At 46.7% G+C, this 55,765-nt stretch carries 64 protein-coding genes, 1 tRNA gene and 1 pseudogene (1 of these 66 only partly in view); 46 read left to right on the plus strand and 20 right to left on the minus strand.

Annotated elements, in window-relative coordinates; translation table 11 throughout:
• Positions 1–181 precede the first annotated feature (181 nt).
• The 4 genes from NDK19_RS05215 to hemC form a co-directional block, all read right to left on the minus strand.
• Positions 182–748, minus strand: coding sequence for a 50S ribosomal protein L25/general stress protein Ctc (locus NDK19_RS05215; RefSeq protein ID WP_250630795.1), 567 nt, complete (start codon positions 746–748; stop codon positions 182–184).
• Between the two features lie 30 nt (positions 749–778).
• Complete coding sequence (locus NDK19_RS05220) at positions 779–1,714, minus strand: ribose-phosphate pyrophosphokinase (protein WP_250630796.1); 936 nt, start codon at positions 1,712–1,714, stop codon at positions 779–781.
• Positions 1,715–1,783: 69 nt separating this feature from the next.
• A tRNA-Gln gene (locus NDK19_RS05225) sits at positions 1,784–1,855 on the minus strand.
• A gap of 65 nt (positions 1,856–1,920) precedes the next feature.
• Entirely contained in the window at positions 1,921–2,856 is a 936-nt protein-coding gene (gene hemC, locus NDK19_RS05230) for a hydroxymethylbilane synthase (RefSeq protein WP_250630797.1), read from the minus strand.
• 86 nt (positions 2,857–2,942) lie between these two features.
• On the opposite strand from hemC, the gene NDK19_RS05235 reads away from it, so the two are divergent.
• From NDK19_RS05235 to NDK19_RS05245, 3 genes are all read left to right on the plus strand, one after another.
• Complete coding sequence (locus NDK19_RS05235) at positions 2,943–4,451, plus strand: MBOAT family O-acyltransferase (protein ID WP_250630798.1); 1,509 nt, start codon at positions 2,943–2,945, stop codon at positions 4,449–4,451.
• Between the two features lie 87 nt (positions 4,452–4,538).
• Positions 4,539–5,198: a lipoprotein signal peptidase gene (locus NDK19_RS05240; RefSeq protein WP_250630799.1), complete on the plus strand. Its 660-nt coding sequence runs from the start codon at positions 4,539–4,541 to the stop codon at positions 5,196–5,198.
• A 58-nt stretch (positions 5,199–5,256) separates the two neighbouring features.
• Positions 5,257–6,465 (plus strand): pyridoxal phosphate-dependent aminotransferase, encoded by a 1,209-nt coding sequence (locus NDK19_RS05245; RefSeq protein WP_250630800.1) that lies wholly within the window; start codon positions 5,257–5,259, stop codon positions 6,463–6,465.
• Here the strand turns inward: NDK19_RS05245 and NDK19_RS05250 are convergent.
• The 4 genes from NDK19_RS05250 to porX all read right to left on the minus strand — a co-directional run bounded on the left by NDK19_RS05250 (position 6,462) and on the right by porX (position 10,288).
• Positions 6,462–6,929: a MarR family winged helix-turn-helix transcriptional regulator gene (locus NDK19_RS05250; protein ID WP_250630801.1), complete on the minus strand. Its 468-nt coding sequence runs from the start codon at positions 6,927–6,929 to the stop codon at positions 6,462–6,464. The genes NDK19_RS05245 and NDK19_RS05250 overlap by 4 nt on opposite strands.
• Before the next feature lie 79 nt (positions 6,930–7,008).
• Positions 7,009–8,001 carry a formylglycine-generating enzyme family protein gene (locus tag NDK19_RS05255; RefSeq protein WP_317207158.1) on the minus strand — a complete coding sequence of 331 codons (993 nt, stop codon included), beginning with the start codon at positions 7,999–8,001 and terminating at the stop codon, positions 7,009–7,011.
• 32 nt (positions 8,002–8,033) lie between these two features.
• Positions 8,034–8,648, minus strand: a complete 615-nt coding sequence (locus NDK19_RS05260; protein WP_250630802.1) for a DUF6935 domain-containing protein — start codon at positions 8,646–8,648, stop codon at positions 8,034–8,036.
• Between the two features lie 86 nt (positions 8,649–8,734).
• The gene (gene porX / locus NDK19_RS05265; protein ID WP_250630803.1) at positions 8,735–10,288 is read right to left on the minus strand and encodes a T9SS response regulator signal transducer PorX; all 1,554 of its coding nucleotides are present in this window, start codon (positions 10,286–10,288) and stop codon (positions 8,735–8,737) included.
• Positions 10,289–10,759: 471 nt separating this feature from the next.
• On the opposite strand from porX, the gene rplP reads away from it, so the two are divergent.
• The 27 genes from rplP to gldD all read left to right on the plus strand — a co-directional run bounded on the left by rplP (position 10,760) and on the right by gldD (position 25,532).
• Positions 10,760–11,185 carry a 50S ribosomal protein L16 gene (gene rplP / locus NDK19_RS05270; RefSeq protein WP_250630804.1) on the plus strand — a complete coding sequence of 142 codons (426 nt, stop codon included), beginning with the start codon at positions 10,760–10,762 and terminating at the stop codon, positions 11,183–11,185.
• Between the two features lie 14 nt (positions 11,186–11,199).
• On the plus strand, positions 11,200–11,394 hold the full coding sequence (rpmC, locus tag NDK19_RS05275) for a 50S ribosomal protein L29 (protein WP_250630805.1): 195 nt from the start codon (positions 11,200–11,202) through the stop codon (positions 11,392–11,394).
• 14 nt (positions 11,395–11,408) lie between these two features.
• Entirely contained in the window at positions 11,409–11,666 is a 258-nt protein-coding gene (gene rpsQ / locus NDK19_RS05280; RefSeq protein ID WP_250630806.1) for a 30S ribosomal protein S17, read from the plus strand.
• Between the two features lie 18 nt (positions 11,667–11,684).
• Complete coding sequence (rplN, locus tag NDK19_RS05285; RefSeq protein ID WP_250630807.1) at positions 11,685–12,053, plus strand: 50S ribosomal protein L14; 369 nt, start codon at positions 11,685–11,687, stop codon at positions 12,051–12,053.
• A gap of 22 nt (positions 12,054–12,075) precedes the next feature.
• Positions 12,076–12,426, plus strand: a complete 351-nt coding sequence (rplX, locus tag NDK19_RS05290; protein WP_250630808.1) for a 50S ribosomal protein L24 — start codon at positions 12,076–12,078, stop codon at positions 12,424–12,426.
• Entirely contained in the window at positions 12,419–12,970 is a 552-nt protein-coding gene (rplE, locus tag NDK19_RS05295; RefSeq protein ID WP_250630809.1) for a 50S ribosomal protein L5, read from the plus strand. Before rplX ends, rplE begins: the two co-directional genes overlap by 8 nt.
• Positions 12,971–12,979: 9 nt before the next feature.
• A complete protein-coding gene (gene rpsN / locus NDK19_RS05300) occupies positions 12,980–13,249 on the plus strand; it encodes a 30S ribosomal protein S14 (RefSeq protein WP_250630810.1) in 270 nt (89 codons plus the stop codon).
• 94 nt (positions 13,250–13,343) lie between these two features.
• Positions 13,344–13,739, plus strand: coding sequence for a 30S ribosomal protein S8 (gene rpsH / locus NDK19_RS05305; RefSeq protein ID WP_250630811.1), 396 nt, complete (start codon positions 13,344–13,346; stop codon positions 13,737–13,739).
• Between the two features lie 13 nt (positions 13,740–13,752).
• Positions 13,753–14,310 carry a 50S ribosomal protein L6 gene (gene rplF / locus NDK19_RS05310; RefSeq protein WP_250630812.1) on the plus strand — a complete coding sequence of 186 codons (558 nt, stop codon included), beginning with the start codon at positions 13,753–13,755 and terminating at the stop codon, positions 14,308–14,310.
• Between the two features lie 21 nt (positions 14,311–14,331).
• Positions 14,332–14,682, plus strand: coding sequence for a 50S ribosomal protein L18 (rplR, locus tag NDK19_RS05315; RefSeq protein WP_250630813.1), 351 nt, complete (start codon positions 14,332–14,334; stop codon positions 14,680–14,682).
• An 11-nt stretch (positions 14,683–14,693) separates the two neighbouring features.
• Positions 14,694–15,212: a 30S ribosomal protein S5 gene (rpsE, locus tag NDK19_RS05320; RefSeq protein WP_250630814.1), complete on the plus strand. Its 519-nt coding sequence runs from the start codon at positions 14,694–14,696 to the stop codon at positions 15,210–15,212.
• A gap of 4 nt (positions 15,213–15,216) precedes the next feature.
• Positions 15,217–15,399, plus strand: coding sequence for a 50S ribosomal protein L30 (gene rpmD, locus NDK19_RS05325; RefSeq protein WP_250630815.1), 183 nt, complete (start codon positions 15,217–15,219; stop codon positions 15,397–15,399).
• Positions 15,400–15,431: 32 nt separating this feature from the next.
• On the plus strand, positions 15,432–15,878 hold the full coding sequence (rplO, locus tag NDK19_RS05330; RefSeq protein ID WP_250630816.1) for a 50S ribosomal protein L15: 447 nt from the start codon (positions 15,432–15,434) through the stop codon (positions 15,876–15,878).
• A 15-nt stretch (positions 15,879–15,893) separates the two neighbouring features.
• The gene (gene secY / locus NDK19_RS05335; RefSeq protein ID WP_250630817.1) at positions 15,894–17,246 is read left to right on the plus strand and encodes a preprotein translocase subunit SecY; all 1,353 of its coding nucleotides are present in this window, start codon (positions 15,894–15,896) and stop codon (positions 17,244–17,246) included.
• A 9-nt stretch (positions 17,247–17,255) separates the two neighbouring features.
• Entirely contained in the window at positions 17,256–18,029 is a 774-nt protein-coding gene (map, locus tag NDK19_RS05340; protein ID WP_250630818.1) for a type I methionyl aminopeptidase, read from the plus strand.
• A gap of 8 nt (positions 18,030–18,037) precedes the next feature.
• On the plus strand, positions 18,038–18,256 hold the full coding sequence (infA, locus tag NDK19_RS05345) for a translation initiation factor IF-1 (RefSeq protein ID WP_250630819.1): 219 nt from the start codon (positions 18,038–18,040) through the stop codon (positions 18,254–18,256).
• 24 nt (positions 18,257–18,280) lie between these two features.
• A complete protein-coding gene (gene rpmJ / locus NDK19_RS05350; RefSeq protein WP_189586007.1) occupies positions 18,281–18,397 on the plus strand; it encodes a 50S ribosomal protein L36 in 117 nt (38 codons plus the stop codon).
• A gap of 27 nt (positions 18,398–18,424) precedes the next feature.
• Positions 18,425–18,805 carry a 30S ribosomal protein S13 gene (gene rpsM / locus NDK19_RS05355; RefSeq protein WP_250630820.1) on the plus strand — a complete coding sequence of 127 codons (381 nt, stop codon included), beginning with the start codon at positions 18,425–18,427 and terminating at the stop codon, positions 18,803–18,805.
• A gap of 16 nt (positions 18,806–18,821) precedes the next feature.
• On the plus strand, positions 18,822–19,220 hold the full coding sequence (gene rpsK, locus NDK19_RS05360; RefSeq protein ID WP_250630821.1) for a 30S ribosomal protein S11: 399 nt from the start codon (positions 18,822–18,824) through the stop codon (positions 19,218–19,220).
• Between the two features lie 84 nt (positions 19,221–19,304).
• Positions 19,305–19,907, plus strand: a complete 603-nt coding sequence (gene rpsD, locus NDK19_RS05365; RefSeq protein WP_250630822.1) for a 30S ribosomal protein S4 — start codon at positions 19,305–19,307, stop codon at positions 19,905–19,907.
• Positions 19,908–19,962: 55 nt separating this feature from the next.
• A complete protein-coding gene (locus NDK19_RS05370; RefSeq protein ID WP_250630823.1) occupies positions 19,963–20,952 on the plus strand; it encodes a DNA-directed RNA polymerase subunit alpha in 990 nt (329 codons plus the stop codon).
• Positions 20,953–20,960: 8 nt separating this feature from the next.
• Positions 20,961–21,446 carry a 50S ribosomal protein L17 gene (rplQ, locus tag NDK19_RS05375; RefSeq protein ID WP_250630824.1) on the plus strand — a complete coding sequence of 162 codons (486 nt, stop codon included), beginning with the start codon at positions 20,961–20,963 and terminating at the stop codon, positions 21,444–21,446.
• Between the two features lie 90 nt (positions 21,447–21,536).
• On the plus strand, positions 21,537–21,950 hold the full coding sequence (locus tag NDK19_RS05380) for a hypothetical protein (protein WP_250630825.1): 414 nt from the start codon (positions 21,537–21,539) through the stop codon (positions 21,948–21,950).
• A 7-nt stretch (positions 21,951–21,957) separates the two neighbouring features.
• Complete coding sequence (mutY, locus tag NDK19_RS05385; protein ID WP_250630826.1) at positions 21,958–23,091, plus strand: A/G-specific adenine glycosylase; 1,134 nt, start codon at positions 21,958–21,960, stop codon at positions 23,089–23,091.
• 22 nt (positions 23,092–23,113) lie between these two features.
• Positions 23,114–23,584: a single-stranded DNA-binding protein gene (locus NDK19_RS05390; RefSeq protein ID WP_250630827.1), complete on the plus strand. Its 471-nt coding sequence runs from the start codon at positions 23,114–23,116 to the stop codon at positions 23,582–23,584.
• Between the two features lie 24 nt (positions 23,585–23,608).
• On the plus strand, positions 23,609–24,958 hold the full coding sequence (gldE, locus tag NDK19_RS05395) for a gliding motility-associated protein GldE (protein ID WP_250630828.1): 1,350 nt from the start codon (positions 23,609–23,611) through the stop codon (positions 24,956–24,958).
• Positions 24,912–25,532, plus strand: a complete 621-nt coding sequence (gene gldD, locus NDK19_RS05400; protein WP_250630829.1) for a gliding motility lipoprotein GldD — start codon at positions 24,912–24,914, stop codon at positions 25,530–25,532. Before gldE ends, gldD begins: the two co-directional genes overlap by 47 nt.
• A 165-nt stretch (positions 25,533–25,697) precedes the next feature.
• On the opposite strand, the gene NDK19_RS05405 is transcribed toward gldD, so the two are convergent.
• Together NDK19_RS05405 and NDK19_RS05410 are read right to left on the minus strand one after the other, a co-directional pair.
• A complete protein-coding gene (locus tag NDK19_RS05405; RefSeq protein WP_250630830.1) occupies positions 25,698–26,873 on the minus strand; it encodes an acetyl-CoA C-acyltransferase in 1,176 nt (391 codons plus the stop codon).
• 106 nt (positions 26,874–26,979) lie between these two features.
• Positions 26,980–28,314, minus strand: a complete 1,335-nt coding sequence (locus NDK19_RS05410) for a glycoside hydrolase (protein ID WP_250630831.1) — start codon at positions 28,312–28,314, stop codon at positions 26,980–26,982.
• A 162-nt stretch (positions 28,315–28,476) separates the two neighbouring features.
• Between NDK19_RS05410 and murA the strand changes: the two genes are divergently transcribed.
• Both murA and NDK19_RS05420 read left to right on the plus strand, forming a co-directional pair.
• Positions 28,477–29,796: a UDP-N-acetylglucosamine 1-carboxyvinyltransferase gene (murA, locus tag NDK19_RS05415; protein WP_250630832.1), complete on the plus strand. Its 1,320-nt coding sequence runs from the start codon at positions 28,477–28,479 to the stop codon at positions 29,794–29,796.
• A 51-nt stretch (positions 29,797–29,847) separates the two neighbouring features.
• On the plus strand, positions 29,848–30,630 hold the full coding sequence (locus NDK19_RS05420; RefSeq protein ID WP_250630833.1) for an isochorismatase family protein: 783 nt from the start codon (positions 29,848–29,850) through the stop codon (positions 30,628–30,630).
• Here the strand turns inward: NDK19_RS05420 and NDK19_RS05425 are convergent.
• Positions 30,619–31,068 carry a hypothetical protein gene (locus NDK19_RS05425; protein ID WP_250630834.1) on the minus strand — a complete coding sequence of 150 codons (450 nt, stop codon included), beginning with the start codon at positions 31,066–31,068 and terminating at the stop codon, positions 30,619–30,621. The two genes, NDK19_RS05420 and NDK19_RS05425, sit on opposite strands and share 12 nt — an antisense overlap.
• 64 nt (positions 31,069–31,132) lie before the next feature.
• Here NDK19_RS05425 and NDK19_RS05430 point away from each other — a divergent pair, with 64 nt between their 5' ends.
• Entirely contained in the window at positions 31,133–31,540 is a 408-nt protein-coding gene (locus NDK19_RS05430; protein WP_250630835.1) for a DUF1573 domain-containing protein, read from the plus strand.
• Positions 31,541–31,560: 20 nt separating this feature from the next.
• The gene (locus tag NDK19_RS05435) at positions 31,561–32,478 is read left to right on the plus strand and encodes a M23 family metallopeptidase (protein ID WP_250630836.1); all 918 of its coding nucleotides are present in this window, start codon (positions 31,561–31,563) and stop codon (positions 32,476–32,478) included.
• A gap of 9 nt (positions 32,479–32,487) precedes the next feature.
• Here the strand turns inward: NDK19_RS05435 and NDK19_RS05440 are convergent, their stop codons facing one another.
• Positions 32,488–34,026: an AAA family ATPase gene (locus tag NDK19_RS05440; RefSeq protein ID WP_250630837.1), complete on the minus strand. Its 1,539-nt coding sequence runs from the start codon at positions 34,024–34,026 to the stop codon at positions 32,488–32,490.
• Positions 34,027–34,195: 169 nt separating this feature from the next.
• Positions 34,196–34,810: a sterol desaturase family protein gene (locus NDK19_RS05445; RefSeq protein WP_250630838.1), complete on the minus strand. Its 615-nt coding sequence runs from the start codon at positions 34,808–34,810 to the stop codon at positions 34,196–34,198.
• Between the two features lie 184 nt (positions 34,811–34,994).
• On the opposite strand from NDK19_RS05445, the gene NDK19_RS05450 reads away from it, so the two are divergent.
• The 4 genes and pseudogenes from NDK19_RS05450 to rfbA all read left to right on the plus strand — a co-directional run bounded on the left by NDK19_RS05450 (position 34,995) and on the right by rfbA (position 42,485).
• The gene (locus NDK19_RS05450) at positions 34,995–36,212 is read left to right on the plus strand and encodes an ATP-grasp domain-containing protein (RefSeq protein WP_250630839.1); all 1,218 of its coding nucleotides are present in this window, start codon (positions 34,995–34,997) and stop codon (positions 36,210–36,212) included.
• A gap of 166 nt (positions 36,213–36,378) precedes the next feature.
• The gene (locus NDK19_RS05455) at positions 36,379–36,915 is read left to right on the plus strand and encodes a GPI anchored serine-threonine rich family protein (protein ID WP_250630840.1); all 537 of its coding nucleotides are present in this window, start codon (positions 36,379–36,381) and stop codon (positions 36,913–36,915) included.
• 106 nt (positions 36,916–37,021) lie between these two features.
• Positions 37,022–39,544, plus strand: a pseudogene (locus NDK19_RS16995) (Ser-Thr-rich GPI-anchored membrane family protein); the annotation flags it as partial.
• A 2,077-nt stretch (positions 39,545–41,621) separates the two neighbouring features.
• Complete coding sequence (gene rfbA, locus NDK19_RS05465; protein WP_250630842.1) at positions 41,622–42,485, plus strand: glucose-1-phosphate thymidylyltransferase RfbA; 864 nt, start codon at positions 41,622–41,624, stop codon at positions 42,483–42,485.
• 35 nt (positions 42,486–42,520) lie between these two features.
• Here the strand turns inward: rfbA and NDK19_RS05470 are convergent, their stop codons facing one another.
• Positions 42,521–43,303, minus strand: coding sequence for a sulfite exporter TauE/SafE family protein (locus tag NDK19_RS05470; protein WP_250630843.1), 783 nt, complete (start codon positions 43,301–43,303; stop codon positions 42,521–42,523).
• A gap of 5 nt (positions 43,304–43,308) precedes the next feature.
• Positions 43,309–44,556: a hypothetical protein gene (locus tag NDK19_RS05475; protein WP_250630844.1), complete on the minus strand. Its 1,248-nt coding sequence runs from the start codon at positions 44,554–44,556 to the stop codon at positions 43,309–43,311.
• 93 nt (positions 44,557–44,649) lie between these two features.
• Here NDK19_RS05475 and rfbB point away from each other — a divergent pair, with 93 nt between their 5' ends.
• From rfbB to NDK19_RS05495, 4 genes are all read left to right on the plus strand, one after another.
• Positions 44,650–45,666, plus strand: a complete 1,017-nt coding sequence (gene rfbB, locus NDK19_RS05480; protein WP_250630845.1) for a dTDP-glucose 4,6-dehydratase — start codon at positions 44,650–44,652, stop codon at positions 45,664–45,666.
• Positions 45,666–45,860, plus strand: a complete 195-nt coding sequence (locus tag NDK19_RS05485) for a hypothetical protein (protein ID WP_250630846.1) — start codon at positions 45,666–45,668, stop codon at positions 45,858–45,860. Before rfbB ends, NDK19_RS05485 begins: the two co-directional genes overlap by 1 nt.
• A gap of 28 nt (positions 45,861–45,888) precedes the next feature.
• Positions 45,889–46,641: a hypothetical protein gene (locus NDK19_RS05490; protein ID WP_250630847.1), complete on the plus strand. Its 753-nt coding sequence runs from the start codon at positions 45,889–45,891 to the stop codon at positions 46,639–46,641.
• A 120-nt stretch (positions 46,642–46,761) separates the two neighbouring features.
• A complete protein-coding gene (locus tag NDK19_RS05495; protein ID WP_250630848.1) occupies positions 46,762–47,775 on the plus strand; it encodes a transaldolase family protein in 1,014 nt (337 codons plus the stop codon).
• Between the two features lie 81 nt (positions 47,776–47,856).
• On the opposite strand, the gene NDK19_RS05500 is transcribed toward NDK19_RS05495, so the two are convergent.
• On the minus strand, positions 47,857–48,732 hold the full coding sequence (locus NDK19_RS05500; protein WP_250630849.1) for a patatin-like phospholipase family protein: 876 nt from the start codon (positions 48,730–48,732) through the stop codon (positions 47,857–47,859).
• Positions 48,733–48,805: 73 nt separating this feature from the next.
• A complete protein-coding gene (locus NDK19_RS05505; RefSeq protein ID WP_250630850.1) occupies positions 48,806–49,579 on the minus strand; it encodes a biotin--[acetyl-CoA-carboxylase] ligase in 774 nt (257 codons plus the stop codon).
• 71 nt (positions 49,580–49,650) lie between these two features.
• Between NDK19_RS05505 and rsfS the strand changes: the two genes are divergently transcribed.
• The 3 genes from rsfS (at position 49,651) to NDK19_RS05520 (ending at position 52,897) form a co-directional block, all read left to right on the plus strand.
• Positions 49,651–50,058 (plus strand): ribosome silencing factor, encoded by a 408-nt coding sequence (gene rsfS, locus NDK19_RS05510; protein WP_250630851.1) that lies wholly within the window; start codon positions 49,651–49,653, stop codon positions 50,056–50,058.
• 69 nt (positions 50,059–50,127) lie between these two features.
• A complete protein-coding gene (ftsH, locus tag NDK19_RS05515; RefSeq protein ID WP_250630852.1) occupies positions 50,128–52,146 on the plus strand; it encodes an ATP-dependent zinc metalloprotease FtsH in 2,019 nt (672 codons plus the stop codon).
• A 127-nt stretch (positions 52,147–52,273) separates the two neighbouring features.
• Positions 52,274–52,897, plus strand: a complete 624-nt coding sequence (locus NDK19_RS05520; protein ID WP_250630853.1) for an OmpH family outer membrane protein — start codon at positions 52,274–52,276, stop codon at positions 52,895–52,897.
• Between the two features lie 93 nt (positions 52,898–52,990).
• On the opposite strand, the gene rnc is transcribed toward NDK19_RS05520, so the two are convergent.
• From rnc to NDK19_RS05535, 3 genes are all read right to left on the minus strand, one after another.
• Entirely contained in the window at positions 52,991–53,737 is a 747-nt protein-coding gene (rnc, locus tag NDK19_RS05525) for a ribonuclease III (protein WP_250630854.1), read from the minus strand.
• A gap of 12 nt (positions 53,738–53,749) precedes the next feature.
• Positions 53,750–55,006 (minus strand): beta-ketoacyl-ACP synthase II, encoded by a 1,257-nt coding sequence (gene fabF / locus NDK19_RS05530; RefSeq protein ID WP_250630855.1) that lies wholly within the window; start codon positions 55,004–55,006, stop codon positions 53,750–53,752.
• 130 nt (positions 55,007–55,136) lie between these two features.
• Entirely contained in the window at positions 55,137–55,376 is a 240-nt protein-coding gene (locus NDK19_RS05535; protein WP_250630856.1) for an acyl carrier protein, read from the minus strand.
• 174 nt (positions 55,377–55,550) lie between these two features.
• Here NDK19_RS05535 and NDK19_RS05540 point away from each other — a divergent pair, with 174 nt between their 5' ends.
• Positions 55,551–55,765, plus strand: partial view of a hypothetical protein gene (locus NDK19_RS05540; RefSeq protein WP_250630857.1) — the 5' portion only. 52 nt of this gene lie beyond the right edge of the window; 215 of the gene's 267 nt are visible here — the first part of the coding sequence; it begins with the start codon at positions 55,551–55,553; the stop codon falls past the right edge of the window.

The raw sequence follows: 55,765 nt of genomic DNA on the forward strand, positions 1-55,765 counted from the left end.
AAGCGATTTTTTTTAACGGATTTTTATGCAAACACTTGTTGCTGCCTGTAAAGTTTACGCATAGTTACGTATTTTATTGTATCTTACCAATAATAAACAGGATAATAACAAGGTGTTATCATAAAAAAACTGCCAAATCGGTTGGGATTTGGCAGTTGATGAGGAGAGTTTTGCAGAAGTGCTATTCCTGAGTTTTTCCGCGCAGCGCACGTGGAATGGCAATGCTTGCAACAGTTACCTGTCCGTTGGTCAGAATTTCAAAATTGTTGGTTACAATATCGCGCACACGAACCGACTTGCCCAAATCCATATTGGTAATGTCTAACTCTACAAAGTCAGGCATATGAGCAGGCAAAGCTTTGATGCGTACTTTTGATTGTTTTACCACCAATTTACCACCTTTTTGTACACCAATGGCAGTGCCTTTCAGGTGTACGGGGATGTTCATCTTCACGGGCTTATCATCCTGCAACTCGAGGAAGTCAGCGTGCATAATCATCTCGTTTACAGGATGGAACTGGATGTCTTGCAGGATAGCTTTATAGATATCACCTTCAATGTTGAGTTCAACCATGTGAACTTCCGGTGTATAAATCAGCCCGCGGAACAAAATCATAGGTACGGCAAAATGTACCTGATGGCCTGCGCCATACAACACGCAAGGAACAAGCGCTTCGTTGCGAAGGTCTTTAGCGTTCCTTTTTCCGAGATTTGCTCTTTTAAACCCTATAATCTCAAGCGTTTTCATAAATAGATGTTGATAAAATGGAAAATATGATTAAATAAACAAGGTGCTGATAGACTCTTGGTCGTGGATTTTGCGAATGGCTTTGGCAAATAAATCCGCTACCGAGAGATACGTGATTTTAGGATGGTTCTCAACACGCGGAGGGAGTGTATCGGTAACAACTAATTCCTCCAACTGCGAATTTTCTATGTTGCTAATGGCCTTTCCGGAAAGGATGGCATGTGAGCAAATGGCACGAACCGACTTTGCGCCTTTTTCTTTCAGCACTTCTGCCGCTTTGCAAAGCGTGCCGGCTGTATCTACCATGTCATCAATCAGGAAAATATCCATTCCTTCCGGTTCGCCGATTACCTGCATGGCTGCTACTTCGTTGGCGCGTTTGCGTTGCTTGTCGCAAATGACCATATCGGCATTGAAATAGCTGGCAAATGCGCGCGCACGGGCTACTCCTCCCATATCAGGCGATGCAAATATGACATTCAACTGGTGTGTTTTAACCAAGTTGCGGATATACGGAACAAAAATGGAGATGGCGCTCAGGTGGTCTAACGGAATATCAAAGAAGCCCTGAATTTGTCCGGCGTGCAGGTCGCAGGTGATGATGCGGTTGGCACCTGCCGCAGATAACAAGTTGGCAACCAATTTGGCAGCGATGCTGACGCGGGGGCGGTCTTTGCGGTCTTGTCGTGCATAACCGAAATATGGAATTACTACGGTTACATATTTGGCCGATGCTCTGCGTGCCGCATCAATCATAAGCAGCAGTTCCATCAAGTTTTCGGCAGGCGGCATGGTGGACTGAATCAAAAATACATGCTCGCCGCGGATAGACTCCTCAAAGGCTACCGAAAGCTCGCCATCGCTAAAACGCTTGCGCTCTAATGCGCCAAGAGGCGTACCGTAAGAGTGGGCTATTTTAACAGCAAGTTCCAAGGAGCCGCTGCCTGAGAAAATCTTAACGGGCATAACCGCTTATAACTAATGTTCCTTACTAAAACAAAATAATCCCGATGTGCATCGGGATTATTTTGTTTGTTGACCGACCTGGACTCGAACCAGGAATAACAGAACCAAAATCTGCTGTGTTGCCAATTACACCATCAGTCAATCCTTAATTGTGCCACAAATTTATAGCATCGGAATAAAATTGCAAGCGCTCACAAAAAATTTTTTTATGCGTGTTGCTTTTTAATATCGTGCAGAATCTTTTCGCCGCCTTGTTCGAGTACTTTGTAGGCCAAGGCATACCCGATAGCTTCGGGGTCATCTGTGCTTCCGGTCTGCTCTGCACGCACAATTTCACGACCGTTCAGGCTGATAATGCCCCCTTTGATGGTCAGCTCGTTGTTTGATGTGAACTCTGCCAATGCAAAAGTCGGGATGCTGCACCCTCCTTGCAGCGTGCGCAGAAAAGCTCGCTCGGCACGCAGACGCAATTCGGTCGGCTCATGATTAACCGCATTTCTGATTTTGTGAAGCAGGTCTTCATTCATTCGCATGGAAGCCTCAACAGCAATGCTGCCTTGACCAACGGCGGGAGTAAACGTATCGGTTGGCAGGTGCATGACAATAAATTCCTCGTACTCCATGCGATTAACGCCCGCATAGGCAAGCACCAACGCATCGCAAAGCCCTTCTTCCATTTTGCGCATACGGGTTTGCAGGTTGCCGCGCACATCTACGGTCTTCATTTTGGGCATGTAATGCTTAATCATGGCGATGCGGCGGGTGGAAGATGTACCTAATACGATTTTTTGGCTTTCGTCCAGTGTGAAATACTTATTGTAGCTTACCAGTACGTCGTGTACTTTCTCTCGCTCGGTGTAGGCAATGATTTCCAACTCATTGGGTAATGATGACGGCAAATCTTTTGCACTGTGTACGGCAATATCTATTCCGCCGCTGTGCAGTTGCTGCTCTAACTCTTCCGTGAAAATGCCCTTACCGCCAATTTTGGAAATGGTTTTGTGCAATATTTTATCGCCGGCGGTTTCTATCGGAACAATCTCTACTCCGAATCCTTCATTTTGCAGGCGTTGGGCAACATATTCGGCCTGCCATAGGGCTAATCGGCTGGCGCGCGTACCGATGCGAATTACTTGTTCCACAGTATTTTGTTTGGTATTTAGGCTTGCGTGCACAAATAAAATAAAAAAAGCGATACGAAAAATGCAAAAAGCCTAATTTTGGCGCTATGTGGCAGTGGTTTGTCTATAAAGAAAATGAGCCGCTGATTTTCAGCGCAGCTATCTTTTGGGTCTTTTTTGGCGTAGTATTATTAGGGTATCAGTTTATTTACCAAAACAACCGCGCCCGCAGCCTGTACCTGATGGCAGTAAGCATGTATTTCTACTACCTCTCGGGAGGCTATTTTTTTACTTTGCTGATACTTTCCACTATCATAGACTACCACATCGGCAAGAAAATTTATGAGTCGGATAACCCTGTGCTTCGGAAACGGCTCGTAACGGCAAGCGTGGTGATTAACCTTGCCATTTTGGGCTATTTTAAGTACACCTACTTCCTGACCGACATTATCAACCAACTGGCAGGGACGGATTTTCAGGCTACTAATCTGTTGGCAGTTATTACGAATCAGTTGGCGGGTACTTCTTTTGATATTGACAATATTATTTTGCCCGTCGGGATTTCGTTTTATACGTTCCAAACTATCAGCTACTCCATAGACATTTACAGGGGCAACCTCAAACCCGTGAACGACATTTGGGATTTTGCCTTTTTCGTGAGTTTTTTCCCGCAGTTGGTCGCAGGCCCCATTGTGCGGGCTTCGGATTTTGTGCCGCAAATCTATAAGCCCTACAACTTGAACCAAGAGGAGTTCGGGCACGCCGTTTTCCTGATTATCAACGGCTTAATTAAAAAGATTTTCATTTCGGACTATATCTCCATCAACTTTGTGGACAGGGTTTTTGAAAGCCCGCTGACTTATAGCGGATTTGAAAACCTGATGGCTGTTTACGGTTATTCTATCCAGATTTACTGCGATTTTTCGGGCTACAGCGACGTGGCTATCGGACTTGCGCTGCTGTTGGGCTACCGCCTGCCGCTAAACTTCAACTCGCCCTACAAGGCACAAAACATCACCGATTTTTGGCGACGCTGGCATATTTCGCTCTCCTCTTGGCTGCGCGATTACCTCTATATTTCGCTGGGCGGCAACCGCAAGGGCAAGGTACGCACCTACATCAATTTGCTGCTGACCATGTTGCTTGGCGGTTTGTGGCACGGCGCACACGTGCGATTCATCATTTGGGGCGCATTGCACGGCATTGCTCTGGCGGTTCATAAGATGTGGATGGAGGCGTTCCCTGCCAAAAAAACAGAAGGCGAAACAGGTGCTGCCCTTTGGAGCAGCCTGCTCACCTTCCATTTTGTAGCTTTCTGCTGGATATTTTTCCGCGCTGCCGATATGCAAGCCGTCGGCGATATGCTCTCGCAAATTGCGTTCAACTTTCAGCCTGAAATCATTGCGGCGGCACTTGGGGCGTACTACAAGCCCTTCCTGCTGATTGCTTTCGGATTTGCGGCGCACCTGTTGCCGCGTTCGTTCAAAACTTCGCTTTCGGTGCGGTTTACCGCCCTGCCCGACCTGACCAAAGCGATCATTATTGCATTTGTAGCGCTGCTGCTGTTTCAGATGAAAACCGCGGCGGTACAGCCGTTTATTTATTTTCAGTTTTAATCATGCTCGTCCGCACAGTTAAGCAATGCAAAATCCGTTGCAAATCGGCATAAACTTGGCTTACTTTGTAGATACAAATTGCTAACAATGAAATATTTAAAATATTATTTGCTCGCTTTGGCGGTCATTCTTGTTGACCAAGCCGTGAAGTTGGCTGTTCATGAGTACATGCAGATGGGGCCGCTGGGTGAAATCAAAATCTTTGGAGATTGGTTCAAACTGCACTATACACTCAACCCCGGTATGGCATTCGGGCTGGAATTTGGCTCGGAATACGGCAAAATCGGGCTGACGCTGTTCCGTATTGTAGCTGTGGCAATTATTGCGGTTTACATTGCTTATATGGCGCGCCGAGGTGCTCACAGCGGGTTTATTTGGTGCATGGCCTTGGTGCTGGGTGGCGCTTTGGGCAATGTGATAGACAGTACGTTCTATGGCGTATTGCTGGACAATGCTTTGTTTGTCCTCAATCCTCCGCCTTTGTATCCTTGGTTTCACGGGCAGGTAATAGATATGTTCTACTTAGACATCTGGGAAGGCGCCTTACCTGACTATATACCGCTGATTGGCGGCAACTATTACTCGCTCTGGCCTATATTCAACGTTGCCGATGCTTCTATTTTTATAGGTGTAATGTTGATTCTGATTTTTCAGGGGAAATTTTTTGACCGCTCCGTGCCTGAATCCGACAAACAGGTTGAGCCGGAAATTATGCCGGATGCGGAAACGACCAAAACTATCAATTAAGCGGTTTGCATCGGCTGCTGTTGCCTGACTGCCGCTATGCTACCTCAATTGTCGGAACATGTTTGAAAAAAGTCATAAGTTAGACAGGGTTTTCTACGAAATCCGCGGGCCTGTATATGAACAGGCAGCCGAGTTGGAAATGCAAGGCTATAAAATCACCCGACTCAATATCGGGAATCCTGCGCCGTTTGGATTTGATGCGCCCGATGAAATTATACACGATATCATCATGAACTTGCGCAATGCGCAGGGCTACGTGGATTCTAAAGGTCTTTTTGCCGCCCGCAAGGCAGTGATGCACTATTCGCAACTTAAAGCCATTAAGGATGTTACCATTGATGATATCTTTATCGGCAACGGTGTGAGCGAACTCATTCTGCTTTCCATGCAGGCGCTGCTCAACGACGGCGACGAAATTCTTGTGCCCGCTCCCGATTATCCGCTGTGGACTTCGGCTGTCAATCTTTCGGGAGGCACTCCCGTACATTACATGTGTGACGAACAGGCCGACTGGATGCCCGACTTGGCAGATATTGAGCGAAAAATCACTCCCAAAACCAAGGGCATTGTCATTATTAACCCCAACAACCCAACCGGTGCGGTGTACTCTTCGGATATGTTGCAGCAGTTGGTGGAAATAGCCGTTAGGCACAAACTCATCGTCTTTTCCGATGAGATTTATGATAAAATTCTCTATGATGACACTGCTCATTTCTCTACCGCTGCATTTTCCGGCGAAACGCTTTTTGTAACCTACGGAGGGCTTTCCAAAGCATACAGGGCTTGCGGCTTTCGCGGGGGCTGGATGATTTTGAGCGGGGATAAAAAGCACGCACAGTCGTACATTAACGGGCTGAACACGTTGGCAAGTATGCGACTTTGCAGCAATGTTCCCGCACAATTTGCCATTCAAACAGCGCTTGGGGGCTACCAAAGCATCAATGAGTTGGTAATGCCCAGCGGCAGGCTTCGCAAGCAGCGCGATTATTGCTGGCAAAGGCTCAACCAGATGCCGGGTATCAGTTGTGTAAAACCCAAAGGGGCTTTTTACATGTTCCCTAAGATTGACACCCAAATGTATCGGGTGGACAACGACCAGCAGTTTGTGCTTGACCTGTTGCGACAACAGCATTTGCTGATTGTACAGGGTTCGGGTTTTAATTGGCCGCACCCCGACCATTTTCGCATCGTATTTTTGCCTACGGTAGACGAACTTGCCGTTGCCTTAGATAAATTGGAGAAGTTTTTGGAAAGCTACCGACGTTAGTCAAATTTTTTGCTTTCCGTGCGTAGTTTGTCCAACAGGGTATTAAACAGCACCAATTCTTCGGGGGTGAGTGCGCCAAAGCGAGCTTCCATGCGCTTTACGTCGTGGTCGGCGGCTTTGAGCAATGCCAGCCCTTGCTCGTTGATTAAAATATTAACAATTCGTCGGTCATCATCGGAACGCCAACGGTCAATATAGCCTCTGGTGGCCAGTTTTTCTACCATGCGGGAAACATCCGACATTTTATCAAGCATACGCACCCGAATGTATTTCAGCGATACAGGCTCGGGGTATGCGCCCCGTAAAATGCGCAGCATGTTGTACTGTTGTGAAGTCAGGGCATGTTTTTTCAGAAAACTGTCCAATTCGGAAGTAGCCCAATTGGCTGTATAAATAAGATTAACCGATGCCTTGTGCCGGTCGTTCTGGAATCGGCTTTGTATTTCTTCTTCAATACTTGCCATCGTGGTTGTATATGTTTTGGTCAAAGGTAGTAACAACGCGTTAAGAAATAATATTTCGGGAACAATGTTGCTTGTTCTGTTATAAGTCGGCAGGCGGAGTTTTGAAATATTGCTGTATTTGTTCTTTGGAGGGCTGGTTGAGCGGCCGTACTACCCGAAAACCAACGAAAGAGGCATCGGTAAACCACCATTTGCTTTTGGGAATCTGCGGGTCGCGCTGTTTCCACTCGGGGGCAGAGCCTCGGCGGGCAGCACTGCGCAAGCGGTCGGGGTCATCGTCCCATGAGCCGCCACGCACAACGATAGGATAGAGTGATTCTACGGGCAGGTAGGGTTTACTGTTCTTTTGTGCATAAGCATCGGCTGCATATTGGTCTAATACCCATTCGGCAACGTTACCGTGCATATCGTATAAGCCCCATGCGTTGGGTTTCTTTTGCCCTACGGGATGATAAGCGCCGTTGCTGTTGTCGTAAAACCATGCATAGTCGCCCAATTGCGAAGCATCATCACCGAAACAATAAGCCGTTTTGCTTCCTGCACGGCAGGCATACTCCCACTCTGCTTCGGTCGGTAGCCGATAGAAATGTCCTGTTTGGGCGGTTAGCCATTGGCAAAAGGCAAGTGCTGCGTACTGTGTCATATTAATGGCAGGGAAACCGCGCTTTCCCATGCCAAAGCTCATATCCACATAGGGCTGGCTGGGCAGCGCAACGGCATCTATCATTTGTTTGCCTGCGTATTCGCCTTTGATGAAATCGGGATTCATGCTGCCGTTGGTTTCCTTGTTGACAAAGGCATCGTACAAGTCCCATGTAATTTCAAACTCTGCCATCCAGAAAGGTTCAATGCTGACTTCGTGCTGAGGCCCTTCGTCGTCTTTGCGGCCTACTTCCGAAGACGGACTGCCCATCGTAAACTTGCCGCCGGGGATAGGCAGCATTCGGAAAGAAAGGTCTGTTCCGGGGATTTTTTCCGTGTATGCTTCAATTTTTGCCTGTTTGGACGCATTTTTTTGTGCCCATGCTGCCGTTGCAAACAACATGAGCACTATCAGAAAACCGTTTTTCATGGATTGTTTAAAAAAACGAAGATAAGCAATTGCTAAAAATCACCATTGGCAGCACCTGCGCTTTTCTGTTGCGGAGGACGCACGCCTACCATCAATGAGCTAAATTCTTTGGCTTTCCATATGCCCCTGTCATTCCTGACCAAAGTAAGCGGTCGGTCTGAATCGGCACCTGAGCAGCGCACAAAAACTTTCAGTTGCCCGTCGGACTCTTTGCCGCTGTATGGATTGGTAGAACAGGCTACCCGATGCGGCGGATTGCCAAGCGCATAGCTTGTTGCGGGTTTGGTGCCCAGAATGTAGCTGTAAGGTACGTATTTCTTGCTGTCTAACTGTTTCACCAAATAAGCCGATGAACTTCCAAAGTCAAAACCTTGATAACCGCCCTTGTCGGAAGGCGACAGCAGCGATTTGTCGGATGCGATAATCAGGCAAGGGTAGCCCGTTTCAGGGTTGCGCACATACATGATTGACGCAATCACAAAAACGGCAGCGCCCCCCTGAGGCGTGGTAGCCAGTCGGTCGCGCAGGCTGATAAATTCTTCCACGCTTTCAGGAATTTTCTCAAAGCTGACGGCAGGCAACTCTTGTTTTTGGGCAAATGCCGCACCGCCAATCAAAAGCAGGCACAGCGCAAGTATATTTTTCATGTGGCAGGTAGTTTTAGTATGCCTCAATTTAGAAAAAATATACAAAAACCGACGGATAATGGTCGTGCGCGGCCTGTATTGCCTTGTTATTTCGGAATCAACTCCACATAAGGAATGATAATTTCTTCCAACGAAATGCCCCCGTGCTGAAACGTATCCTTATAGTATTTCACGTAGTGGTTGTAGTTGTTCGGATAGGCAAAAAAGTAATCCTCCGTCGTGAATACATACGAAGTAGATACATTATACTTAGGCAAGTGCAGCGCTTCGGGTTTGCGGCATACGAATACATTTTTTTTGTCGTAATCCAGATTCTTACCCTGTTTGTAGCGCAGGTTCGTGTTGGTGTTTTTGTCGCCGATGATTTTGTAAGGCTTTGTGGTGCGAATAGTGCCGTGGTCGGTGGTGATAATCAACCGGCATTTTTTCTCGGCAATTTTGCGCACCATATCTACCAGCGGCGAATGTAAAAACCACGACTTGGTAATAGAGCGATAGGCAGCTTCATCGGGCGCAAGCTCGCGAATCATTTCCGTGTCGGTACGCGCATGAGAGAGCATATCCACAAAGTTGTAAACCACCACATTAAGCTGGTTGTGCAGCAAATTACTGAAATTTTCTACCAGCGTCTTGCTTTGGTTTTGGTGGATGATTTTGTGATAGCTGAACTTGATGTGTTCCAGTCGGTTGCGTTTGAGTTGGTATTGCAGGAAATCTTTTTCGTTATTGTTTTTTGCGCCTTCGTCCTCGTCGTCCTGCCAAAAATTAGGGATGATTTTTTCCAGTTCGGCGGGCAATACACCCGCAAAAATAGAATTGCGGGCAAAAGCGGTTGTCGTGGGCAAGATGGAGTAATAGGTGCTTTCCTGCTCCAAATTAAAGTACTCGGCCAGTAGTGGCTCCAATACTTTCCACTGGTCGTAGCGCAGGTTGTCTATCAGGAAAAAGAACGTAGGTTCGTTGGTCAGTTTTGGAAACAGCTTTTTGCGCAGCAACTGATGCGACATCAGCGGCTTTTCAATATCGGGATTGTTGAGCCATTCCTCATAGTTGCGCATAATGAACTTAGCAAAATTTACGTTGGCTTCGTCTTTTTGCATTTTGAGCACGTCTGCCATGCTTTGGTTGCCCGTGCTTTCCATTTCCAACTCCCAATACACCAATTTTTTATAGACTTCTGCCCATTCGTCGTGGTTCATTTCTTCGCTGAACGCCATCATAATGTTGCGGAAGTCCTGCTGATAACTTTGCGTGGTTTTTTCGCTGATGATGCGCTTTTGTTCCAACAGTTTTTTGATAGAAAGCACAATTTGGCTCGGATTAACGGGCTTGATGAGGTAATCGTCAATCTTAGCGCCGATAGCCTCTTCCATAATGCTTTCTTCCTCGCTTTTGGTAATCATCACCACCGGTACGTGCGGGCGCATGGTTTTGATTTGTGAAAGCACTTCCAGCCCGCTCATGCCGGGCATATTTTCATCCAGAAAAATAACGTCGTAGGATTGTTCGCCGAACTTTTCCAGAGCATCCGCGCCGCTGTTCACGGGCGTGATGTCATAGCCTTTTTTAGAAAGAAACAGAATGTGCGGTTTGAGCAAATCAATTTCGTCGTCAGCCCATAAAATATTGTATCGCTGCATGTAAATTATTGGTTTTTGAGTGATTCGAGTGATGTTAAAACAGCGTAAAAATGTATTTCATGCAGTTGGGTTAAATAATCCTTTACATATACGCAAACTTGCTGCCCACAGCCGCATTTTTAGTTAAATTAACATTTATCGGTAATAAAAACAACCGGTAAGGCGGCAACTTGTGAGAAGTTGAGAGAGAGTCCGGCAAGCTATCTGCCTCATTTTCTTGAAAATATTTGCGGCAAAGTTTGGATACTATAAATAGTGTGCTAACTTTGCAGTCCCAAATCGTAAGCGATAGGAAACTCTGCTTGTAAGCGACACGAGCAAAAGTCCTGTCGGACATCAAGTTTTAGTTTTTAGACTTATCGCTCACATTTTGTAAGGCCTTGTAAAAAAAGGTGCAAGGTTCTTATGGGCTTAAATTTCATCAAACGGCGGTTGCCGCTTTGAGGTAACAGATAAATAACGTTTGTAGCCATGTTACAACCGAAAAGGACAAGATTCAGAAAGCAGCAAAAAGGGCGCGTGAAAGGCATCGCACAACGCGGGCACACCTTAGCTTTTGGCGAATTTGGCATTAAAGCCTTAGAGCCGGGATGGATTACAGCGCGCCAAATCGAGGCAGCCCGTATTGCCATGACCAGAGCCATGAAACGCGAAGGCCAAGTATGGATTCGCATTTTCCCTGACAAGCCCGTTACGAAGAAGCCTGCCGAGGTGCGTATGGGTAAAGGTAAAGGTGCGCCTGAGTACTGGGTAGCTCCGGTAAAACCCGGAACAATTCTGTTTGAAGCAGGTGGTATCGACATTGCGCTTGCTCAGGAAGCACTGCGTTTGGCGGCACAAAAACTGCCCATTACCACCAAGTTTGTGGTTGCAAACGAATTGAAAGGTAACTTATAATCTGCGCAACAACTATGAAAAAGTACGCTCAATTACATGAACTTTCTGTTCAAGAATTAGAAAACAGAATTCAGGAAGCCACTGCAACTTTGCGCAGGTTGCGTTTTTCACACGCGGTATCTCAGTTGGAAAATCCGATGCAACTGCGCAACATCAAACGTGAAATCGCAAGACTGAACACCATTTTATCTGCTAAACAAGGTAAATAAATCGGAGCAATACAATGGAAGAAAGAAATCTGAGAAAAACCCGCGTGGGGGTCGTAGTAAGCAATAAAATGGACAAATCCATTGTCGTTTCGGTAGAACGCAAAGTAAAGCACCCTGCCTACGGCAAGTTCATGAAGAAAACGACCAAATTCGTTGCTCACGATGAGCGCAACGAGTGTTTAGAAGGGGATACCGTAAAAATTATGGAAACCCGCCCGCTCAGCAAATTGAAACGCTGGCGTTTAGTTGAAATTATTGAAAGAGCGAAGTAATCTCAAAAGAGAAGAGCAATGATACAACAAGAGTCAAGGCTCAATGTAGCTGATAATAGCGGTGCTAAAGAAGTTTTGGTAATCCGAGTTTTGGGCGGCACCCGCAAACGTTACGCGAGCGTAGGAGACAAGGTCGTTGTTACTGTTAAGTCTGCCCTCTCTTCAAGCAACATGAAGAAAGGCACAGTAGCCAAAGCAGTAATTGTACGCACCAAAAAAGAAATCCGCCGCAAAGACGGTTCATATATCCGTTTTGATGACAACGCGGTTGTTTTGTTGAATAACCAAGACGAACCCCGCGGAACCCGTATTTTCGGGCCTGTTGCACGTGAACTGCGCGAGAAACAATTTATGAAAATCGTTTCATTAGCGCCTGAAGTACTCTAATCAGCATAAGGAGGACAAGACAATGAAGAAGACTGCCCCAAAACCTCAAAAATTCCACGTGCGTCGTGGAGATCAGGTAATGGTAATTGCCGGCGACGACAAAGGCAAAACCGGTATCATTACTAAAATGCTGGTAGAAAAACAGCGTGCGATTGTAGAAGGCTTGAACGTGGTAAAACGCGCAGTAAAACCTTCTAACGAAAATCCCGAAGGTGGATTTATAGAAAAAGAGGCCAGCATTCACATCAGCAACCTGATGCTTGTAGACCCTAAAACAGGCAAACCTACACGTATCGGCCGCCGCAAGAATGCAGCCGGCAAATTGGAAAGATATTCAAAAAAATCAGGCGAAACCATCAAGAACAATGGCTAAACCGAGATTAAAAGAGAAATACCTCAAAGAGGTAGCTCCTGCCCTGAAAGAAAAATTTGCATACAAGTCAGTAATGCAAGTGCCTAAGCTAACCAAAATTTGTATCAACAAAGGTATTGGTCAGGCTGTAGCAGACAAAAAGCTGGTAGAAATCGGCGTGGAAGAACTTACGGCTATCTCCGGTCAGAAAGCCGTACCTACCAAATCCCGCAAAGCGATTTCAAACTTCAAACTACGTGAGAATATGCCTATCGGCGCTCGCGTAACTCTGCGCGGGGATCGTATGTACGAATTCCTGGATCGTTTGGCAACAGTAGCGCTTCCTCGTGTTCGCGACTTCCGTGGTATCAGCGACAGTGGTTTCGATGGCCGCGGCAACTACACCTTGGGTGTAAAAGAGCAAATCATCTTCCCTGAAATCAGTATTGACAAAGTAAACAAAATCTCCGGCATGGATATCACCTTTGTTACTACTGCTCAAACTGACGAAGAAAGCCGCGCTCTGTTAGCAGCACTTGGTATGCCATTTAAAAATCAAAAATAATAGCTTGATATGGCAAAAGAATCCGTAAAGGCACGCGAAAGAAAAAGAGCCCGTTTGGTGGCTAAATATGCCAAGAAGAGAGAAGAACTCAAAAAAGCAGGCGATTGGGAAGCATTAGACAAACTGCCTCGCAACTCTTCTAAGGTTCGCTTACACAACCGTTGCAAAATTACCGGAAGGCCGCGCGGTTATATGCGCAAGTTTGGCATCTCACGCGTGCTGTTCCGCGATATGGCATCTGACGGTAGAATCCCGGGTGTAACAAAGGCAAGTTGGTAATTACAAGTTTGTCCGGTTTACCTTCAATTTGTAAATTAGAATCATACCTTTCTGTTAGGCGAAAGCCATCGACGAAAGCAAAATTTATAAGGCAATGACTGATCCAATAGCCGACTATCTGACAAGATTGAGAAACGCCATCCGTGCAAATCATCGGGTGGTTGAAATACCTGCCTCAAAACTGAAGAAAGAAATTACCAAGTTGTTGTACAACAAAGGTTATATCCAAAGCTACAAGTTTGAGGAGCAAGGTCCGCAAGGTGTGATTAAAATCGCCCTGAAATATCACCCTGTAACCAAACAACCGGCAATCGTGCACTTAGAGCGTGTAAGCAAGCCGGGTTTGCGTAAATATACTAAGTCAAATGCACTGCCTCGTGTACTCAACGGGCTTGGTATTGCTGTCATTTCAACTTCTAAAGGTCTGATTACAGATAAAGAAGCGAAAGAACTGAATGTGGGTGGTGAAGTAATTTGTTACGTGTACTAAAACTGATAAGACTATGTCGCGTATAGGAAAAAAACCAATTACACTTCCCGCCGGAGTAACTGTTAATGTTGCTGCCGACAACACGGTAACTGTTAAAGGCCCTAAAGGGACGCTGTCTCAGCAGGTAGACCCGGATATTACCGTGAAAGTGGAAAACGGCCAGATTATAGTTGAGCGTCCAACTGACCAGAAGCGTCATAAGGCATTACATGGTCTTTATCGTGCATTGCTGAACAACATGGTTACAGGTGTTCACGAAGGCTTCAAAACACAAATGGAGTTGGTAGGTGTGGGTTACAAAGCCGAAACAAGCGGCCAGTTGCTCCAATTAAGCCTTGGTTACTCTCACAATATTGTGTTTGCCATACCAAACGAAATCAAAGTGAGTGCCGAAACCCTGAAAGGTAAGGCGCCTGTGGTAACATTGGAAGGCATTGACAAGCAACTTATTGGCCAGGTTGCCGCTAAGTTGCGCTCATTCCGCAAACCTGAACCATATAAAGGAAAAGGTATTAAGTTTGTTAACGAAGCTATTCGCCGCAAAGCTGGTAAAGCTGCTGCTAAGAAATAGTCTTTTTGACCTAATCATACAATGGGAAATCAGAAAGAACTCAGAAGACAAAAAATTAAGAAGCGCATCCGTGCCCGTATCAGCGGCACGGCGAGTGTGCCCCGTCTGACTGTTTTTCGCAGTAATACGGCTATTTATGCTCAGTTAATTGACGATGAAAGAGGCGTAACATTGGCAAGCGCATCTTCACGTGAATTAAGCGATAAGCGCTCTATTAATGTAGCCCTGTCTAAAGAAGTGGGCAAGAAACTTGCCGAACGTGCAATTCAGCAAGGTATCAGCCAAAGCGTATTCGACCGCAACGGCTATTTGTATCATGGCAATGTTAAATCCTTAGCCGAGGGTGCTCGCGAAGGAGGTCTTAAATTCTAAATCACAGAACGATGTCTCAGGCAAATATCAGAAGCTTTAAGGCCAGCGAAATCGAATTGACTGACCGATTGGTGGCTATCAATCGCGTGGCTAAAGTAGTTAAAGGTGGTCGTCGTTTCAGCTTCGCAGCTATCGTGGTAGTAGGTGATGGCAAAGGTGTTGTTGGTTACGGTCTCGGCAAAGCTAACGAAGTAACAGACGCTATCACCAAAGCTATTGACGACGCTAAGAAGAACTTGGTAAAAGTACCTGTTATTAAAGGTACTGTTCCTCACGAAATGGAAGGAAAATTTTGCGGCGGTAAAGTATTGCTGAAACCTGCGGCTGCCGGTACCGGTGTAATTGCGGGTGGTGCGATGCGCGCTGTGTTAGAATCTGCCGGCATTACCGACGTGTTGGCAAAGTCTAAAGGTTCTTCTAACCCACACAACGTGGTGAAAGCTACTATCGATGCATTGGTTAAAATGCGCGACCCAAAAACAGTAGCGCAGCAAAGAGGTGTTTCATTGTCTAAAGTGTTTAATGGATAAAAACATGGCAAAGATTAAAATCACACAAATCAGAAGCACCATTAAGCGCCCTCAAAACCAGAAAGATACCATCATCTCTCTTGGTTTAGGCAAAATCAACCGTACAGTAGAAAAAGAGGCTAATCCTCAAATTTTGGGTATGGTTCGCACAGTAGCGCACTTGGTTCGCGTTGAAGAAGTTAAATAGTCATTACAGAGTGCTTTAATCGAAAGATTGCAATGAAACTACATGAATTAAAGCCTGCAAAAGGTTCTGTTTTTAGAAAAGTTCGTTTAGGCCGTGGACATGGTTCAGGCAAAGGCGGAACTTCTGCACGTGGTCATAAAGGCGCTAAATCCCGCTCAGGCTACAGCCAAAAGTTGGGTTTTGAAGGTGGTCAGATGCCATTGCAGCGTCGCGTTCCTAAGTTTGGATTTAAAAACCCTAACCGTGTAGAATATAAGGCTATCAATTTGGGCGATATTCAGGCTATTGTTGAAAAAACAGGCGTTACTGCTATCACGCTCGAATTCCTTTATCAAAACGGGATGGTTGCCAAAAAGGATTTGGTTAAAATCTTAAGCAAAGGAACTCTCACATCTGCCGTTGAAGTTACTGCTCATGCTTTTTCAGCATCCGCTGTTGAGAACATCGAGAAAGCCGGTGGCAAAGTTGTTAAGCTCTAATATCAATCGCCGCTCATGAATAAGTTTTTCACTACCATAAAGAACATTTTCTCTATTGAGGAACTTAAAAACAGAATCCTTTTCACCGTAGGTTTTCTGGTTATATTCCGTTTAGGTTCTTATATAGTGTTGCCCGGCTTAGATCCGGCCATGCTTTCAAGCGGCGGTTCTTCGGCAGGTATCTTAGGTCTTTTGGATACCTTATTAGGAGGGGCGTTTTCAAGAGCTTCTATTTTTGCACTTGGTATCATGCCTTACATTTCTGCATCAATCGTAATTCAGTTGCTGACAGTAGCTGTTCCTTACTTCCAGAAAATGCAGAAAGAGGGTGAGTCGGGTCGCAAAAAGATGAACCAAATAACACGCCTCCTCACAATTTTGATTACACTGGTTCAATCATCGGCTTATATTGCCGGTACCATTATTCAACCGCAGCCCGAAGCCGTAGTAATTGACAGGGCATTCTTTACCATCAGTTCTATGATTATCCTCACATCAGGCACAATTTTCTGTATGTGGATGGGTGAAAGAATAACTGAAAAAGGTATAGGAAACGGTATCTCAATGCTGATTATGATTGGTATTGTATCTCGTTTCCCTGCTGCCCTTGTTGCTGAAAGTGCTTCACGCGGTTCTGCCGGCTTGTTACTGTTCGTTCTTGAATTGGTAGCCTTGTTCTTTGTAGTAATGGGTGTGGTATTGATTACACAGGCTGTACGTCGTATCCCCGTGCAATATGCCAAACAGATTGCAGGTGCAGGCGCAAAAGGCAAAAAATTGTCTGCTTTGGGCGCACAACGCTCTTACTTGCCTTTAAAGCTCAATGCAGCCGGTGTAATGCCTATCATCTTTGCACAGTCGTTAATGTTCTTGCCTTCTCTGCTGGCATCTACATTGGCCGATAAATATGATTGGGCAAACTACATAGCAACTACGTTCTCCGATTTTACTTCTTGGCAATACAACCTGTTGTTTGCCGTGCTGATTATAGTTTTCACATTCTTCTACACTGCCATTACCGTAAACCCTACGCAGTTGGCAGATGAAATGAAGCGCAATGGAGGTTTTATTCCGGGCGTGAAGCCGGGAGACGACACGGCAAACTATATCAGCCACATTATTGACCGCATTACCTTACCCGGTGCGCTATTCTTGGCAATTATTGCTATTATGCCTGCGTTTGCAAGTATGGCAGGTGTAAATATGGAATTTGCTCAGTTCTATGGCGGCACCTCATTATTGATTATGGTTGGCGTAATCTTAGATACACTTCAGCAAATTGAAAGTTATCTGTTGATGCGTCATTACGAAGGCATGATGAAAACCGGTAAAGTAAAAGGTCGTACGGGTAATATTGCTGTTGCTTAATTGCTTTCTATGATTTATTATAAGAACGCTGCTGATTTAGAAGGGATTAGACAAAGTGGTGCTTTATTGAGTAAGGCACATGGAGAAGTAGCTAAGTTAATCAGGGAAGGAATTACAACAAAAGAGCTCGATAAGCGTGCAGAGGAATACATCAGAGACCATGGGGCTGTACCTTCTTTCTATAATTACAACGGCTTCCCCGCTTCTCTGTGTATTTCTGTCAATGAAACAGTTGTTCATGGTATTCCCGGTGAATATCGGTTAAAATCAGGTGACATTGTTTCTATTGACTGCGGTGTGTATATGAATGGCTACCATGCCGATTGTGCTTATACGTATCCGGTGGGCGAGGTAAGTGAAGAGGTAATGGAGTTGTTGCAAGTTACTCGCCAGTCTTTGTATGAAGGTATCGCACAGATGGCAGTAGGTAAGCGGATAGGTGATATAGGTTATGCCATTCAAAATTATGTACAGCCGCGCGGTTTTTCTGTGGTGCGCGAATTGGTTGGGCATGGCATAGGGAAAGACCTGCACGAAGAACCTCAGGTACCTAACTACGGAAAAAGAGGTTCGGGTACAAAGATTCAAAACGGTATGGTGCTTGCCATAGAGCCTATGATTAATATGGGCAAGCGCGATGTGGTACATGAGGCAGACGGATGGACAATTCGCACAAGAGACAGAAAACCATCTGCCCATTATGAACATACGGTTGCTCTGTATAATGATAAGGTGGAAGTACTGACCAGTTTTGAATATATTGAACAAGTGTTCAAATTTTAGCTGATAATATGCCAAAACAAGCAAACATTGAGTTAGACGGAACAATCATAGAAGCATTGTCAAATGCCATGTTTCGTGTTGAACTTGAAAATGGCCATCAGATTATTGCCCATATTTCCGGTAAAATGCGCATGAATTTTATTCGCATATTGCCGGGAGACAAAGTAAAGTTGGAGATGTCTCCATATGACCTGACCAAGGGAAGAATTGTTTACCGTTACAAGTAATAAAGGACTTTAATTCACACGACCATGAAAGTCAAAGCATCCATTAAAAAGCGTAGTGCTGAATGTAAGGTGATCCGTCGCAAAGGCAAGCTGTACGTGATCAATAAAAAGAATCCCAAGTTCAAGCAAAGACAAGGTTAATTAAGATTTTATTCATCCTGAAGAATCATGGCAAGAATTTCCGGAGTTGATATTCCAGACAACAAGCGCGGTGAGATTTCTCTTACCTACATTTACGGTATCGGCAGGTCTTCTGCAAAGAAGATTTTGGCCAAAGCCGGTGTAGATGCAAACCGCAAAGTTTCTACATGGAATGATGCAGAATCAAAAGCCATTCGTGATATCATCAATGGCGAGTTTAAGGTAGAGGGCGAGCTCAAGTCTGAAGTTCAGTTGAGCATTAAGCGCCTGATGGACATTGGTTGTTACCGCGGCTTGCGTCATCGCAAAGGTCTCCCTGTGAGAGGTCAGAAGACTAAGAACAATGCTCGCACGCGTAAAGGTAAGCGTAAGACCGTAGCTAACAAGAAAGTAGCATCTAAGAAATAATTAGGCGTGTAATATTATGGCAACTCAATCCAAAAGAAAAGACAAAGCCAAAAAGCGTGTAGTTCATGTTGAATCTACAGGCCAAGTGCATATCAAAGCGTCTTTCAACAACATTATTATCTCTATTACCAATAATGCAGGGCAAGTTATCTCTTGGTCTTCTGCCGGTAAAATGGGATTTAAGGGTTCTAAAAAGAACACTCCTTATGCGGCACAAACCGCTGCTGCCGAGTGTGCGAAAGTAGCATTTGACTTGGGCTTGCGTAAAGCTGAGGTTTTTGTTAAAGGTCCCGGCGCAGGGCGCGAATCGGCTATCAGAACTATCCAAAGTTCAGGTATTGAGGTAACTACTATCAAAGACGTTACCCCTCTGCCACACAATGGCTGCCGTCCTCCTAAAAAGCGTCGTGTGTAATTTTCTATCGTTTAATAATGTTGAACTGCTGAATCTTCCGTTACCGAGAAGATGCAACATTGAAACACAAATTTTTACAATCCAATGGCAAGATACACAGGTTCGAAATCGAAGATAGCAAGACGTTACGGTGAGCCTATCTTTGGTCCTTGCAAAGCACTGAAAAGCAAAAATTATCCTCCGGGTCAGCACGGCAGAGGAAAAAAACGCAAGTCTTCGGAATATGCTGTCCAGTTGATGGAAAAGCAGAAGGCAAAATACATCTATGGTGTATTGGAGCGTCAATTCCGCCGCACATTTGAGCGCGCTTCCCGTATGGGTGGTGTTACAGGTACTAACTTATTGCGATTGTTGGAAGCTCGCTTAGATAACATTGTTTATCGCTTAGGCATTGCTCCTACACGCCGCGCAGCACGCCAGTTAGTATCGCACAAACATATTACCGTGAACGGCGAAGTAGTTAATATCCCTTCTTATTCTCTCCGTCCGGGTGATGTAGTGGCTGTTCGTGAGAAATCTAAATCTCTGGAAGCTATCACAAAATCTGTTTCAGGTCGTGTGAACCGTTTCCCATGGCTGGAGTGGAATCCGGCAGAACTTTCAGGTAAATTTGTAAGTATGCCTGAACGTGAGGAAATTCAGGAAAACATTAAAGAGCAACTCATCGTTGAACTTTACTCAAAATAATATTACTTTCTTTGGTTATCAGGTTGCTTAACAAAAAACAAGTAAGGAGTAAACTATGTCCATATTAGCATTTCAAATGCCCGATAAGGTGGTGATGGAGAAGGCAGACGATTTTCACGGTCTGTTTGAATTCAAGCCTCTTGAAAAAGGTTATGGGGTTACTATTGGTAATGCTCTGCGTCGCATTCTCCTTTCTTCATTGGAAGGCTACGCAATTATCGGCATCAAGATACATGGGGTACTCCATGAGTTTTCAACCATTGAAGGTGTTGTTGAGGACGTATCTGAAATTGTGTTGAATTTGAAAATGGTTCGCTTTAAGCGACTGGTAGATAATCCTGACTTGAAATTTACGGTTACCGTTAAAGGACAGTCTGTACTTACTGCCGGCGATTTCAATAATTTCACCGACCAGTTTCAGGTACTTAATCCGGATCACGTCATTTGCAACTTGGATCCCTCTGTTTCACTGGAAATGGATATTCATTTGGACAAAGGACGTGGTTATGTGCCTGCCGAAGAAAACAGGGTTGCGGATAGCAGTTTCGGCTATATTCCTATCGATGCTATTTTTACACCTATCCGAAACGTAAAATACAGCGTTGAAAATACACGCGTGGAACAGAAAACTGACTACGAGCGCTTATTGCTTGAAATTCAGACCGACGGTTCCATCCACCCTGAAGACGCTTTGAAAGGCGCTGCCAATATTCTGATTAAACACTTCATGCTTTTTGCTGACCAAACCATGACTTTTGAGTCGCCTAAGCAAGAAGAAGAAGAAGCGGTTGATGAGGAATATTTGCACATGCGTAAACTGTTGAAGACCTCACTGTCAGACTTGGATTTGTCGGTGCGTGCCTACAACTGTTTGAAAGCTGCTGATATCAAAACACTCGGCGATTTGGTACAGTTGGAAATTTCCGAAATGATGAAGTTCCGCAACTTCGGACGCAAATCATTAACAGAACTTGAACAACTGGTAGCTGAGAAGAATCTTGCTTTCGGCATGGACGTAACAAAATACAGATTGGACGAAGATTAACTATTACCATGAGACACGGAAGAAAAATCAATCATTTAGGTCGTACTGCTTCGCATCGCAAGGCGTTGCTGTCCAATATGGCCGCTTCACTGATTGTTCATAAAAGAATCAATACAACAGTGGCTAAAGCTAAGGCTCTCCGCAAGTTTATTGAGCCACTGATTACAAAGTCAAAGACAGATACTACACACTCGCGTCGTATGGCTTTTGCTTACCTGCAAGACAAAGAGGCTGTACGTATTCTGTTTGATGAGGTAGCACGCAAAGTGGTAGACCGCCCGGGTGGATATACCCGCATCCTGAAAACCGATTTTCGTTTGGGCGACAATGCGGAAATGTGCATGATGGAACTGGTAGATTACAACAGCGTGATGTTGGCCAATGAAAAAGCCGCTACAGCCAAGAAAACCCGTCGCGGACGCAAAAAATCAACAACTACTGCTACCGAATCAGCAGCTGCTGAGAATGTTGCCGAAACACCTGCAACTGAGTAGTTTCAGAATGTTCAGCACTTGATAAGATATGGGAAGGATTTGGCGATATGTCAAATCCTTCTTATTTTAATAGGCTTATTCCACACACTTATGAAAGTTTCCTCAAGGCTTTTATTGCTGACAGTGAGTTGCCTGTTAATGGCTGTTGTTTCTTCCTGCCGTTCTTTGAGTGTGAAAAAAGACTACCGGACACTTGCCGGCTCGTGGAAAGAAGAATGGGGGGCAGAAGATGTGAAATACAATGATATTTATCAGATTGCGCATCTGGGCGGCAACAAACTGGCGATTACTTGCAAAGGGAAAGCTAATTATATTATCAGTGGGGTAAGTTATGATAAGAAAATACTCCGCTTACAATTAGAAATTAGGGATAACAAATACAAAACCGGTTCAGCCACAGTGCAGTATGAACTGAAACTAAGCCAATCGCCTTCGGTGCTTGTCGGAACGGCTGTTAATCATGAGAATAAGACAATTCCCGTTCGGTGGCTGAAACAAGAATAACCGACTCATGGCGGAAAGTATTTTGAATTTCGGGCAACAACTTGTCCGTTGGTATCATGCCCATAAGCGCGACTTGCCTTGGCGCAATGTAGATAATCCTTACCTGATATGGCTTTCGGAGGTTATTTTGCAGCAAACACGGGTAGTACAAGGGCTGCCTTACTATGAAAAATTTGCTGCTGCCTACCCTACAGTCGTTGATTTAGCGGCCGCTTCTGAACAAGAGGTGCTTAGGTTGTGGCAAGGGCTGGGCTATTACTCCCGTGCCAGAAATATGCACGCAACGGCACGCACAATAGCAGAACAGTATGGAGGGGAATTCCCCGATAATTACTCGGATTTACTGCAATTGAAAGGCATTGGCCCCTACACGGCTGCTGCGATAGCTTCTTTTGCTTACAATGAGCCTGTGGCAGTGGTAGATGGAAACGTATATCGTGTACTCGCACGGCTGTACGGCATCACAGATGACATCTCCTCTCACAAAGGCAAGCAATTTTTTGCAAAATATGCACAGCAATTATTGCAGGAAAGTTTACCTTCGGTTGAGCCTTCGGTCTACAATCAGGCAATTATGGAGTTTGGTGCCATTCACTGTACGCCTGCTGCTCCGGCCTGCAACACCTGTCCGTTTAAGCAATATTGCTATGCTTATACCAATGAAATGCAGGCTCAATTGCCTGTGAAAGAAAAGAAGATAAAGACAAAGCAACGGAACTTTATCTATTTTCTGTTTGACTACGAAGGGCAAATTTTGGTAAAAGAGCGCATGCGTGGTGATATTTGGCAAGGTTTGTATGACTTCCCGATGGTTGAAGAAAAGGAAGGAGCGCCGATTGTGTCCTCTGAACTTATTCGTCAAACGTATGAACAAATACTACCTTTGCTACCTTTGCAAAATCTTGCGGCAGGCACATTGGTCAATGGGCTGCCCTTACAAATTGCAGGGATTTCAGGCACATACAAGCATCAACTGACGCATCAGTCGTTATTGGTGCAATTTGTACACCTGAAAGTTATTGCGGCAGAGTTTTGGCAACAGATATCCGGTGCAGGTTTTTTGTCGGTTTCACAGGCAGTACTTGAAGAACTGCCCAAGCCGGTTTTACTGGCAAATTACTTGCAGGAATATTTTTTTTAGTAAATTTATCCAAAAAAGAATCATGGTTAATAAAGCTATTCTTGTGGGCAACTTGGGTAAAGACCCTGTTGTCAGGCATACTGCCAACGGGGTACCGATAGCTACTTTTTCCTTAGCAACTTCTGAGTCATACAAAGACGAGAGCGGCGAGCGCATAGAAAAAACCGAGTGGCACAATATTGTTTTATGGCGTGGCTTGGCCGAGGTGGCGGAGAAATACCTGAAAAAAGGAATGAAGGTATATATTGAAGGAAAAATTACAACCCGTGAATACGAACAGGACGGGGTAAAAAAATATATTACGGAGATTGTAGGTAACAACATGCAGATTCTGACCAGCCGCAGCGAGTCGGGTGGAGGTGGCCGCGAGGCAATCCCAATGCCCGAAGAGCCGCCTGCTTATCAGAATCGCAGCACAGGAAGCCAAGGAAGCACTAAGCCAACTCCGCCTGTGGTACAAGAATCATCCGGCGACGACGAACTGCCTTTTTAATGTTTTCAAACTGACCCCTCCGTTTTGGAAGCAATCCCCGACTTATTTGGGCAAATGCCACCGATTGTCATCAGTTCTGTTTGGCTTATGTATTCGGTAGAAGGCATTATATTATGTCTTCTGTTACTTTGTTCTGCATTGATATCCGGTTCGGAAGTGGCTTTCTTTTCACTGAAACCCCAGCAACTTGCTGAGTGTCGCCACAGCAGTTCGCAAACCGAACGCGATATTGCCCTGTTGGTCAGCGACCCGCGCAAATTGCTGGCTACGGTGCTGATATTGAACAATTTAGTGAACATCAGCATTGTTACGCTTTCTACCTACATGGTGATAGATATTATCGGGAAGAACAGCCCACAGGCAACGCTTGCCATGTCTGTTCTTACGCTGGTAGTAACTTTCATGATTGTTTTTTTCGGCGAAGTAATCCCCAAGGTTTATTCCAATCAGCGGGCGCTTAGTTTTGCCCGATTAACAGCTACTCCTATTCTATGGCTCAGCAAAATTCTGCATCCTGTTGCTTTTTTATTGTTACAGATGAGCCGCTTGGTGGAAAGTCGTATGCAAAAGAAGGGCTACAACGTGTCTATTGAGGAGTTGAATCAGGCATTGGAAATCACTACCACGTCTGAAAAAACCAGCGATGACCAAAAAGAAATCCTGAAAAGCATAGTTAATTTCAGCACCATCACCGTGCGCAAAATTATGCAGATGCGTATGGATATCTGTGCGGCCGACACCGAGTGGCGTTTCCATGAGCTATTGGCCTACGTAAATGAGATGGGGTACTCCCGTTTGCCTGTTTACCGGGAAACAATTGACAAAATTGAGGGAATTCTTTATGTGAAAGACATTCTCCCGCATTTGGAACAATCCGATGATTTTGAGTGGCAGCAGCTCATCAGGCGCGAGGTCTTTTTTGTACCTGAAAACAAACGGATAGACCAACTGATGAAAGACTTTCAGGCAAGGCGCGTACATATGGCGATTGTGGTAGATGAATACGGAGGTACGGCCGGGCTGATTACATTGGAAGACATTATAGAGGAAATTATCGGCGATATCAACGATGAGTTTGATACACGCGATGTTACTTACAAGCGAGTAGATGAAAACACTTACTTTTTTGAAGGGAAAACCTTGTTAATAGATTTTTGCCGCATTTTAGATGTGGACATTGATATTTTTGATGAGGTGAGGGGCGATAGTGAATCGCTGGGCGGTTTGCTGCTCGAGTTGTTTGCCCGTATGCCGCGCGTAGGGGAAAAGAAAAGGTTTAAAAATTTCATTTTCACGGTTATGTCCGTGGATAAAAAACGCATAAAAAATGTCAGGGTATTTATCAGGAAAGATGCGCCTGTTATACATGATTAGCGGGCTGCTTGCCCTGGTTGCCTGCCGGTCGGAACAGGACTTTAAACCAAAACCTAAGGGGTACCACCATATTGAGTTGCCTCCGCATCAATATGTGCTTACGCCCGATTCGCTGCCGTATATATTTGAGTATTCTACGCACGCAAAACTGATGAACGACACATCTTTTGTGGCAGAGCGCTACTGGATGGAGTTATATTACCCTGAGTTCACTGCCAATATTGATGTGTCCTATAAGCGCATTCGCAGCCCCAAAGACCTACGCGACTACGTAAACGATTGCTATAAATTGGCGCAAAAGCACAATATCCGCGCAGAATCTATTGAGGAAATCATCACCAAAACACCTAACGGGATGACTGCGGTGATGTATCAGTTAGAAGGGGACGTGCCTACGACCTTCCAGTTTTACGTAACCGATTCGGTGAAGCATTTTTTCCGAACATCGCTCTATTTCCCTACTTCACAGAAAAATGATTCGCTTGCACCCCTGATTCGCTATACTACGCAAGATATGGTGCACATTATCAACACTTTGCGCTGGAATCCCAAAGTAGCCGACCGATTGAAGTAGCAAAGGAAGCAAATCTAAACGCATCGCAGTTTAGCGTTTTTGAGAGGTTTTACGCAGAGGCAATGCACATTGCTCTCGGGGGGGGCACTAATGATTCCCGATAATGAAAAACCCCTGTACGCTTTCGGGTACAGGGGCATGATAGAATGCGATAAGATTTTTCGGTTAGTTCAACAGCTCGTAGATGCCTGCCACGCCTTGTCCACCGCCTACGCAGGCCGTTACCATACCGTATTTCAGGTTGCGGCGACGCATTTCGTTGAACAGTTGGATGGATAACTTCGTACCTGTGCAACCCAGCGGATGGCCTAATGCCACAGCGCCGCCGTTTACGTTCGTAATTTCAGGGTTCATATCCAACTCTTGCATAACCGCCAATGCTTGCGCGGCGAAGGCCTCATTCAATTCAATTAATTGAATGTCATTCAGTTTTAAGCCTGCCTGCTTAAGCGCCTTAGGCACTGCCGCCACAGGGCCTATACCCATAATGCGCGGGTTTACACCCTCTGCCGCATAGGCAATCATGCGGGCAATGGGTTTCAGTCCTAACTCATTCACCATGCGCTCCGACATTACCATTACAAAAGCTGCACCGTCGGAAGTTTGCGATGAGTTGCCTGCGGTTACTTGGCCACCCATGGCAAAAGCAGGTTTCAGTTTGGCCAGCGCTTCCAGAGAGGTATCGGCGCGAGGCCCTTCGTCGGTATCTACCACGAACTGACGCTGTTTTTTCTTGCCGCTTTCGTCTATGTAGTTTTCAACTACGGTTATAGGTACAATTTCATCTTTAAATTTACCTGCCTGAATGGCTGCAATGGCTTTCTGGTGAGAGTAGTATGAAAACTCATCCGCCTTTTCGCGGGTGATTTTAAAGTCTTGTGCAACCTGTTCGGCAGTAAGCCCCATGCCTAAATAGTATTCGGGGTGTTTTTCTGCAATTTTCCAGTTGAGGGCGGTTTTCCAGCCGGTAGTGGGTACAAGCGACATGGATTCTGTACCACCGGCAATGATGCAGTCGGCATGGCCGGCCTTGATTTTAGCGGTTGCCATAGCAATGGCTTCAACGCCCGAGCCACAGTAGCGGTTGATTGTAACGCCCGGCACATTGATAGGCAGCGACAGAAGAGAAATCATGCGTGCCATTTGCATACCTTGCTCTGCTTCGGGAACGGCATTGCCCACAATAAGGTCATCTACGCGCGAAGCATCAAAATTGGGCACGGAGGTTACCAAATGTTTGATTACATCGGCTGCCAAATCGTCGGGGCGAGTGAAACGAAAACCGCCACGGCTTGATTTTCCTACGGCTGTACGATAGCCTGCTACGATATATGCGTCCATAATTACCGGTTTGGGGTGTCTGAATTAGGTGTTTATGCAAATCTAACGATATGCACCTATCCTGCAAAGGATTTGACGAAAAATATTATGCAAGCCGAGTATTTTTTTAGGGCATGCTCAAAAAAGCAATGCTCCGAGGCGGCAGATTAATCTTAAACTTGTCTGACTTTACTTTAATGGTTTGGGTGTCAAAAGATGAAGTTGCGGCCGAGGAGAGTGTTGCATTGACTTCTTTGGCTTTCCAATTGTCTATTTCCACCTCTTTATGCCATTCGGAAACATTGAGCACTTGCATCATGAGTTTGCCTTTTGCATCTTTTCCGGCCAATACCCAAAGGTCGGGGTCGTTGGTTGTGGCATCAATAATGACCGTGCCGGGTTTGAATTGTTTAACTAAGCGTTCGGTATACTGAAAAATGGGGTATGTGGTGAGGGTATCTGTGGAAACCATGGGGAAATTGTCTTGAAAAGTCCAGTAGTGCGTAACTACCGCTCCGCTGTATCGCAGCACGCGGTGGTAGATTTTGGCAATTTCCCATGCATTGAGCCAAGTAGAATGTGCCTCCGGGGTTTTCCAAAGAAAGGCATCGTAGCCAAGCTCGGCGCACCACACGGGCAGGTTGTGTTGTTTGCCCAAAGCGGCAATTTTTTCAAATTCCGTGTCGGAGAGTGTAGCAGACCACCAACTGTGAAAGGAAATTGGCCCCAAGTGCTTTCGGATACTTTCATCTGCCAGCAATTCGCTTACGTAAGGTACGGTAGCATCGGTTTTGTGTACGTCTCCCGTCAGAAACTTGACCGATACCCCCATTTTTTCGATGATAGGCACAGCTACTTTAATAAAAGCAATCATCTCTTGTGCAGAGAGCAGCACCTGATAGCCGCCGTCTGCTTCGTTGAAAGAAATGTAGTTGATTTCAACGCCGTATTTGCCTTTGGCATGGCGAAGGAATGTACCAATGCTTTCGGCTACTTCCGCATACATCTCCGGCTTGATGGTTCGCTGTTCTTTTGCTTTGGGGTTTGCCACCATCCAGTCGGGTAAGTCCCAGATGCTGCCGGTAAAAGTTTTTACGCTGTGCTGATTTTTCATGGCTTTGAGCATCCGAAACAGCGACTCGGTAACGCCGACATCTTTAAAGCCGGGCCAGTAAACTTCTGCGGCAGATTTGTTGTCATTTTGCGGCTCCCACTGCCTGATAGGAATGGCAAAGCGAATGTTGGTGGGTTTTAGGCGGTTGAGCATAAACTTGCCGACGGCATCTTCTGCCTTATCGGTATAATTGGCCTGACAATAATTGCCGCTGAGATTTTCAATGGTTTGAAAAGTTACCTGTGGCTGCGGGCTGATTTTTGCGTCCGCTTTCTTTGAAAATATTTGTGCAAATGCTCCCAAAGGGTATAGGATAAGCATGAACAGCGATAGGCAAATCGTTTTCATATCAGGTGGTTTTTGCTTTCAATTTACGCCAATTCATCGTAACATATCCTTATTTTTGCCGCCCATTGTGCGCTATATTTAATGCTTATTCGCAAGCATATCCGAGGCACACATCATGCGGATTTTGCGAAACGATTTTGACAAAAAACGGAATCACTATACATGGCAACTTTTGAAGTAAGCGGCGGCGCTCAGCTGAAAGGCGAGATTATTCCGCAGGGAGCGAAAAACGAGGCACTGCAAATTTTGTGTGCAGTATTGCTAACCCCCGAACCCGTAACGATTCATCATATCCCCGATATTCTGGATGTGAACAAATTGATTGAACTGCTGGCAGACTTGGGGGTAGAGGTGGAATATATAGGTGAAAATCCTGCCGGAAGAAGCTATCGGTTCACAGCCAAAAATGTGAACATTGACTACTTGGAAAGCGAAGAATTCCGCAAAAAGGGTGCAGCGCTGCGTGGTTCCATTATGATTCTCGGGCCGCTGTTGGCGCGTTTCGGCAAAAGCAAAATGCCTAAACCCGGGGGCGATAAAATCGGTCGCCGCAGATTAGATACGCACTTTCTGGGCTTTGAAAAGCTCGGCGCACGCTTCAACTACGATGCCGATGACAATTTCTATCATATTGATGCAACCCAACTGAAAGGTACTTACATCCTGTTAGATGAGGCCTCCGTAACGGGTACGGCCAACGTGGTGATGACTGCCGTGCTTGCCAAAGGAAGAACCACCATTTACAACGCAGCTTGCGAGCCTTATTTGCAACAATTGTGCGCCATGCTGAACCGAATGGGTGCCAAAATTTCGGGTATCGGCTCCAACTTGCTCACAATTGATGGGGTGGACAGCCTCGGCGGAACAGAGCATACCATGCTGCCCGATATGATTGAAGTTGGCAGTTTCATTGGTCTGGCAGCGATGACGGCCTCCGAAATTACCATCAAAAACGCACGCATAGATATGTTGGGGCTGATTCCTAACGTATTCCAGCGGCTCGGCATCCAGATGGTTGTTGTCAATGATGACATCCACATTCCGGCACAGAAGCATTACCACATTGACAAATTCATTGACGGCTCTATCCTCACCATTGCCGATGCACCTTGGCCGGGGTTTACGCCCGATTTGCTCAGCATTGTGCTGGTTACGGCCACACAGGCAAAGGGAACAGTGCTGATTCACCAAAAGATGTTTGAAAGTCGCCTGTTCTTTGTGGACAAACTTATAGACATGGGCGCACAGATTATCCTTTGCGACCCGCACCGCGCTACGGTAATCGGCTTAGACCGCAAGTACCCGCTGCGCGGTATTCAAATGACTTCGCCCGACATTCGCGCAGGGGTTTCTTTGCTGATTGCGGCACTTTCGGCACAGGGCACAAGTATTATCCGCAATGCCGAACAGATTGACCGCGGCTACCAGCACATAGACAAACGCCTGAATGCGTTGGGTGCAAATATTAAGCGCTTGGCGTAACCTTAGTGTAAAAAATACGTTATGTATTGTAAACACTAACTTGTTAGAGCCATGAAAGCAAAAAATGCCCTGCTGATTATTGACCCGCAATACGATTTTTGCAACCCCCAAGGTGCGCTGTTTGTACCCGGTGCGGTAGAGGATATGCAAAGGCTGAGTCGGTTTATAGCCCGCAAAGGCGACGAATTGGCGCAGATTTTTGTAACCATAGACAGCCACCCCGTCAATGATATTTCGCATCCGAATTTCTGGCGCGACAGTCAGGGCAATCCGCCGCCGCCTTTTACCCAAATTACCTTGGCAGAGGTGAAGCAAGGGCGCTGGATACCGCAATTTGAGGCTGAAAAAGCAACCCAATATCTGGCAGATTTGGAAGCGCAAGGGCAGTTTCCGCACTTTATATGGCCGGAACACTGTTTGACACATTCCAAAGGCGGTGCAATAGACGATACGCTGATGGAGGCACTTAGCCAATGGGCACGCAGCGGCAAGCAGTACATCACGGTTGAAAAAGGCACTTACCCGCTAACGGAACATTTCGGCATTTTTCAGGCGCAGATTCCCGTAGCCGACCGTCCGGAAACGCAGTTGAATACTTCACTGATTGAGGCGCTGATGAACTATGACAACGTTTATTTGGCCGGTGAGGCAAAATCGCACTGTGTGGCTACCAGCCTGAAACAGGCAATGGATTACGCACCTGCATTGGCTCAAAAAATGATTGTACTGACCGATTGTATGAGCGATGTAACCGGTTTGGGACATTTGGGCGAACCGATTTATGCAGAGGCAAAAGCCAAAGGTATCCGCTTTGCCGTGTCTTCAAATGCCTAATTGTTCGCGGATGTTGTTAATAACCCGTTCCTCCTCTTCTGAGGTGCTTTCAGAGGCATCTGCAAACAGGTAGAGTACGTCCAGCACTTCATCGGCAATATCGGGCAGTTCCTGCAAATACTTTTTAAGGGTTTGCAGGAACGGTTCTTTCCATGCCTGCATGTGCTCTGTCAAAAATTTCAGGTCGGCAAAAAAGTGCTCTTTGAGTTGCATTCTGGCATTGTAATCAGGCAATTCTTCGCGGAAGGTGTCTGCCATTGCCTTGGCGATGTGCTCCACAAAAATCCACTCCTCATCGTCAATATTTTCATCGGCACCCACCACTAACAGGGTCGGGAAAAAAGTCAGCAACGTGATGAACTGTTCGCGGTTGAGCTTGGTTTCGCTTACTGCCTGATAGTCAATGAAAAATCGCGTGAGATAATTATCAGTATCCATGTTTTGCACTTTATTTGCCTGATATTTGTTGCCTTAGAGGCAACATTCTTTTGCCTAAAATTAGATGAAAAAGTACATAAATCTACTGGTCGCGTTGTTTTTTAGTGCGATTGCCGTGGGACAGACTCCGCAAACTACTGCTGTCGCAACGGCCGAAAAGACGGCTCAACTCAGTTTCACCGTTCGCGAACACAACTTTGGAGATGTGAAAGCGGGTGCAATAGTGATGCATCCGTTTGAGTTTACCAACACCGGCAGCACTCCGCTGATATTGGCGGATGTGCGCGTAACTTGTGGCTGTACGGTGATTAACTGGCCACGTCAGCCCATACCTCCGGGTGAAAAAGGGACAATCATTGTGCAGTTCAACTCTGCCGACCGCATGGGGCCGCAAAACAAAGTTGTTACCGTTTTGTCCAATGCCAAAAATGAAATAGAACGCCTGTTGATTCGGGCTAACGTGGTGCCGTAAGCAGAGTCTTTTGAGAACCTATGTTTCCACTGACCGCCGCTATTGTTGTAATTTGGCAGGTTTTTGTGCCTGTTGCCCTTGTTGTTTGGGTGCTGCTCAAACGCTGCCGCTCAACTTTTGAGGCATTGCTGACCTTGGCGGTATCGTGGACGTGGTTTTTATACATTTTTTACGTCGGTCGTTGGGATTTTACCTCCCACTATTTGCGCTATGCACTGCTTATTGTCCTTGCTGCCGCATCCTTTGCGTGCCTGTATAAAGCGTACAAAACGCCCTTTTACGTACCCTTGCCGAAGGCTACCCTGTTTTCCCAACTGCTGATGTTGGCTGTTTTTGCATGGCTTACAGAAAGAGCTATTGCGGGATTTACACCTGATAGTCAGCCAATTGCATTGGATTTTCCGCTTAGGGAAGGTTTTATCAGCCACGGCGGGGCTTCTACTTTCATCAACTACCACTATTCGGACAAAGGCGCACAAAAATATGCCGTAGATATTGTCCGCCTCAACCGTGCAGGGATGCGCGCACGGGGATTTTTTCCCGAAAAGTTGGAGGATTACGCCGTTTTTGGCGATACGGTTTTTTGCCCTTGCGACGGCACGGTTGCCAAACTGCAAGATGGGTTGCCCAACCAAGCCATCGGCGAATCGGACGCAAAAAATCCTGCAGGCAACTACGTAGCCATTGCCTGTGACGGCGTGTTGGTGATGATGGCGCATTTCATGCCCGGCTCATTGACGGCGCAACTGTCGGACACGGTGCGCCGCGGGCAGCCGATAGCCCGCGTAGGCAATTCGGGCGATACGTCCAATCCGCATCTACACATACACGCCGTTCAGGGCAGCGACACAAGCCGCCTGCTTTCGGGCAAAAGTGTGCCGATGTTGTTCAACGGGCAATTTCCGATAAGAAACCAACTGTTTCAGCGGTCGGAATAATGCCGTGCTCTACAAATTCTTGTAGTAATGCCTGATTTTTTCCACGCTCAACTCCAGCGCGTTCAGTGCGTTGAGGGTTTCGGTGTGGTTGGCTTCCACCAATTCGGCTAATCGCTTGTCCACAAACAAATTTTCGCGGCTGTGGCGCAGTTCGGCGGGGGTTTCGCGGTGCATTCGCTCTTTTTGGGCAGCAATGAACGCGCTTAGTTTCTCGGCGTGTTCGTCCCAATATTTTTCTACCAATGGGTGTGGTTTTTTATACAAGTAGGTGGTTTTTTCCACCTTGTGCGTTTTCAGCGGCAAAATAATCGCCTGCGAATTGTAGGTAAATTCTACCTGATGTTCGCTCTTACCTTTGCGGGCTTTGACGCGGTAGGTCAGTTTCTCGTTTTCATCGTATACACCGATGGTTACAGGCTCGTCTATGCTGAGTTTTTCAAATTCCGCACTTTTGATGTACTTGCCCTCAAAGTGATTTTCAATGCCCAATACCTCAAAATATTGGCGGTCTATTAAGTAGAGTTCTTCGGAAAAAACCGTGTTGGGGATTTTGGTTTCGGTTTTTACCTCGTCCTCAAATTGGTTGATTTCCTTGCGCAGTGCTGCCAGATTGACCACCAGCGTGTAGCCGTGCTTGCGAATGGTTTCCGCAACAATTTCCCGCGCTACGTCAATTTGTTCGGGATGCGACCAAAGGCAATAGGCAATCAGGAAACAGTCCATCAAATCCACTTTGTTGCGCCCGTTCAGAAATGCCGACGTGCGCAGCAGGCGAACAATTTTTTTCCATCGGCGGTCATAGATGCGGAACGGCGGGTCGTTTTTGGCATCATATTCTTCCAATTTCAGGCGGATTACCTGAATCACGTTTACGACTTCATCGGGAACGGTAACGGTTTCTATGGCTTCGTTCCATTGCTCAAACTCCTCGGCGGTAATTTTTTCCTCTTCGGTAAGCGTGTCTTTGTACACGTCTTCGGTGCTGAGAATCATGCTGATAAAGTTGCCGCTTTGGCGAATTTCGCCGATGACGGTGCGCAGCAGGAATCTGTCCCAAAGGGCTTCCAAACCCTCACCCACGGGCGGCAACTCGTTGGATGCGGCAAGAATGCCTTTCACATTGACTTTTACGTCGGTTTCGCCGTTGCGGTAGATGCGCTCGTTGAGTACGGTCAGCAGCGCGTTTTGGATAGAAGGCCCCGCTTTCCAGATTTCATCCAGAAAGACCACGTTTGCCCCGGGCAAATAGTTATCGGTGAGGCGTTCGTAGCGGTCTTCGTCTTTGAGTTTTTTGATGGATACGGGGCCGAAAATCTCATCGGGCGTGCTGAACTTATTCATCAGGTACTCAAAAGATTTGCCGTCGCGGAAGGCAAACTTCAGCCTGCGGGCAATCAGGCTTTTGGCTACGCCCGGAGGGCCTAATAGGAACACACTTTCCCCCGCGACCGCTGCCAGCAAGGACAGGCGGATAATTTCTTCTTTTTCGTAAATGCCTTTGGAAAGCTGCGCCAGCAGCCGTTGGGTTTTCTCTCTAACCGATTGCATAAGCAATTAACAAGGCGGCGGCGGGGTTTGTTTTGATAAAATCCAATGCGTTCCAAATTATTCAACTGCGTTTTGGGGCAGCCTTGCAGCGGAAATGGTTGTTGCAGGCAAGCAAAAACGCCATCCCGTCGGTTACGAGATGGCGCTTGCATTACGGTTTTATTGGCATCTACGGCAATGTGCGGAATACCCAGTCCCACAGCGGAGAAGATACGCCAAATGCTTTGTCGTGGTCTTTGTAGTGGTGAATACCGTGATTAATCCACAATACTTTCAGGAAGTTTTTAGGCGGTGCAAAGGCATGAACGGCATAGTGAACGAACAGATAGGCCGCATAGCCTGTTAAAAAGCCCGGTAAAAAACCGAACATGTAGTCGCCCATCAACCAATAGAAAAGCACTCCCAGAACAGACGAAATGGTCAGGCTTAACAGGGGAGGCATTGCCAAACGGTCTTTGTCTTTGGGGTATTCATGGTGCACGCCGTGCATGGTATATTGCAGTTTTGCTTTGCGGGGCGTATCAGGCTCCATGTGGAATACGCGGCGATGCACGGTGTACTCTACAAATGAAAAAACGAACAAACCGACAAAAAACAGGGCGACAAATTGCCATGCTGCCAAGTTTGTCAGAATGGTGCCGTAGTAAATCAGACCGGCGGAAATACCGATAAAAAGACTGATGGGGACGGCAATGTGTGTACGAGTCAGTTTTTCTAAAATCGGGTTTTGAAAAAGCTGTTTTGTCCCGTTGTTTTTGGGTTTTGTGTAAGTGGGAGCATTCATAGTTAGTATAGGATAAAGTTTTTATCAGGGATTTAACGATTTGCAGACCGATTCGGTTGTCGGAGGTGTGCTGCAAAATTAGGAGTAAAGCCAACAAATTATCGCATTTTCCAAACCTTTACTTAAATTACGAAACTTGTTGTTGCCTTAAAGGCGCTTTTTGATTACCAATTCAGTTGAAATTATGAATGAACATCAGCAACCGATAACAATTCTGTGTATTACGGGCTATTTTAAGGGAGGGCAATTTATGCGGGCTGCCAAAGCGTTGGGCTGCCGCGTGCTTCTGATAACAGCTAAAAAATTAGAACATAAAGAGTGGCCTCGCGAAAGCATAGATGAGATTTTCTACGTGCCGCAGGATTCGGAACACTGGAACATGGAAGAAGTTATACGCGGCATTGCCTACATTTTCCGCACCCGAAAAATAGACAGGGTAGTAGCACTGGATGACTACGACGTGGAAAAAGCAGCCTATATCCGCGAGGAGTTTCGCATACCGGGCATGGGGCAAACCCGTGCGCGTTATTTCCGCGATAAACTCGCCATGCGTATGCAGGCTGCCGATGAGGGTATTCATGTACCGGCATTTTGCCCCACTTTTAACTACGACGAATTGCGGCACTTTGTGGCAACCACCCCCGGCCCGTGGGTGCTGAAACCCCGCTCCGCTGCTTCTGCCACGGGCATTAAAAAGATACATACCATCAACGAGCTTTGGCCTGCCTTAGACAGCCTTGGCGATATGCAATACAGCTATCTGTTGGAGACATTTCTGCCCGGCGATGTGTATCACGTAGATTCATTGGTGGATGGCGATGAGATAGTGTTTGCCCGTGCCAGCCGCTACATGAACCCGCCCATGGAAGTTGCCCACGAAGGGCGTGTTTTCCGTTCACATACAGTCGCTTTCGGCAGCAAAGACGAAAAAGAACTGCTCAAACAGAACAAAAAAGTACTCAAAGCGCTTGGTTTGAAGCGTGGCGCTTCGCATACGGAGTTTATTAAATCGGCAGCCGATGGCAAATTTTATTTTCTGGAAACCTCTGCCCGTGTAGGAGGCGCTAATTTGGTGGAAATGGTAGAAGCCTCGGCAGGCATCAATTTATGGACTGAGTGGGCAAAAATTGAAACCCGCCGCAAAGGCGAAAAGTACGAATTGCCCAAAATAGAAAACTTGTATGCGGGCATTATTGTATCGCTTGCCAAACAGGAGCATCCGGACACAAGCAGCTATAACGACCCTGAAATTGTTTGGCGAATGAATATGCCACAACATGCAGGGCTGATTGTGCAATCGGAAAAATTGGAGCGCGTTACCGAATTGCTGGAAAGCTATGCACAACGATTCTACAACGACTTTTTCATGGCATTGCCGCCATCGGATACTCCGACGCACTAATTGCCGCCGACCGACAATCAATATTTGCCCTGCTTAGTTTTGGCAGGGCTTTTTTGTTGCTGCTGCATCCACCGACGAATGCTTTACGTACAGTTATTCGCTGTGCCGCCCGTAGTTGAGCCGCCTGTTTATCGTATATTGCGCACAAATTGCCATATGTTTGCCTATGAAAAAGTTTTTCCTCATTTTGGCAGCGGTTGCTTGGCTGCCATTGCTTTCGGCAAAAGCATCTGCCCCCCTTCCTGCAAAAGCATCAACACTGTTGAATTGGGCTGATACCATCAAGGCTATCAGAATAGAGCAGCCGACAGATATTGTTCTAGCGGGTAAAGAACAAATTATTACATGGACTTGCAACTTTACTGATACTGTGCGAATAGATTTGTATCGCAATGAGATACTCTATGCCACTGTTGAGTATCGCGTTGCCAGCCGTGCAGGGGTAAACAGTTTTGTCTGGAATGTACCTGCCAATTTTCCCAAAGGCGGAGGATATCGTTTAGTGATACAGCCGTTGAACAACGATGGTATCAGCGGAAAAAGTAACTTGCTGACAGTAAAGTCGGATAATAAAAACAGCAAGAAAATTCTTTTGGTTGCAGGCGGGCTGATAGTAGCCGCGGGGCTTACTTTTCTGGGCATTCAACTGACCAAGCCTCAAACCCGCTCGTTGCCCGAACCTCCTCTTCCCGATGGGCAATAAATAAACCCGTCATCTCAATCCTTTCACGCATTTTCCAACTTTGCCACAGATACTTATGATGACAAAGCAACTATTCCGAAAACTCATGCTATGGGCATGGCTGATAATGCCCTCATGGGTATTTTCCCAGAGCGTAACCGTTACTTCTCCCAATGGCGGTGAGACGATTGCCGCAGGCAGTACAGTGAATATCTCCTTTACCTTTACTTCGGGCGGTGCGGCCAACGATGTTTTCGTGTTGGAACTGCTTGCCGGCGGCGAGTTATACCAAACACTAACCCCGACCAGCATCACAACAAGCCCCTTTGTGTGGAACGTACCCGCAACAATTGCCACCCGCAACGATTACCGCATCCGCATCCGTCGGGCGACTGCTTCGGCAGACACCGACCAAAGCGATAACAATTTTGCTATCACCGGCGGCAGAAGCATCAGCATTACACAACCCAATGGCGGACAGGCTTTGCCCAAACCCACAGTCTATGCCATCACTTGGACAAGTACCAACTTGCCGCCTACGGAAAACGTGCGTATAGAATTACTGAGAGGCAATGCTGTACAGGCAACATTGTTTGCTTCTACGCCTAACGATGGCAACGAACTTTGGAACGTAGCAGCAGATTTGCCCGATGATTCGAACTATCGCATCCGTATCAGCAGCATTTCAGACCCTTTTGTAAGAGTGGTAAGTGCTTCGGATTTTATCATTGGGCGTGTGTTGCGGCTGATTGCTCCCAATGGCGGCGAGCGCTGGCAGCGCGGCACTACGCAAAATATTCAATGGCTGACCAGTATTCCCGGTAATTTTCGCATTGATTTATTGAAGGCAGGGGTGGTAACGGCAAACATTAGCACAGGAACAGGTGCGAATCCCTTTGCATGGACAGTTCCTAATACGCTGCCCGATGGCGATGACTACCGCATCCGTTTAACCAATAACTCCGACAACAGCATTACCATCACCTCTGCCAATAATTTCACAATTGGCAATTTTCTGATTTTAACAGCCCCAACCACAGGCGCAAGCATACTGAAAGGCGCCAATTTCAACATTACATGGGAAACCAACCTGACGGGCAATTTGCGGATTGAGTTGTTGAGAGGTAGTACTACGGAGGTGTTGGCGGCAACTGTGCCCGCAACGGGCGGTACTTTCACGTGGACGGTTGCCAACACGCTTGCCGATGGCAATGATTACCGCATCCGTTTGGTAAGCATCGGCACAACGCCCGAATATACGGCAACTTCCGGCAATTTCTCCATTACAGGGCCTTTCGGGCGCATTACGTCCCCTAACGGAGGCGAAACTTTCAACCGTACACGTACCTATCCCGTTACTTGGCAAAGCAACTTGGGTGGCACTGTTTCCATTGATTTGGTTCGCGCCGGTACTGTTGTACAAAATTTAGCGACTAATATTCCCAACAACGGAACTTTTAACTGGTTGATAGCCCCATCGGTAACGCCTGCCAATAACTACCGACTGCGCATTATCTTCAATGCCAACGCTTCTACGTCGGAAAGTGCGGCAAATTTTGAAATTTTGGATGACCCAAGAATCACCGTGCAAACCCCCAATGGCGGCGAAACTTTCTTCCGCACCCGTAATCACAATATCGTATGGACGGACAATATTCCCGAAAACGTTAATATTGACCTTTTCAGAGGCGGCAATTTTCTGCGTCCGATTGCAACCAATGTGCCAAGCAACGGCAACTTTTCATGGACTGTTCCCGCCGATGTAGCCATAGGCAATAACTACCGCGTGCGGGTAAGAAGTACAGCCGATACTACTATCCACGATTTGAGCGACAATGATTTTGCAATTGCCAACAATGACACCATTCGCGTTACAGCCCCTAACGGAGGCGAAGCCATTGTTCGCGGGACAACATTTATCATCCGCTGGCAAACCAACATTACATCGGGCAATGTGGTTATTGAATTGCTGCAAAACAATAGTTTGGTGGGGGTGGTTAATCCCGCTGTTCCTGCCGTGCAAGGCAGCTTTACATGGATTGCCCCTGCTACGCTTGGCATTGGGCAGGAGGGCTACCGCATCCGCATTCGCACGGAAGACAACCGCGCGACAGATGTAAGCGATAATGACTTCCGCCTATTGACACAACAGTTTGCCATTACAAGCCCCATGGCCGGCCAAGAATTGTTTCTGGGCTACTCCTACGACATCACATGGGTGAGCAACCTGCCGGGCAACGTGCGTGTAGACCTTTTCAGAGGCAGCGTGTTGTTGCGCAATATTGCCAACAACGTTACGGGCAATATTTTGCGCTGGACTGTTCCAACCGATTTGCCACCTTCGGGCGACTATCGCATCCGCATCACCAACCTTGCCGATGAAACCGTATTTACGGAAAATACCTTCCCCTTTACGCTGATTCGCCCTTCTATCACTGTTTTAACGCCTAACGGCGGCGAGGCTTGGTTCAGCAATAATTTCCGCTATACTATCACTTGGCAGGACAACCTGAACAACAACCCTGTTCGGATTGACTTGCTGAAAGGCGGCCTTGTGCTGCAAAATATTACTACGGCTGCCACAGGCGGTTCTTTTACATGGACACTGCCCGATAACCTCGTAACAGGCACAGACTACCGCGTTCGCATCAGCGCGGCGGGGGCTGCATCATTCTTTGATGACAGCAATGCCGATTTTCGCATTACCCGTCCGCAGATTACAGTTACGTCTCCTGCCGCGGGGGATGTGTGGTTCCGCACGCTTAGCTACAACATCGTATGGCAAAGCAATCTGGGAAGTTTGCTGCACCGCATAGAGTTGGTTACGGCCGACGGAACCGTGGTGCGCGAATTAGCCAGCAGTGTAGAAAACAGCGGCACTTTCAACCGCTTGATTACACCTGATTTCCCATTGGGCAGCAATTACCGCGTGCGTGTATCTGTGGCAACCAACAGTGCCGTATTCGGACTAAGCAACGGCACATTCAGCATTGCAGTAGATAATATCCCTCCGGTCATAACCAATACCAACTTCCCTGCCCTGCTCGATTTGAGCCAAACCATTGAGTCGGTAGCGCCTACCATTACCGCCACCGACAACGTAGGTATCCAACGCGTAGTATGCTTCTTTAAAGGCATCACACAGGACAATAACTCGTTCCGCCAACGCGATGCCGTGCTGGTTGATAATGTTTATCGTGCATTTATTGCAAGTACCGATTTTGACGAGCTGGGTGCAGAGTATTACTTTGAAGTAACCGACCGCTCCGGCAATATGACCCGTTCGCAGCGCGGTTATACCTACATCCGTTATTCAAGTGCGCGCGGCCTTGCTATCCCCGATATTCGCTTTGGCGATTCGCAGCAGGCTTATCAGATTGTTTCTGTTCCGCTCAATTTGGATAACAAAGAAGCCTTGGCCGTTTTTGAAAATGAACTGGGCGCTTACGACGATAAACGCTGGCGATTATTCCGCTATGAAAACGGGCAGAACATAGAATACCAACAGGGTTTCCGAAATATAGAATTGGGCAAAGGCTACTGGCTGATTGTCCGCGAACCGTGGTCGGGTGCATCCAACAGTATAGACTCCGGCCCCGGCGATGGTGCACGCGCCAATCAGGCAACACCTTTCGTAATGAACCTGCAACAAGGCTGGAATCAGATTGCATCACCTTACAACTTCAATATTTCATGGACAGACGTGCGCACAGCCAACAACAACCCTAACGGATTGGGCAGGCTGCGCACTTTTGACGGCAGCTTTAAGGATGAAGACGTACTGCGCCGCTTCCGTGGCGGATTTGTATTCGCAGACCGAGCGCTCAACATCAATATTCCGGTGCTGAAAAACCGCAACGTAAACAGCGGCAGAGTGGAAGAAAACGACCCTACGCTGCGCAATGCGCTCAGCAGCGGCGAGTGGGATGTACAACTCCGCGTACGCAACGGTGAGTTAGTGAACAATCTGGCAGGCTTTGGTATGCGCCCCGATGCAAGCGAGTTGAAAGATGATTATGACGACATGACCCTGCCCCGCTTTGCCGACTATCTGGAAGTAAATTTCCTGCGCCCGGCCTATTTCTATCCGAAATTTGCCAAAGATGTAGTGCCGACCGCCTCCGAATATGTGTGGGAGTTTACCGTAGAAAGCAATCGGACAGGGGGCAATACTACCATTGAATGGGACAACAGCTATTTCGGCAGCGGCAGTATGCTCTTCCTCTACGACCGCGAAGCACAGCGCTATGTGGATATGAGCAAAACCAATCGCTATGTATTCCGCAGCGAGCAGGCCGCCAACCGATTCCGCATCATTTACGGCAACTGGGACTTTGTCAAAAAACAAATGAATACCGAGCAGGTGTCTTTCCAAGTGTGGCCAAATCCTGCACGCAGCGAGGCTCATCTGGACTTTGCCCTGCCCGACAACCTGCAAGGTGCCGATGTTCGCCTCAGCATCATCAACAGCATGGGGCAGGAAATTTTTAGTGAAGGTAAAAACTATGGCGCAGGCTTTCATGCCCGCACATGGGAGCGCAATGCTTCACAGGCACTTGCAGCAGGCGTATATCTGTGCCGCATAGAAGTAAGCCATGCTTCGCTGGAAAAACCGATTGTAATTACCCGCCGACTGGTAATTGAATAAGTAAAATTTGCACCGTATTCATTTGTGTTTCTAAATTTGGCAGAGGGCTTCATCCTCTGCCATTTTTATTTCCATAATTATGAAAGGAATCATATTAGCCGGCGGTTCCGGCACGCGCCTGTATCCTATCACAATGGCGGTCAGCAAGCAGTTAGTGCCTGTATATGACAAGCCGATGATATATTACCCGCTTTCTACGCTCATGTTGGCAGGTATTCGCGAAATACTGATTATTACCACTCCGGAAGACCAGCCGGCCTTCATGCGCCTGTTGGGCGATGGCAGCAAAATCGGCTGTCGGTTTGAGTATGCGGTACAGCACGTACCCAACGGGCTTGCACAGGCTTTCGTTATCGGAAGAGAGTTTGTAGGCAATGACAAGGTTGCTCTCATTTTGGGGGATAATATTTTCTATGGAGCAGGTATGTCGGCACTGTTGCAGGCCAACAACGACCCCGAGGGCGGCGTAGTATTCGCCTATCACGTGTCTGACCCCGAACGCTACGGGGTTGTGGAGTTTGACAAAGACATGAACGTGCTTTCCATTGAAGAAAAACCCAAACAACCGAAGTCTAATTATGCCGTTCCGGGGCTTTATTTTTATGACAATTCGGTGCTGGACATTGCAGCCTCTATACAACCTTCGGCACGCGGCGAGTATGAAATCACCGATGTAAACAAAGAATACCTGCGCATGGGTAAGCTGAAAGTAGGTGTATTGCAGCGCGGTACGGCTTGGTTAGATACAGGTACTTTTAACTCCCTGATGCAGGCCGGGCAATTTGTGCAGGTTATTGAAGAGCGGCAAGGCCTTAAAATCGGCTGCATTGAAGAAGTTGCCTATAACATGGGCTTTATAGGCAAAGAACAATTGTTAAAAGCAGCAGAACCATTGCTCAAAAGCGGCTACGGGCAGTATTTGGTTAAGTTGGTGCAAGATTAACACTCTCAAAATCTTGCTTCCTTCTTGTTGTGAAATCAAAAAGACGGGAGGTATTGCCCCAAATCAAACAGTTGCCAAATGGAAGCAACTACTACCGCCACCAGCAATCGGTAAGTCCATATGGCGGCGTGTTGGCTTTTCAGTGCAAAACGCGCCGCTATTGCGGCTCCGATACTCTGCCCGATTGCCATAATTCCGCCGTAAACCCAATCTACTTGGTTGTAGTAGATGAAAATCAGAAAAGAGGGGATGTTGATGAAAAACACCACACTGAGTTTCAGGATGGTAGATTCCTGCGTATTGAATCGTGCTACCAGCACCAGCGCAATTATCAGGAAAATGCCGATGCCTGCCTGAATAAACCCGCCGTAGAACCCAATACCAAAAAATACTATCAGATTCAGCAGGTTGCGTTGGCCTTGGGCTTCGCTGTGTTCGCGTTGCCATTTTTTGGGTTTGTACAGAATAATAAACAGCATCATTACCATAATGATGCCCAGCCAGCGCTCAAATACTTCTCCCGAAGTTTGCGTAGCTAACCAAGCCCCTGCAATACCCCCCAATACGGCAGGTGTAATAAACCAAGCAGAACCTTGTACGTGTGCTTTCCCGTGTCGGGCGAAGGTCAGCATCCCCACAGAGGTTTGTACCATAACGCCGAGGCGATTAGTGCCGTTGGCAATATTGGCGGGCAATCCTGCAAAAATTAAGGCGGCAATAGTAACAACCGAGCCGCTTCCCGTAAGCGTGTTTACAAAACCGGCAAAACTCCCTGCCGCCAGCAGCAGCAGGTAGATACCCCAATCAGTCCAATTCAATGCAATCAGGAGTTACTGTTATTAGCTGTTTTATTGGAAAATGCGGCAATGAACCTGTCCATTGCCGAGAATACCAACTCAATGCTGTATCCCGACAGGAAAGATAGTGCAAACGGGCCTAAGTTGTATACGCTGAATATATCGTCGGCCGTACCGCCTGCCGGTGTGAGAAACCAGCCCACCACAAGCCCCGAAAGTGCGCCTAACTGAATTCGCAGGTTGTAGTTTACCGCATCATCGTTGGAGTAGGTCATGCTTTGCACTTCTTTGGAAATTTCGCGCAGCACATAGGCACATGCCCCCATCATGCCGTAAAGTAGCGGCAGCAGGTACATATTCACTACTTGCAGCGGAAACCCTACCGAATAGGCCATGCGCGCCAACGGACGATAGCGGTTAAAGTTTTCATCGGGTGCAGCCCAGCCGATTTCTATAATTGCCGCAGTGTCGCGCTCAATGTTCGGGGTGTAAAATCCCAAAGTAACGGCACGTGTCCACCATTTATGCCAATTAATCATGTAGTTAAAATTGGCTTCCAGCATGGTTTGCATCTTGCCGATGTTGTAGTTGAGTTGATAGGTTGTGCTTAGCATGGCGCTACTGTCCGCATTGGTGGGGACAGCCCCCGCCTGCATAGCCCAACTTTTGAAAAGCAGCGAGTCAAACTGTATCCGCAAGGCTTTATTTTCTTTGGTCAGTTCGCTGCCCGTAAACGAGTAAATCTGTGCAATAATGATAACCAGCAGGATGATAACAGCCACCGCCCGATAGCGCAAAACGGCAATGCGCGATTCAGCCATCGTCTGTTGCGACCATCTGCCCGTCAGCAACTTAATCCATGTAGAGATTTTCTGGCCATAGAACCTTTTGCCGGCTTTGATGCTATTCACCGTTGCAGGGCGCACGGCAATAGACATTTCGCGGTAGGCTTTCCAAAAAGCAGCTTCGCTTTCCGCATTCCAATCGGTAGTATATTTGGCGCGGGTAATCGTATTCAGGGTATCATCGCTGATTTCAATGCCTTTCTGAATGGCGTATTCCAGCAAAATATTGGCTTCTTCCGTAGCCCATTGTATCTGTGCCTGAATGGCCTTGGGCAATTCCAAGCCGATGGGCTCTATGTCGCCTTCTGCAATCGGCGCAGTGGTGGTCTCCTTTTCGGGTGTTGTGGTTGCCTCATCCGAAGCAACTGTATCTACAGTCTGGTTGTCGGGCTCTTCCGGTTTATCGGTTTCAGGTGGGGTGGTGTTCATAAAAATAGAGGCTAACAGTCAAAAAGCTAATTTACAAAGCTTTGCATAAAAACAAGGCGCACCACTTATATTTGTACGCTATTTCACTAACCTATGCAAAACATTCTCGTAACAGGCGGCGCAGGTTTTATTGGCGCTAATTTCTTACCGTACTTTCTGGCTGAAAATCCTAACTACTTTGTCGTTAATCTGGACTTACTCACCTATGCCGGCAACCTTAATAACTTACAGGAATTGGCGGGGCATCCGCGCTATAAGTTCATCAAAGGCGATATCTGCAATCGTGAACTGGTGGAGTTTATTTTCCGCGAGTACGATATCCGCGGCGTGATACACTTTGCCGCCGAGAGCCACGTAGATAACTCCATTGCAGGGCCGGAGGCATTTATCCGCACCAATGTAAACGGCACTTTTACCCTGATAGACGTTGCCCGTCGCTATTGGATGGATGCTCCTTTTCAGTACAAGGCAGATTATTTGAACTGCCGATTCCACCACGTTTCTACCGATGAAGTGTATGGAACGCTTGGAGCAACCGGTTTGTTTACGGAAACAACGCCGTATGCCCCCAACAGCCCGTACAGTGCTTCTAAGGCAGCCAGCGATATGATTGTGCGGAGCTATTTCCACACCTATGGCCTGAACTGCGTTACGACCAACTGTTCCAATAACTACGGCCCAAAGCAGCATGACGAAAAGCTCATTCCTGTCATTATCCGCAAAGCATTGCAGCATCAGCCCATCCCTATCTACGGCGACGGGCTAAATGTTCGCGACTGGCTGTATGTATTAGACCACTGCAAAGGGATTGCACTTGCCTACCACAAAGGCAGAGCAGGCGAAACCTACAACATCGGCGGCAGAAACGAGCGCACCAATTTGCAGGTTGTTCATACCATCTGCGAAATTTTAGACCGCATGAAACCGCTGGCCTCAGGCTCATACAAGCAGTTTATCTCCTTTGTGAAAGACCGCGCCGGACACGACCGCCGCTATGCCATAGATGCATCCAAGTTAGAAAATGAACTTGGTTGGCGTGCCGATGAAAACTTTGACACAGGTATAGAAAAGACCGTAGCTTGGTACCTGAAAAAGTACACTGCATCGTAATGGAAGAACTCCGCAAAGAGTTTATTCGGTTTCTGGCAAGTAAGAATATAGACGGCGAAGCACTGGCTCATGCCGAACAGCAACTTTTTGCCGAGTGGATGCAATTATTTGCACAGGTGCACCCCAAAAGTTTTGTTGCACAGAAGTTGTATCAAATCAATCAGGTGCGGCGGAAATACCAACTGAAAAAATAAGTTCATCATTTATCAGACCATACAACCTATGAAAGTATTCCCGCATCTGCTCGGCGCTTGCTTGTTGCTGGCAAGTGTTGCCTGTGCTCCCAAAGAAAGCACGTCATCAGAGGCTGCAATATCGGAAGCTGCAACATCTGCATTAGCCGACTTTGTGCAGGCAAATTTGCCCTACACCGCCGATACGCTGTTGATGAACCGAACGGAAAAGCCTATCGCGGCCGAAACCGCCGCACTGCTGTTTCGCAACGTAACCGAAGCGGTAGCGTATGAAGGTGGGGCTTATTATCTCAGCCGCTTTTTGTATTTGGATTCGCTGTACAAAGCCAATCCAAACCCGACTTTTGACATCGGCGAATTGGTAAAAGTGAAGGCCTATGCCCTCAATCAATGGAAAGTCAGCGAACAGGTCGTTGCCCTTACCGTACTGATTGATTTCCAAAGCTATGAGGCCGACCCTTACAGTGCCGGACAGGCAGTGGTGCTGCTTACCTGCACGCCCGAAGGGAAGCCTATTCAGTCTTTGCTGATTGCGGAACGCAGCAGCGGCGGCGACCCTCCTGCTTTTGGCAGTACGCTCCAAACCGCTGTTATCAGTCCTGCACAAGCAATCAGCATCAGCGAACTCAATGAGTCGGGAGAGTACGGCGAAGATGGCCATGCTGACATCACGCGCTCCGGCAAAGAAAAAATCTACCGCATCCAACCCGACGGAACCATTCGCAAGGAAGCCGAAAAAGAGTTGCCACAGCAAAATTTTCGCAAAAACATGCAGCAATAAGCCGATGTTGTCCGTATCCGAATTGCAGGGTTTATTTGCCCGAATATTTGGCAGCCACATATTTCGGCATAACTTTGCAGCCGCATTTTTATATGACAATCAATTATTTAGCTTACCGGCATGGAACTTTATTTAGATTCGGTTGATATCAAGGAAATTGAGCAGGCTATGAAGCTCGGTTTTGTGGCAGGTCTGACCACTACGCCTACCTTCATGCACCGCGAGGGCATTACCGATATTGACGGTACAATCCTGAAACTGGCGCAAATGGTGCCCGTTTTGCAAGTAGAAGCACTCGGTGAAACGGCAGACGCTATTTACAACGAAGCCAAACGACTGATTGGCATTGGTTTAGACCCTAAGAAAACAGTGTTTAAAATACCTGTGTCTTTGGAAGGTGTAACGGCTTGCAAACGCCTTTCAAACGAAGGTATTATGGTCAATATCCACTTGGTTTATACGTTGCAACAGGCCTATATGGCAATGGCTGCCGGCGCAACTTACGTTTGCCCGCTCGTAGGTCGCCTGCAAGACCAAGGACATGATGCGCTGGCGCTGGTAGAACAGTGCGTAGAGGCCGTCAATTATTACGGCTACGACTCTAAAATCATGTTCTCTTCCGTGCGCCATGCCGAGCACGTTCGCAATGCAATTAACTTAGGCGTACACACTTGCACCGTTCCATGGAAAGTGATGAAATCGCTCACCGAAAATAACTTCACAACCATTGGCACACAGCAGTTCATTGAACATACCAAACTGATGACCATGCGTGTGAAAGATGTGATGAGCAGCGAAAATCCGGTAGTACAGGCACATCATTCGGTGATGGAGGCCATTGTGGTGATGACCAAGGCCGGATTTGGAGCAGTAACGGTTGTTGAGGCCGATGGCACCGTAAAAGGAGTGTTTACCGATGGCGACCTGCGCCGCAATCTGGAACACGGCGAGGCTATTTTGCACAAGAAAATGGGTGAACTGACCTTTAAACAACCCGTTACCATTCAGGCCGATGCCCTCCTGTTTGAGGCTTCCGAGCTTTTCAAGAAAAGCAAAGTAGATACCATCGTAGTAGCCAATGGCAACACGGCGGTCGGCATGATTGATGTTCAGGACATCGTAAAACTGAGCTAAGCCGCGCAATAAGTAAAAAAATTGCATAAAAAATCCTGACAGGCACAGCGCTCGTCAGGATTTTTTTATTGCCTCGGCAATTTACTGCACAAACGCTCCGATGGCCTCAAAGGCAAGTTCTTTGCCGAGTTCAATGAGTTCAGTGGCTTTGAAAAACTCAAAAGTGCCTGCCGAATCTGCCGGCACATCAATCACAATATCGGGCTGGTGGCGCTCTATGGTCAGTTGTGCCATGCGCCGCACCATTGCCGAAGACGAGGCAGAAATCAGCGAATAGTAACCGATACTCTGCTTGTCGGCAGAAGAAGCCAGCCTTGAAAGCCTGCTGAACAAACCGTTCAAGCTGAAATTGTTTGTGCCTTCGTTTTCCGGGGGCTCGGGTAATAATTTTTTAGGCACTTTGGCCGTTGGCTCTCCGTACAGATTCACCACAACCAACAGATCATCACCGGTTCGGTGAACAAAATCTATCGGAACGGGATTGAGCACACCGCCGTCAATCAAAAATGTATCATCGTGCCTGACGGGCGTAATTACCGCCGGAATGGCAATAGAAGCACGCGCGGCATCGTAAAAACTGCCCTTGTTAAAAACAACTTCCCGCTCGTTGAGGATATCTGTTGCTACGGCAGTATATGGAATCCGCATGTCTTCTATGAGCATATCGGGGATAAAAGTTTTCATCTTTTCAAAAACTTTTTCTCCCTTAATCAGGCCGTGCGGCGCAAGTGTAAAGTCCATTAACCCCCAAATGTCGCGTTTGTTGAGTCTTTTAATCCATTCGGTGTAGGCATCCAGTTGCCCCATGGCATACAAGCCGCCAATAACAGCCCCAATGGAAGACCCTGCTACCGATGAGATATGAAAACCCTGCGCCTCGAGCGCCTGAATGACCCCTGCATGAGCCAGCCCGCGTGAGCCGCCACTGGACAATACTAAAGCTACATTTCTTTTCATTCCTTATACGGCAGTTTATTAAATGCACAACCGAAATACATACGCAAACAGCCGTACAAAAGATGTACAAACATTAGGCGTTGAACTGAATTTGTTTCAGGTCAAAAGTTTCTATGCTGTTTTGCGTGCGCACCAACAAGCGGCCTGCCGTATCAATATCTTCAATAATGCCTTCAAAAATAACAGGCACATCATTCCGCAAATCGGTGTAAGCGGCGGGTTGCCCCCTGCGATATAGCCTGTTCAGGTAGGCCAGCCTGATGGGTACGTTGCCTTGTGTTTGCAACTGTAAATAACGCTTTTCTAATTGACGCATCAAAAAATCAAACACTTCGGGCAGCGATTGTTGCTGCCCCGAAACCAACTTCAAGGAAGTGGCAACTATCCCGTTAAAATCAGTCTGGTTTACATTCAGGCCAATGCCAACAATGCTGTAACGAATTTGCGCACCTTGCAAAGTGTTTTCAATCAAAGTGCCGCATATTTTCTGCCCGTCCGCATAAATATCATTAGGCCACTTAACGGCTACTGCCGCATCGGGCAGAAAATGAGCAACTGTTTCGGCTATGGCAAGCGAAACAGCCATATTCAGCACAAAAGAATCGGCAGCACCGATAAACGAAGGCGACCATATGAGCGACAAAGTCAGATTTAACCCGGGAGCCGCCTGCCAACTGTTGCCGCGCTGCCCCCTGCCTTTGGTCTGACTGTCAGCAATAATTACCGTGCCGGCGATGGCACGGCCGGACTGTATAAACTCTGCCGCTGTGTCATTAGTAGACTGACAAGTTGGCAGGTGAACGACTTTTTTACCCGTGAATAAGGTATCAGCAACAATTTTGTACAAGAAAAAAATGTATTTTTGTATAAACGCAAAGTTAAATCAACCGTAGTAACAAGTACCTCCTCAACTACTGCATGACACAAGGAATCCAAGCAAAAAAGAAACAAGCCGATGCGGAAATGTTAAGCCGAATCATTGCTGAAGGCATGTTAGAAAAAAAAGGCATAGACGTAGTGATTATGGATCTGCGAAAAGCCAAAAATGCGGTAACTGATTTTTTTGTAATCTGTTCCGGTAATTCCGACACACAGGTAGAAGCCCTGATGAACTCGGTGGAAGAACAGGTGCACAAACACTTAGGCGAATGGCCTTGGCAAAAAGAAGGCAAAGCCAATCGCGAGTGGATTTTGCTGGATTACGTGAATGTGGTAGCCCATATTTTTAAAAAAGACAGGAGACAGTTTTATGGTTTGGAAGAATTGTGGGGCGATGCTGAAACCATCCACGTAGAAAATTCAGCGTTTTCCCCCTCACATTCCTAATTGAAACATTCACCTTTTTATGTTTGTTTATTCGGCATAACAGCCACACCTTTTGAGGCATTTGAGACAATGGCAAATAATCAGGATAATAATCAGAAGAAACCCCCAATCATTCCAAGACCTACGCCGAAAAATAACTACCAAATATGGTTGCTTATTCTCATTATTGGTGTAGTCTCTTCTTTGTACTATTTCAACAGGGCAGTTCCTACTATCAGCATTACGCAAAAGCGATTTGAGCAAATGCTCGCTGCGGGCGATGTTAAGAATATCATCATCGTTAATAAACGCTTTGTAGAAGTGTATCTGACCGTTGAGGCACTCAACAAGCCCGAATACAGGGAAGAGTTCGCCCAACGCAGCCCTATGGCACTCATGCAAGGGCCTCATTACAAGTTCAACATCGCTTCCGATGAAAAATTTCTGAACGATTTGGACGAAATCCAAAAAGACATCCCGCGCGACAAGCGACTGGAATACTCCACCGATAACGACAGGCCGGATTTTACCAATCTGTTTTGGACATGGGGCTTCCTGTTTCTGCTCGTTTTCGGGTTTTACTTCCTCATGCGTCGTATGACAGGCGCAGGCCCCGGCGGACAGATTTTCAACATCGGCAAGTCGCGTGCAGCCCTGTTTGATGCGGAAAACAAAGTGAAAGTTACTTTCGCCGATGTAGCAGGTCTAGATGAAGCCAAACAGGAAGTAGAAGAAATTGTAGATTTTCTGAAAAACCCTGCCAAATACACCAACTTGGGAGGCAAAATACCCAAAGGGTGTTTGCTGGTAGGCCCTCCTGGAACAGGTAAAACCCTGCTTGCCAAAGCTGTGGCAGGAGAGGCAGGCGTTCCCTTCTTCAGCCTTTCCGGTTCCGACTTCGTAGAAATGTTTGTTGGTGTGGGTGCTGCCCGTGTACGCGACCTTTTCAAACAGGCCAAGGAAAAAGCCCCCTGCATAGTATTCATCGACGAAATAGACGCCATCGGTCGCTCGCGCGGCAAGGGTGCCATGCCGGGGGCTAACGATGAACGCGAAAATACCTTAAACTCGCTGCTGGTTGAAATGGACGGTTTCGGAACAGACTCCGGTGTTATCATTTTGGCTGCTACTAACCGCCCCGACGTATTGGACAGTGCATTGCTGCGCCCCGGTCGCTTCGACCGTCAAATCAGCGTGGACAAGCCCGACATCATTGGCCGCGAAGCTATTTTCCGCGTACACATGAAACCGTTGAAACTTGGGGAAGATGTGGATATCAAAAAACTTGCTGCGCAAACTCCGGGTTTTGCAGGTGCGGAAATTGCCAACGTTTGCAACGAAGCCGCTCTGATTGCTGCACGCCACGATAAGAAGAAAATTGAAATGAAAGACTTCCAAGATGCCATTGACCGCGTGATTGGAGGCTTGGAGAAGAAAAACAAAATCATTTCACCCGAAGAAAAGAAAATTGTTGCCTACCACGAAGCAGGGCACGCCATTGCCGGCTGGTTTTTGGAACATGCCGACCCGTTGGTAAAAGTAAGCATTGTGCCGCGTGGCGTAGCAGCACTGGGCTATGCGCAATACCTGCCCAAAGAACAGTTCCTCTACACAACCGAGCAACTGATTGACGAAATGTGTATGACGCTGGGCGGAAGAGCTGCGGAAGATGTAGTGTTCGGTAAAATTTCTACAGGAGCACTCAGCGACTTGGAACGCGTAACCAAAATGGCTTACAGCATGGTTTCCGTTTATGGCATGAACGATAAAATCGGGAATATATCGTTTTACGACTCTAAGCGCTCCGATTACATGTTTGAAAAGCCTTACTCCGAATCAACCGCAAAACTGATTGACGACGAGGTGAAAAAATTGGTGGATGGAGCGTATCAACGCACCAAAAACCTACTCATTAGTAAGCGCCACGAACTTGAAGTAATAGCCCAGGAACTCCTTTCCAAGGAAATTATTTTCCAGAATGACATTGAGCGGTTGATTGGCAAACGTCCTTTTGCACATCAAACAACCTACGAAGCCTATACGCAAAGCTCTCCACAAACGTCCGAATCTGCTACTACCGGCAGTGCAAATGTGGAAAGCGAAGTTTAATCGGATATACCTCGTCTGTTTACAGGTTAAAAAGGGAGCTTTATATGGCAGCTCCCTTTTTTGATGCTCATTGTTTTGCATATATTTGTCCGCTAAAATTTTGTATCACCTTAAATCTGCATTTCGCGTGAATAACAACTCTTTATCTCTTATACTCAATATCGTATTAGCTGTTGCAGTTGCATTTTTGTATTATCTGCATTTTTCCGGTAAAGAATCCGGCACTCATTCAACTCCTGTTGCAGGCGAAGGACAGGGTGGAGCCATGATAGCCTATATCAATACCGACTCATTGCTGAGCAACTACAAGTTTTTTGAAGACATGCAAAATGAGTTGGCAGAAAAAAAAGGCAAAGCCGAACGGCAGTTAATCTCACGTGGTCAGTCTTTGCAGCAGGAAGCCAGCAGCGTAGAGAAGCGTATTCAGGCAGGTTTGATGACCAACAACCAAATCAAAGAAGCTCAGCAAACACTGGGTCAGAAAGAGCAGGAACTGATTGCCTACCGTGAAACTATCATGGCAGGCCTGATGGAGGAAGAAAAAGTGCTGAATAACCGCCTGTACGACAGCTTGATGGCTTACCTGAAAGAATACAACAAGGATAAAAAATATCAGTATATCTTTGGTTATACCAAAGGCGGCGGTATTTTGCTGGCCAATGATAAATTAGATGTTACCAACGATATTCTGAAAGGCCTGAACGAACGTTATGCAAAATCGGCTAAACCGGTAGAAAGCAACAAAAAGTAATTCAATAGCTTACATCAAATAAGAACGCCTGCTTTGGTGCTATCCAAGCAGGCGTTCTTATTTCACACGGTAGTAGAAATCCGCAGATTTCTGTCAAATGGCAAATTGTTCACAGGCTTTGCGGGCGGCATCTTGCTCGGCTTTTTTCTTGCTGTAACCGTTGCCGCGTGAAACCTCTTCACCATCCAAAATTACCTGCACTTTGAACTGACGGTGTGAGCCGTGTGCACGCTCCGATAGCAATTCAAAACGCACTTGTTTATTATTGCGCTGTGCCCATTCTATCAGGCGGCTTTTGTAGTTGGTATCGGTTTCAACCACCTCGTCCATATCAAAATGGTTGCCCAATAATTTTTCTATGATAAACCGCCTACAAAAATGAAAGCCTTTGTCTAAAAATACAGCCCCTACGAATGCCTCCATCGCATCTCCGTACAAATATTTAAACGATTGCGGAGAGGATTTGCTGCGCTTGGCATCGTACACAACCAAGTTGTCAAGGCCGATTTTGCGGGCAAGCAAATTCAGAGATTCGCGGCTGACAATTCGCGAGCGAATTTCGGTGAGAAACCCCTCATCCCTATACGGATATTTTTTAAACAGATACTCGGCAACTACTGCCCCCAGTATGGCATCGCCTAAATACTCGAGGCGTTCGTTAGATTCGCGGTAGCCGTCGCGCATCTCCTTTGCCACCGAGCTGTGAATCAGGGCAAGTTTGTAGAGTTGCAGATTGGAGGGCTTATTGCCTGTAATCTGTTGAATGGCTTTCAACAGCACTTTATCTTCCGACGAGTAGGCCCTGAACCAGTTACTGATATGCCTTAAAAAACTACTCAAATGTATGCCTGATTATGCCTGATAACGTTTAAGAATCAGCGAACAGTTGTGCCCGCCAAATCCAAAGGTGTTGCTGAGTGCAACATCTACTTTGCGCGCCTGTGCCTGATTGAATGTGAAGTTCAGACGAGGGTCAAACTGTTCGTCATCTGTAAAATGGTTAATGGTTGGTGGAATGTTCTGGTGTTGAATGGCATAGATACACGCCAATGCTTCCACCGCACCGGCAGCCCCCAGCAGGTGGCCGGTCATAGATTTGGTAGAACTGATATTGAGTTTGTATGCATGTTCACCAAATACTTTTTGGATGGCCAGCGTTTCGCTAACGTCGCCCAATGGCGTAGAAGTGCCGTGAACGTTGATGTAGTCCACGTCTGTGGCGCTCAAACCCGCATCTTCCAGTGCATTGCGCATGACGGTTTCTGCGCCTAACCCTTCCGGATGCGGAGCGGTAATATGGTAGGCATCGGCCGTCATGCCGCCTCCTACAATTTCGGCATATATTTTTGCTCCGCGGTTGAGGGCGTGTTCAAGTTCTTCCAGAATGAGGCAAGCACCGCCTTCTCCCATCACAAAACCGTCGCGGTCTTTGTCAAATGGGCGGGAAGCAGTTTGCGGGGAGTCATTGCGTTCGGAAAGTGCTTTCATGGAATTAAAACCACCCATGCCGCACTCGTTGATAGCGGCTTCGGAGCCTCCCGTAACCATGATGTCAGCCTTATTCCAGCGGATATAGTTAAAAGCATCAACAATGGCGTTGGAGGCAGACGCACAAGCCGAAACCGTAGCAAAATTTGGCCCGCGCAGTCCGTATTTCATAGAAATATGCCCGGCGCATATGTCAATAATCATCCGAGTGATGAAGAACGGACTGAATCGGGGAGTGCCTTGATACTCCAAAAAATAAGTGCGTAATTCTTCCTGAATGGCGTTGATTCCTCCTATACCTGAACCCCAGATAACACCGGCGCGATAACGGTTTTCTTTTTCCATGTCTATACCGGCATCTGCCATTGCTTGGTCTGAAACAGCAGTGGCAAATTGCGCAAACAGGTCGTATTTGCGCACTTCCTTTTTATCGAGGTATAATAACGGGTCAAAACCTTTTACCTCGCAGGCAAATTTGGTTTTAAACTTTTCCGTATCGAATCGGGTGATGGGGGCAGCGCCGCTGATACCTTTGGCAAGGCCATCCCAATATTCGGCTACGGTATTACCAATAGGAGTAACAGCGCCAAGGCCGGTAACTACAACTCTTCTGGGTTTCATGGGTAGTGAATTTTTGGACAAAATTACGCTCCTGACTTAAAACGCACATGTACGATACAAAACAGGCAACAGGTCAGGGAAATTCAGCCCAAAACCTGTTGCCTATGACCAATACTTTGTTCGGTAGAGGTTATTTTTTTGTATTCTGCTCCAAATAGGCAATGGCTTGACCTACGGTAGCGATGTTTTCAGCTTGATCGTCGGGGATAGAAATGTTAAATTCTTTCTCAAATTCCATGATCAACTCTACGGTATCTAATGAGTCCGCACCCAAATCGTTAGTGAAGCTTGCTTCCGGCGTAACTTCTGACTCATCGACATTCAGCTTATCAACAATGATAGCTTTTACTTTTTGAGCAATTTCTGACATGTTAGTATCTGATTTAGAGAAAATCTGCGCAAATAAAGTTATTTTGATTGTTAAAGTCAAACAAAACACAAAGAATATGCTTGCATCTTTTTCGGGGGCAGTGTTGCAGAATAATTAGCGGGCTTGTTTTTAAATTTGTACAGAAGTTTTTCACTCACTTAACTCACAAACAAAATGGAAAAAATCCCGGGTGAACGCATTGAAAAGGCGTGCCGTGAAGCACATGCCAAGTTTCTCAAACTGGGTAAAGAACAGTATGAGGGTATCCTGAGCAAATTGGAATACCTGATTACCAGCTACAATGCCGATAAAAATCCTGTCGGTTTGTACGAGGTAGGGGCAGAGGCTTTAGAGATGCTCAAAGCAATCAAGGCCAAAAAGCCGAATGC

This window comes from Rhodoflexus caldus (assembly GCF_021206925.1).
Classification (GTDB): Bacteria; Bacteroidota; Bacteroidia; order Cytophagales; family Thermoflexibacteraceae; genus Rhodoflexus; species Rhodoflexus caldus.

Bases quoted from the DNA above. Each gene is read 5' to 3' on its own strand.
- rplN (WP_250630807.1), top strand. From the start codon at position 11,685: ATGATACAACAAGAGTCAAGGCTCAATGTAGCTGATAATAGCGGTGCT.
- NDK19_RS05220 (WP_250630796.1), bottom strand. From the start codon at position 1,714: ATGCCCGTTAAGATTTTCTCAGGCAGCGGCTCCTTGGAACTTGCTGTT.
- mutY (WP_250630826.1), top strand. From the start codon at position 21,958: ATGGCGGAAAGTATTTTGAATTTCGGGCAACAACTTGTCCGTTGGTAT.
- secY (WP_250630817.1), top strand. From the start codon at position 15,894: ATGAATAAGTTTTTCACTACCATAAAGAACATTTTCTCTATTGAGGAA.
- porX (WP_250630803.1), bottom strand. From the start codon at position 10,288: ATGCAGCGATACAATATTTTATGGGCTGACGACGAAATTGATTTGCTC.
- NDK19_RS05260 (WP_250630802.1), bottom strand. From the start codon at position 8,648: ATGAAAAATATACTTGCGCTGTGCCTGCTTTTGATTGGCGGTGCGGCA.
- NDK19_RS05495 (WP_250630848.1), top strand. From the start codon at position 46,762: ATGGAACTTTATTTAGATTCGGTTGATATCAAGGAAATTGAGCAGGCT.
- NDK19_RS05380 (WP_250630825.1), top strand. From the start codon at position 21,537: ATGAAAGTTTCCTCAAGGCTTTTATTGCTGACAGTGAGTTGCCTGTTA.
- NDK19_RS05370 (WP_250630823.1), top strand. From the start codon at position 19,963: ATGTCCATATTAGCATTTCAAATGCCCGATAAGGTGGTGATGGAGAAG.
- NDK19_RS05240 (WP_250630799.1), top strand. From the start codon at position 4,539: ATGAAATATTTAAAATATTATTTGCTCGCTTTGGCGGTCATTCTTGTT.
- NDK19_RS05255 (WP_317207158.1), bottom strand. From the start codon at position 8,001: ATGAAAAACGGTTTTCTGATAGTGCTCATGTTGTTTGCAACGGCAGCA.
- NDK19_RS05235 (WP_250630798.1), top strand. From the start codon at position 2,943: ATGTGGCAGTGGTTTGTCTATAAAGAAAATGAGCCGCTGATTTTCAGC.
- rpsM (WP_250630820.1), top strand. From the start codon at position 18,425: ATGGCAAGAATTTCCGGAGTTGATATTCCAGACAACAAGCGCGGTGAG.
- rsfS (WP_250630851.1), top strand. From the start codon at position 49,651: ATGACACAAGGAATCCAAGCAAAAAAGAAACAAGCCGATGCGGAAATG.
- NDK19_RS05420 (WP_250630833.1), top strand. From the start codon at position 29,848: ATGAAAGCAAAAAATGCCCTGCTGATTATTGACCCGCAATACGATTTT.
- rpsK (WP_250630821.1), top strand. From the start codon at position 18,822: ATGGCAACTCAATCCAAAAGAAAAGACAAAGCCAAAAAGCGTGTAGTT.
- NDK19_RS05430 (WP_250630835.1), top strand. From the start codon at position 31,133: ATGAAAAAGTACATAAATCTACTGGTCGCGTTGTTTTTTAGTGCGATT.
- rfbB (WP_250630845.1), top strand. From the start codon at position 44,650: ATGCAAAACATTCTCGTAACAGGCGGCGCAGGTTTTATTGGCGCTAAT.
- rpsQ (WP_250630806.1), top strand. From the start codon at position 11,409: ATGGAAGAAAGAAATCTGAGAAAAACCCGCGTGGGGGTCGTAGTAAGC.
- NDK19_RS05425 (WP_250630834.1), bottom strand. From the start codon at position 31,068: ATGGATACTGATAATTATCTCACGCGATTTTTCATTGACTATCAGGCA.
- rplF (WP_250630812.1), top strand. From the start codon at position 13,753: ATGTCGCGTATAGGAAAAAAACCAATTACACTTCCCGCCGGAGTAACT.
- ftsH (WP_250630852.1), top strand. From the start codon at position 50,128: ATGGCAAATAATCAGGATAATAATCAGAAGAAACCCCCAATCATTCCA.
- rplQ (WP_250630824.1), top strand. From the start codon at position 20,961: ATGAGACACGGAAGAAAAATCAATCATTTAGGTCGTACTGCTTCGCAT.
- NDK19_RS05245 (WP_250630800.1), top strand. From the start codon at position 5,257: ATGTTTGAAAAAAGTCATAAGTTAGACAGGGTTTTCTACGAAATCCGC.
- NDK19_RS05215 (WP_250630795.1), bottom strand. From the start codon at position 748: ATGAAAACGCTTGAGATTATAGGGTTTAAAAGAGCAAATCTCGGAAAA.
- rpmC (WP_250630805.1), top strand. From the start codon at position 11,200: ATGAAAAAGTACGCTCAATTACATGAACTTTCTGTTCAAGAATTAGAA.
- NDK19_RS05475 (WP_250630844.1), bottom strand. From the start codon at position 44,556: ATGAACACCACCCCACCTGAAACCGATAAACCGGAAGAGCCCGACAAC.
- NDK19_RS05500 (WP_250630849.1), bottom strand. From the start codon at position 48,732: ATGAAAAGAAATGTAGCTTTAGTATTGTCCAGTGGCGGCTCACGCGGG.
- rplR (WP_250630813.1), top strand. From the start codon at position 14,332: ATGGGAAATCAGAAAGAACTCAGAAGACAAAAAATTAAGAAGCGCATC.
- NDK19_RS05390 (WP_250630827.1), top strand. From the start codon at position 23,114: ATGGTTAATAAAGCTATTCTTGTGGGCAACTTGGGTAAAGACCCTGTT.
- NDK19_RS05485 (WP_250630846.1), top strand. From the start codon at position 45,666: ATGGAAGAACTCCGCAAAGAGTTTATTCGGTTTCTGGCAAGTAAGAAT.
- NDK19_RS05535 (WP_250630856.1), bottom strand. From the start codon at position 55,376: ATGTCAGAAATTGCTCAAAAAGTAAAAGCTATCATTGTTGATAAGCTG.
- NDK19_RS05445 (WP_250630838.1), bottom strand. From the start codon at position 34,810: ATGAATGCTCCCACTTACACAAAACCCAAAAACAACGGGACAAAACAG.
- murA (WP_250630832.1), top strand. From the start codon at position 28,477: ATGGCAACTTTTGAAGTAAGCGGCGGCGCTCAGCTGAAAGGCGAGATT.
- NDK19_RS05490 (WP_250630847.1), top strand. From the start codon at position 45,889: ATGAAAGTATTCCCGCATCTGCTCGGCGCTTGCTTGTTGCTGGCAAGT.
- rplP (WP_250630804.1), top strand. From the start codon at position 10,760: ATGTTACAACCGAAAAGGACAAGATTCAGAAAGCAGCAAAAAGGGCGC.
- infA (WP_250630819.1), top strand. From the start codon at position 18,038: ATGCCAAAACAAGCAAACATTGAGTTAGACGGAACAATCATAGAAGCA.
- rpmJ (WP_189586007.1), top strand. From the start codon at position 18,281: ATGAAAGTCAAAGCATCCATTAAAAAGCGTAGTGCTGAATGTAAGGTG.
- rpsH (WP_250630811.1), top strand. From the start codon at position 13,344: ATGACTGATCCAATAGCCGACTATCTGACAAGATTGAGAAACGCCATC.
- NDK19_RS05455 (WP_250630840.1), top strand. From the start codon at position 36,379: ATGAAAAAGTTTTTCCTCATTTTGGCAGCGGTTGCTTGGCTGCCATTG.
- fabF (WP_250630855.1), bottom strand. From the start codon at position 55,006: ATGAAACCCAGAAGAGTTGTAGTTACCGGCCTTGGCGCTGTTACTCCT.
- NDK19_RS05410 (WP_250630831.1), bottom strand. From the start codon at position 28,314: ATGAAAACGATTTGCCTATCGCTGTTCATGCTTATCCTATACCCTTTG.
- NDK19_RS05435 (WP_250630836.1), top strand. From the start codon at position 31,561: ATGTTTCCACTGACCGCCGCTATTGTTGTAATTTGGCAGGTTTTTGTG.
- rfbA (WP_250630842.1), top strand. From the start codon at position 41,622: ATGAAAGGAATCATATTAGCCGGCGGTTCCGGCACGCGCCTGTATCCT.
- rplO (WP_250630816.1), top strand. From the start codon at position 15,432: ATGAAACTACATGAATTAAAGCCTGCAAAAGGTTCTGTTTTTAGAAAA.
- rpsE (WP_250630814.1), top strand. From the start codon at position 14,694: ATGTCTCAGGCAAATATCAGAAGCTTTAAGGCCAGCGAAATCGAATTG.
- rpsN (WP_250630810.1), top strand. From the start codon at position 12,980: ATGGCAAAAGAATCCGTAAAGGCACGCGAAAGAAAAAGAGCCCGTTTG.
- NDK19_RS05450 (WP_250630839.1), top strand. From the start codon at position 34,995: ATGAATGAACATCAGCAACCGATAACAATTCTGTGTATTACGGGCTAT.
- NDK19_RS05250 (WP_250630801.1), bottom strand. From the start codon at position 6,929: ATGGCAAGTATTGAAGAAGAAATACAAAGCCGATTCCAGAACGACCGG.
- NDK19_RS05405 (WP_250630830.1), bottom strand. From the start codon at position 26,873: ATGGACGCATATATCGTAGCAGGCTATCGTACAGCCGTAGGAAAATCA.
- map (WP_250630818.1), top strand. From the start codon at position 17,256: ATGATTTATTATAAGAACGCTGCTGATTTAGAAGGGATTAGACAAAGT.
- gldD (WP_250630829.1), top strand. From the start codon at position 24,912: ATGTCAGGGTATTTATCAGGAAAGATGCGCCTGTTATACATGATTAGC.
- rpmD (WP_250630815.1), top strand. From the start codon at position 15,217: ATGGCAAAGATTAAAATCACACAAATCAGAAGCACCATTAAGCGCCCT.
- NDK19_RS05440 (WP_250630837.1), bottom strand. From the start codon at position 34,026: ATGCAATCGGTTAGAGAGAAAACCCAACGGCTGCTGGCGCAGCTTTCC.
- rplX (WP_250630808.1), top strand. From the start codon at position 12,076: ATGAAGAAGACTGCCCCAAAACCTCAAAAATTCCACGTGCGTCGTGGA.
- rpsD (WP_250630822.1), top strand. From the start codon at position 19,305: ATGGCAAGATACACAGGTTCGAAATCGAAGATAGCAAGACGTTACGGT.
- rplE (WP_250630809.1), top strand. From the start codon at position 12,419: ATGGCTAAACCGAGATTAAAAGAGAAATACCTCAAAGAGGTAGCTCCT.